This window comes from Nocardia acididurans (assembly GCF_016741815.1).
Classification (GTDB): domain Bacteria; phylum Actinomycetota; class Actinomycetes; order Mycobacteriales; family Mycobacteriaceae; genus Nocardia; species Nocardia acididurans.
The window spans coordinates 230,687-286,613 of the sequence record NZ_JAERRJ010000005.1; the positions used below are offsets into that span (position 1 = coordinate 230,687).

At 67.8% G+C, this 55,927-nt stretch carries 56 protein-coding genes and 1 pseudogene (2 of these 57 cut by a window edge); 23 read left to right on the forward strand and 34 right to left on the reverse strand.

All coding sequences use genetic code 11. The features are described 5' to 3' along the window. The 3 genes from JK358_RS14195 to mftF all read right to left on the reverse strand — a co-directional run. On the reverse strand, positions 1-2,724 hold the beginning of the coding sequence (locus JK358_RS14195) for a non-ribosomal peptide synthase/polyketide synthase (protein ID WP_201947714.1). It extends 15,273 nt beyond the left edge of the window; 2,724 of the gene's 17,997 nt are visible here — the first part of the coding sequence; the start codon lies at positions 2,722-2,724; its stop codon lies beyond the left edge, outside the window. Between the two features lie 505 nt (positions 2,725-3,229). Continuing rightward, positions 3,230-4,585 carry a GAF domain-containing protein gene (locus JK358_RS14200; protein WP_201947717.1) on the reverse strand — a complete coding sequence of 452 codons (1,356 nt, stop codon included), beginning with the start codon at positions 4,583-4,585 and terminating at the stop codon, positions 3,230-3,232. Between the two features lie 155 nt (positions 4,586-4,740). Beyond that, positions 4,741-6,135, reverse strand: a complete 1,395-nt coding sequence (mftF, locus tag JK358_RS14205) for a mycofactocin biosynthesis glycosyltransferase MftF (protein WP_201947719.1) — start codon at positions 6,133-6,135, stop codon at positions 4,741-4,743. 208 nt (positions 6,136-6,343) lie between these two features. On the opposite strand from mftF, the gene mftR2 reads away from it, so the two are divergent. Continuing rightward, positions 6,344-6,964, forward strand: a complete 621-nt coding sequence (mftR2, locus tag JK358_RS14210; protein WP_201947722.1) for a mycofactocin system transcriptional regulator MftR2 — start codon at positions 6,344-6,346, stop codon at positions 6,962-6,964. Positions 6,965-7,001: 37 nt separating this feature from the next. Further along, positions 7,002-8,057, forward strand: a complete 1,056-nt coding sequence (locus JK358_RS14215) for a ferredoxin--NADP reductase (protein ID WP_201947725.1) — start codon at positions 7,002-7,004, stop codon at positions 8,055-8,057. Positions 8,058-8,114: 57 nt separating this feature from the next. Here JK358_RS14215 and JK358_RS14220 read toward each other — a convergent pair whose 3' ends face one another. The 5 genes from JK358_RS14220 to JK358_RS14240 form a co-directional block, all read right to left on the reverse strand. After that, positions 8,115-8,678 carry a transglycosylase SLT domain-containing protein gene (locus JK358_RS14220; RefSeq protein ID WP_201947727.1) on the reverse strand — a complete coding sequence of 188 codons (564 nt, stop codon included), beginning with the start codon at positions 8,676-8,678 and terminating at the stop codon, positions 8,115-8,117. Between the two features lie 256 nt (positions 8,679-8,934). Beyond that, a complete protein-coding gene (locus JK358_RS14225) occupies positions 8,935-9,678 on the reverse strand; it encodes a DNA alkylation repair protein (RefSeq protein ID WP_201947728.1) in 744 nt (247 codons plus the stop codon). 157 nt (positions 9,679-9,835) lie between these two features. Then, the gene (locus tag JK358_RS14230; RefSeq protein WP_201947729.1) at positions 9,836-11,272 is read right to left on the reverse strand and encodes a hypothetical protein; all 1,437 of its coding nucleotides are present in this window, start codon (positions 11,270-11,272) and stop codon (positions 9,836-9,838) included. Positions 11,273-11,391: 119 nt separating this feature from the next. After that, the gene (locus tag JK358_RS14235) at positions 11,392-12,012 is read right to left on the reverse strand and encodes a TetR/AcrR family transcriptional regulator (protein ID WP_201947730.1); all 621 of its coding nucleotides are present in this window, start codon (positions 12,010-12,012) and stop codon (positions 11,392-11,394) included. A gap of 96 nt (positions 12,013-12,108) precedes the next feature. After that, a complete protein-coding gene (locus JK358_RS14240; protein ID WP_201947731.1) occupies positions 12,109-12,456 on the reverse strand; it encodes an SPW repeat protein in 348 nt (115 codons plus the stop codon). A 154-nt stretch (positions 12,457-12,610) separates the two neighbouring features. Here JK358_RS14240 and JK358_RS14245 point away from each other — a divergent pair, with 154 nt between their 5' ends. From JK358_RS14245 to JK358_RS14255, 3 genes are all read left to right on the forward strand, one after another. Continuing rightward, positions 12,611-13,792: an NAD(P)/FAD-dependent oxidoreductase gene (locus JK358_RS14245; protein ID WP_201947732.1), complete on the forward strand. Its 1,182-nt coding sequence runs from the start codon at positions 12,611-12,613 to the stop codon at positions 13,790-13,792. Positions 13,793-13,904: 112 nt separating this feature from the next. After that, positions 13,905-14,672, forward strand: coding sequence for a glutamate racemase (locus JK358_RS14250; RefSeq protein WP_201948369.1), 768 nt, complete (start codon positions 13,905-13,907; stop codon positions 14,670-14,672). Between the two features lie 28 nt (positions 14,673-14,700). Continuing rightward, entirely contained in the window at positions 14,701-14,931 is a 231-nt protein-coding gene (locus tag JK358_RS14255; RefSeq protein ID WP_201947734.1) for a hypothetical protein, read from the forward strand. Positions 14,932-15,015: 84 nt separating this feature from the next. On the opposite strand, the gene tuf is transcribed toward JK358_RS14255, so the two are convergent. The 7 genes from tuf to hppD all read right to left on the reverse strand — a co-directional run bounded on the left by tuf (position 15,016) and on the right by hppD (position 22,053). Further along, positions 15,016-16,206 (reverse strand): elongation factor Tu, encoded by a 1,191-nt coding sequence (gene tuf, locus JK358_RS14260; RefSeq protein ID WP_201947736.1) that lies wholly within the window; start codon positions 16,204-16,206, stop codon positions 15,016-15,018. Between the two features lie 117 nt (positions 16,207-16,323). Further along, entirely contained in the window at positions 16,324-18,429 is a 2,106-nt protein-coding gene (gene fusA, locus JK358_RS14265) for an elongation factor G (RefSeq protein WP_201947739.1), read from the reverse strand. A 173-nt stretch (positions 18,430-18,602) separates the two neighbouring features. Continuing rightward, a complete protein-coding gene (gene rpsG / locus JK358_RS14270) occupies positions 18,603-19,073 on the reverse strand; it encodes a 30S ribosomal protein S7 (protein ID WP_014353063.1) in 471 nt (156 codons plus the stop codon). Beyond that, a complete protein-coding gene (gene rpsL, locus JK358_RS14275) occupies positions 19,073-19,447 on the reverse strand; it encodes a 30S ribosomal protein S12 (protein ID WP_014353064.1) in 375 nt (124 codons plus the stop codon). The genes rpsG and rpsL overlap by 1 nt, the downstream gene beginning before the upstream one ends. Before the next feature lie 280 nt (positions 19,448-19,727). Then, positions 19,728-20,288: a DUF3558 domain-containing protein gene (locus JK358_RS14280; RefSeq protein ID WP_201947741.1), complete on the reverse strand. Its 561-nt coding sequence runs from the start codon at positions 20,286-20,288 to the stop codon at positions 19,728-19,730. Positions 20,289-20,296: 8 nt separating this feature from the next. Beyond that, entirely contained in the window at positions 20,297-20,824 is a 528-nt protein-coding gene (locus tag JK358_RS14285) for a DUF3558 domain-containing protein (RefSeq protein WP_201947744.1), read from the reverse strand. Positions 20,825-20,862: 38 nt separating this feature from the next. Then, the gene (gene hppD / locus JK358_RS14290) at positions 20,863-22,053 is read right to left on the reverse strand and encodes a 4-hydroxyphenylpyruvate dioxygenase (protein ID WP_201947746.1); all 1,191 of its coding nucleotides are present in this window, start codon (positions 22,051-22,053) and stop codon (positions 20,863-20,865) included. Between the two features lie 148 nt (positions 22,054-22,201). On the opposite strand from hppD, the gene JK358_RS14295 reads away from it, so the two are divergent. Continuing rightward, positions 22,202-22,720, forward strand: a complete 519-nt coding sequence (locus JK358_RS14295) for an Lrp/AsnC family transcriptional regulator (protein WP_201947748.1) — start codon at positions 22,202-22,204, stop codon at positions 22,718-22,720. Positions 22,721-22,806: 86 nt separating this feature from the next. On the opposite strand, the gene JK358_RS14300 is transcribed toward JK358_RS14295, so the two are convergent. The 9 genes and pseudogenes from JK358_RS14300 to JK358_RS14340 all read right to left on the reverse strand — a co-directional run bounded on the left by JK358_RS14300 (position 22,807) and on the right by JK358_RS14340 (position 32,947). Then, positions 22,807-23,451 carry a GntR family transcriptional regulator gene (locus tag JK358_RS14300; RefSeq protein ID WP_201947750.1) on the reverse strand — a complete coding sequence of 215 codons (645 nt, stop codon included), beginning with the start codon at positions 23,449-23,451 and terminating at the stop codon, positions 22,807-22,809. A gap of 26 nt (positions 23,452-23,477) precedes the next feature. Further along, positions 23,478-24,458 carry an isopenicillin N synthase family dioxygenase gene (locus tag JK358_RS14305; RefSeq protein WP_201947752.1) on the reverse strand — a complete coding sequence of 327 codons (981 nt, stop codon included), beginning with the start codon at positions 24,456-24,458 and terminating at the stop codon, positions 23,478-23,480. 25 nt (positions 24,459-24,483) lie between these two features. Beyond that, positions 24,484-25,647: a substrate-binding domain-containing protein gene (locus JK358_RS14310; RefSeq protein WP_201947754.1), complete on the reverse strand. Its 1,164-nt coding sequence runs from the start codon at positions 25,645-25,647 to the stop codon at positions 24,484-24,486. 56 nt (positions 25,648-25,703) lie between these two features. Further along, the gene (locus JK358_RS14315) at positions 25,704-26,543 is read right to left on the reverse strand and encodes an ABC transporter permease (protein ID WP_201947756.1); all 840 of its coding nucleotides are present in this window, start codon (positions 26,541-26,543) and stop codon (positions 25,704-25,706) included. Beyond that, positions 26,543-27,295 carry an ABC transporter ATP-binding protein gene (locus JK358_RS14320; protein WP_307817546.1) on the reverse strand — a complete coding sequence of 251 codons (753 nt, stop codon included), beginning with the start codon at positions 27,293-27,295 and terminating at the stop codon, positions 26,543-26,545. The genes JK358_RS14315 and JK358_RS14320 overlap by 1 nt, the downstream gene beginning before the upstream one ends. 215 nt (positions 27,296-27,510) lie before the next feature. Next, positions 27,511-28,870, reverse strand: a pseudogene (locus JK358_RS14325) (amidohydrolase family protein). A gap of 192 nt (positions 28,871-29,062) precedes the next feature. Next, on the reverse strand, positions 29,063-30,175 hold the full coding sequence (locus JK358_RS14330; protein ID WP_201947758.1) for a winged helix DNA-binding domain-containing protein: 1,113 nt from the start codon (positions 30,173-30,175) through the stop codon (positions 29,063-29,065). Positions 30,176-30,196: 21 nt separating this feature from the next. Beyond that, entirely contained in the window at positions 30,197-31,171 is a 975-nt protein-coding gene (locus tag JK358_RS14335; protein ID WP_201947760.1) for an NADPH:quinone oxidoreductase family protein, read from the reverse strand. A gap of 111 nt (positions 31,172-31,282) precedes the next feature. Continuing rightward, positions 31,283-32,947, reverse strand: a complete 1,665-nt coding sequence (locus JK358_RS14340) for a serine/threonine-protein kinase (protein WP_201947762.1) — start codon at positions 32,945-32,947, stop codon at positions 31,283-31,285. Positions 32,948-33,126: 179 nt separating this feature from the next. Here JK358_RS14340 and JK358_RS14345 point away from each other — a divergent pair, with 179 nt between their 5' ends. Next, complete coding sequence (locus tag JK358_RS14345) at positions 33,127-33,900, forward strand: acyl-[acyl-carrier-protein] thioesterase (RefSeq protein ID WP_201947764.1); 774 nt, start codon at positions 33,127-33,129, stop codon at positions 33,898-33,900. 113 nt (positions 33,901-34,013) lie between these two features. Further along, positions 34,014-34,769, forward strand: a complete 756-nt coding sequence (locus JK358_RS14350) for a hypothetical protein (protein WP_201947766.1) — start codon at positions 34,014-34,016, stop codon at positions 34,767-34,769. A 140-nt stretch (positions 34,770-34,909) separates the two neighbouring features. Here the strand turns inward: JK358_RS14350 and JK358_RS14355 are convergent, their stop codons facing one another. Next, positions 34,910-36,580: an FAD-dependent oxidoreductase gene (locus tag JK358_RS14355; protein ID WP_201947768.1), complete on the reverse strand. Its 1,671-nt coding sequence runs from the start codon at positions 36,578-36,580 to the stop codon at positions 34,910-34,912. 187 nt (positions 36,581-36,767) lie between these two features. Here JK358_RS14355 and JK358_RS14360 point away from each other — a divergent pair, with 187 nt between their 5' ends. Continuing rightward, positions 36,768-37,259 (forward strand): SixA phosphatase family protein, encoded by a 492-nt coding sequence (locus JK358_RS14360; protein WP_201947770.1) that lies wholly within the window; start codon positions 36,768-36,770, stop codon positions 37,257-37,259. Between the two features lie 62 nt (positions 37,260-37,321). Here JK358_RS14360 and JK358_RS14365 read toward each other — a convergent pair whose 3' ends face one another. Together JK358_RS14365 and JK358_RS14370 are read right to left on the reverse strand one after the other, a co-directional pair. Beyond that, complete coding sequence (locus tag JK358_RS14365) at positions 37,322-37,522, reverse strand: hypothetical protein (protein WP_201947772.1); 201 nt, start codon at positions 37,520-37,522, stop codon at positions 37,322-37,324. Positions 37,523-37,589: 67 nt separating this feature from the next. Continuing rightward, positions 37,590-38,426: an NAD(P)H-binding protein gene (locus JK358_RS14370; protein WP_201947773.1), complete on the reverse strand. Its 837-nt coding sequence runs from the start codon at positions 38,424-38,426 to the stop codon at positions 37,590-37,592. A gap of 165 nt (positions 38,427-38,591) precedes the next feature. Here JK358_RS14370 and JK358_RS14375 point away from each other — a divergent pair, with 165 nt between their 5' ends. The 6 genes from JK358_RS14375 (at position 38,592) to JK358_RS14400 (ending at position 44,006) form a co-directional block, all read left to right on the forward strand. Continuing rightward, positions 38,592-40,055 carry an MFS transporter gene (locus JK358_RS14375; protein WP_201947774.1) on the forward strand — a complete coding sequence of 488 codons (1,464 nt, stop codon included), beginning with the start codon at positions 38,592-38,594 and terminating at the stop codon, positions 40,053-40,055. A gap of 98 nt (positions 40,056-40,153) precedes the next feature. Continuing rightward, positions 40,154-40,669: a hypothetical protein gene (locus tag JK358_RS14380; RefSeq protein ID WP_201947775.1), complete on the forward strand. Its 516-nt coding sequence runs from the start codon at positions 40,154-40,156 to the stop codon at positions 40,667-40,669. A gap of 114 nt (positions 40,670-40,783) precedes the next feature. After that, a complete protein-coding gene (locus JK358_RS14385) occupies positions 40,784-41,563 on the forward strand; it encodes a DsbA family protein (RefSeq protein WP_307817516.1) in 780 nt (259 codons plus the stop codon). Continuing rightward, positions 41,560-42,456 carry a cytochrome c biogenesis CcdA family protein gene (locus JK358_RS14390; protein WP_307817517.1) on the forward strand — a complete coding sequence of 299 codons (897 nt, stop codon included), beginning with the start codon at positions 41,560-41,562 and terminating at the stop codon, positions 42,454-42,456. Before JK358_RS14385 ends, JK358_RS14390 begins: the two co-directional genes overlap by 4 nt. Positions 42,457-42,531: 75 nt before the next feature. Beyond that, positions 42,532-42,993 carry a MerR family transcriptional regulator gene (locus tag JK358_RS14395; protein ID WP_201947777.1) on the forward strand — a complete coding sequence of 154 codons (462 nt, stop codon included), beginning with the start codon at positions 42,532-42,534 and terminating at the stop codon, positions 42,991-42,993. Further along, positions 42,990-44,006: an aldo/keto reductase gene (locus JK358_RS14400; protein WP_201947778.1), complete on the forward strand. Its 1,017-nt coding sequence runs from the start codon at positions 42,990-42,992 to the stop codon at positions 44,004-44,006. Before JK358_RS14395 ends, JK358_RS14400 begins: the two co-directional genes overlap by 4 nt. Before the next feature lie 53 nt (positions 44,007-44,059). Here the strand turns inward: JK358_RS14400 and JK358_RS14405 are convergent, their stop codons facing one another. Next, a complete protein-coding gene (locus JK358_RS14405; protein WP_201947780.1) occupies positions 44,060-44,695 on the reverse strand; it encodes a GTP cyclohydrolase II in 636 nt (211 codons plus the stop codon). A 92-nt stretch (positions 44,696-44,787) separates the two neighbouring features. On the opposite strand from JK358_RS14405, the gene JK358_RS14410 reads away from it, so the two are divergent. The 3 genes from JK358_RS14410 to JK358_RS14420 are packed head-to-tail and all read left to right on the forward strand — an operon-like array spanning position 44,788 to position 46,576. Continuing rightward, positions 44,788-45,267 carry a carboxymuconolactone decarboxylase family protein gene (locus JK358_RS14410; RefSeq protein WP_201947782.1) on the forward strand — a complete coding sequence of 160 codons (480 nt, stop codon included), beginning with the start codon at positions 44,788-44,790 and terminating at the stop codon, positions 45,265-45,267. 3 nt (positions 45,268-45,270) lie between these two features. Continuing rightward, positions 45,271-45,582: a GNAT family N-acetyltransferase gene (locus JK358_RS14415; protein ID WP_201947784.1), complete on the forward strand. Its 312-nt coding sequence runs from the start codon at positions 45,271-45,273 to the stop codon at positions 45,580-45,582. A 22-nt stretch (positions 45,583-45,604) separates the two neighbouring features. After that, positions 45,605-46,576: a pirin family protein gene (locus JK358_RS14420; RefSeq protein ID WP_201947786.1), complete on the forward strand. Its 972-nt coding sequence runs from the start codon at positions 45,605-45,607 to the stop codon at positions 46,574-46,576. 1 nt (position 46,577) lies between these two features. Here JK358_RS14420 and JK358_RS14425 read toward each other — a convergent pair whose 3' ends face one another. Next, entirely contained in the window at positions 46,578-47,414 is an 837-nt protein-coding gene (locus tag JK358_RS14425; protein WP_201947788.1) for a helix-turn-helix transcriptional regulator, read from the reverse strand. A 298-nt stretch (positions 47,415-47,712) separates the two neighbouring features. On the opposite strand from JK358_RS14425, the gene JK358_RS14430 reads away from it, so the two are divergent. Beyond that, on the forward strand, positions 47,713-48,720 hold the full coding sequence (locus JK358_RS14430; protein WP_201947790.1) for an aldo/keto reductase: 1,008 nt from the start codon (positions 47,713-47,715) through the stop codon (positions 48,718-48,720). A gap of 177 nt (positions 48,721-48,897) precedes the next feature. Here JK358_RS14430 and JK358_RS14435 read toward each other — a convergent pair whose 3' ends face one another. From JK358_RS14435 to JK358_RS14450, 4 genes are all read right to left on the reverse strand, one after another. Then, positions 48,898-49,368 (reverse strand): PaaI family thioesterase, encoded by a 471-nt coding sequence (locus tag JK358_RS14435; RefSeq protein ID WP_201947792.1) that lies wholly within the window; start codon positions 49,366-49,368, stop codon positions 48,898-48,900. Positions 49,369-49,459: 91 nt separating this feature from the next. Continuing rightward, the gene (gene mqo, locus JK358_RS14440; RefSeq protein ID WP_201947794.1) at positions 49,460-50,965 is read right to left on the reverse strand and encodes a malate dehydrogenase (quinone); all 1,506 of its coding nucleotides are present in this window, start codon (positions 50,963-50,965) and stop codon (positions 49,460-49,462) included. 136 nt (positions 50,966-51,101) lie between these two features. Then, complete coding sequence (locus JK358_RS14445; protein WP_201947797.1) at positions 51,102-51,644, reverse strand: hypothetical protein; 543 nt, start codon at positions 51,642-51,644, stop codon at positions 51,102-51,104. A gap of 32 nt (positions 51,645-51,676) precedes the next feature. Continuing rightward, positions 51,677-52,195, reverse strand: a complete 519-nt coding sequence (locus tag JK358_RS14450; protein WP_201947799.1) for a hypothetical protein — start codon at positions 52,193-52,195, stop codon at positions 51,677-51,679. Between the two features lie 139 nt (positions 52,196-52,334). On the opposite strand from JK358_RS14450, the gene JK358_RS14455 reads away from it, so the two are divergent. Continuing rightward, positions 52,335-53,009 (forward strand): TetR/AcrR family transcriptional regulator C-terminal domain-containing protein, encoded by a 675-nt coding sequence (locus tag JK358_RS14455; protein ID WP_201947801.1) that lies wholly within the window; start codon positions 52,335-52,337, stop codon positions 53,007-53,009. On the opposite strand, the gene JK358_RS14460 is transcribed toward JK358_RS14455, so the two are convergent. Continuing rightward, positions 52,985-53,518: a CGNR zinc finger domain-containing protein gene (locus JK358_RS14460; RefSeq protein WP_201947803.1), complete on the reverse strand. Its 534-nt coding sequence runs from the start codon at positions 53,516-53,518 to the stop codon at positions 52,985-52,987. The genes JK358_RS14455 and JK358_RS14460 overlap by 25 nt on opposite strands. 38 nt (positions 53,519-53,556) lie before the next feature. On the opposite strand from JK358_RS14460, the gene JK358_RS14465 reads away from it, so the two are divergent. The 3 genes from JK358_RS14465 to JK358_RS14475 form a co-directional block, all read left to right on the forward strand. Further along, on the forward strand, positions 53,557-54,510 hold the full coding sequence (locus tag JK358_RS14465; RefSeq protein ID WP_201947805.1) for an EamA family transporter: 954 nt from the start codon (positions 53,557-53,559) through the stop codon (positions 54,508-54,510). Positions 54,511-54,735: 225 nt separating this feature from the next. Continuing rightward, a complete protein-coding gene (locus JK358_RS14470) occupies positions 54,736-55,431 on the forward strand; it encodes a DUF8020 domain-containing protein (protein WP_201947808.1) in 696 nt (231 codons plus the stop codon). Between the two features lie 151 nt (positions 55,432-55,582). Further along, positions 55,583-55,927, forward strand: the 5' portion of a protein-coding gene (locus JK358_RS14475; protein WP_201947811.1) for a DUF8020 domain-containing protein. Its footprint extends 318 nt past the window's final position; the window shows 345 of its 663 coding nt (coding positions 1-345); it begins with the start codon at positions 55,583-55,585; its stop codon lies beyond the right edge, outside the window.

Here is a 55,927-nt window from a genome sequence, read left to right on the forward strand (position 1 = left end):
GACCAACTGGTCGTTCCGCACGATCACCACCGCGCGGGCCACACCCTCGACCGCCGCGAGGACGGCTTCGATCTCGCCGAGCTCGATACGCAGGCCGCGCACCTTCACCTGGAAATCGGTGCGGCCCAGGTACTCCAGCTCCCCGTCCGCCGTCCAGCGGACCAGATCACCGGTGCGGTACATGAGCGCGCCGGACTCCGCGAACGGGTCGGCGACGAAACGCTCGGCCGTCAGCCCGGATCGGGCCACATAGCCCCGGGCGAGCTGTACCCCCGACAGATACAGCTCACCCGGGGTGCCCACGGGCACCGGCCGCAAGCGTGCGTCGAGCACGTACAGCCGGGTGTTGAACACCGGCGCGCCGATCGGCACGGTCTCGGTGTCCGCGGCCGTCACCTCGTGGTAGGTGACATCGACCGCAGCTTCGGTCGGGCCGTAGAGATTGTGCACCGCACAGCCGAGCAGCGCGCGCAGCCGGGCGGCCGTCGCGGCGGGCAGCGCCTCACCGGAGGCGAACACCCGGCGCAGCGTCGACAGAGTGGCCGCCTGCTTCGAATTCAGGTCCGCCAGAAAGGCATCGAGCATGGACGGTACGAAATGTGCTGTGGTGACGCCGTATTCGGCGATCACCCGGGCGAGATAGGCTGGATCGCGGTGGCCGTCCGGCTGCGCCAGCACCAGCGTCGCGCCGATCTGCAAGGGCCAGAAGAACTCCCACACCGAGACATCGAAGGTGGCGGGCGTCTTCTGCAGCACCACATCAGCCGGGACCAAGCCGTAGGCGCGCTGCATCCACACCAGCCGGTTCACGATGGCGGCGTGACTCACGGCCACACCCTTCGGGCGGCCGGTCGAACCGGAGGTGAAGATCACATACGCCGTGTTCGCCGCATGGAGCGCGCCTCCGCGCTCGGCCTCCGTGATCGGCGCGCCGGAGCGGCCGGACAGTTCCAGCCCGTCGATGCTCACCGTGGCGACCGCGACCTCGGGGCGATCGGCCGTTCTGGTCAGAACCAGTGCCGGAGCGGCGGTTTCGAGAATATGGGCGGTGCGCTCGGCCGGATGGTCCGGATCCAGCGGCACATAGGCCGCGCCCGCCGCCTGCACGGCGTACATGGCGACCACCAGGTCCGGGCAGCGCCGCAGGTGCAGCGCGACCAGCGACTCGGGACCGACACCCAGTGAAATCAGGTGGCGGGCAAGACGATTCACCCGCTCGGCGAACGCGCCGTAGGTCAGATCCGGGCTGCCCGCGAACCGCAGGGCCGTGGCCTCCGGCGTCCGCGCCGCCTGCGCCTCGAACATCGAGACCAGCGTCGCGGCGCGATCCACCGGATAACCGGTGTCGTTCCAATGCCGCAGCACCACATCGCGTTCCAGCTCGGTGCAGACATCCACCTCGGCCGGCAGCGCCGCCGGATCCAGGTCGACCAGCCGCTCCAGGAACCGCAGGAAGCGCGCGTGATGACGGGCGATCTCATCGGCGGTGTACAGATTCGGGTTCACCTCGAAATCCAGGTGCACCCGCTCGTTGTCCCCGTAGAAGACATTGAGGCTCATGTCCTCGATCGGACCGGTCGACATCAGATGCAGCCGCCCGGCGATCTCGCCGAAATCCAGCCGGGAGTGGAACAGCATGATGTTGACCATCGGGCCGAACAGCGCCCGCGAGGCCGGACTGCCCGCGCGCTCGGCGTCACGGCGGATGTCCTCGTGCCGGTAGCGCTGATGCCGCAGGGCGCCCGAGACCTCGATGCGGGTCGCGGTCAGCAGTTCCTGCCAGGTGGTGCGCGGGCCGACCGGCATACGCAGCGGCACGATATTCGAGAGCATGCCTGTCGAGCGCCGCATGACCGCGGTGGTGCGCGCCGTCACCGGCAGGCTCAGCACCGCCTCGTCCTTACCGGTCAACCGGGCCAGGTAGGCGGCGAAGGCGGCCAGGATGACCACCGGCAGACCGGAATCCTGCTGCACGCCAAGGGTTTCGATACGATCCTGCAGATCGGCGGGCAGCGCCCTACCGAACACCAGATTGCCCGCGGCGCGCGGTGCGGTACGGCCGTTGAGGGTGGTGACGGCGTCCAGGCCCCGGGTGCGCTCGGCCCAGTGCTCCCGGTCGGACCGGAAGCGGCTGCTCTCGCGATACTCCAGCTCGGAGGCGACCAGCTCGCGCAGCGGGCCGACCCGCACCACCTCGGGGTCCACACCCTGCCGCAAGGCGGTGTAGCGCTTGGCCATCCACTGCAGCACGCTCATGGCGGCATAGCCGTCACCCACGATGTGGTGCGCGCGCACGAACCAGAACCAGCGCTGATCCCCGGCCCGGAGCAGGGCGGGCGCGAACAGTTTGTCGGTGAGCACGTTCACCGGGCGGACCATGTCGGCGCGCATCCATTCATGCGCCGCCGCAACGGGATCCGGCTCGGAGCGGAAGTCGAGGACGGTGGTGTCGTGGTCCTGGACGCTCAGATCCAGGTACTGGCAGGGCTGTCCGTCGACCTCGGCGAAGCGCAGCTGCGAGGAGCGCCAGACCGAGACGCCGTCCTGGGACACCCGCAACAGCAGCTCGACATCGAGATCGCCTCGGATGTCGACGTATTGGGCCATGTTGACAGGCACGTCCGGCTCCAGCAGCTGGGCGTACCAGACGCCGATCTGCGCGGGACCGAGTGGGAACGGCGCGGAATCGCCCGGCTCGTACCCACCCAACTCCGTACCCTGCACCGAAGCCTCCTTGTCCTGGCCGATCGGCCGACCGCCGGACCACGTGTGGGCATCACGAAATAGACCTGGGGTATCGCGTGGTGCGATGCCACAGGCCGCGGAAAACCGCACAGCCCTTGGTGATTCGACGAATGCGCGGGCGCCCTCCGTGACGCCGTGCGCGCGTGATCAAACTAGTGCGCGAGCCGGCCGGGACTGGCACGTCACCGACCGGGATGCGGGTGCCTCCGGGTCATCCGCATCGGGTTGTCCTGCTACCGATCTCCTCCAACTTCACCGACGCTCGTCAGTCCGCCGCGAGCGCCGCGTTGTCGCCTGCATCACATGGATGCCGTCCATGCATTGCGAACACTAGGCGCTGTAAGAATAAAACGGAACTTTTTCCGAAAAAAAAGTTGGACGAGCGTCTAGTTGGTTCCGATCGATGCGCCGAGCGCGCAGAAAATGTGGGTGCAGCCACACGACGAAGCCGGGGTGTGACACACCCCACTTCCGGTTGCGAAGACTATGGCTCGAAACGTTGCAACTGCGTTGCATCGGCGCCCATGCGCCGATCGAGTACGCGGATCTTGGCTTCGATCTGCGAATACAAGGGAGAGTCCCGGTCAACGGTGGCGCGATAGGCAGCCCACGCCGCCGCATCGTCACGCCCCTCGGGACCCGAAGTCCACCGGCCCAATACCGTCGCGTCACCGGAACGCAGGACAGCGGTGCGCAATCGCACGCGCAATTCATCGCGAATGTCTATAACTCCCGGCGCGGTCGAACGCGGCAGCACCGGTCCCGAATAAAGCCGGACCGCCGCATCGACGTCCCCGGAATCCAGGGCGGCGCGCAGCGCCTCCACATCCGTGGCGATCGGAACCCGCAACCGGTACGGACGCGAACCGAAGACGTTCGGGCCCACCACCGAACGCAGCCGGGACATGGCCGCGCGAATCGTGGCATTGTCCAGATCCGCGTCATCCAGCAGCAGGGCCAGATGGTCGGCCGACAACCCCTCCTGATGTTCGGCCAGCAGCACCAGGATCTCGGCATGCCGCTGCGACAACGGGACTCGCTCCCCCGCGACCGTCAGCTGCGGCTGCCCCAGACCCAGCACCTCCAGGCCGAGCCGCTCCGGCACCGGGGCATCCGCACCCGTCCGGCGATCCTGACCCGACCGCACCGCGGTCAGCAGCAGATCCATCTCCGCGGCCGTCGCCGCCGCCTTCACCAGGGCCAGGATCTCCGGGCGCGCCACCCGCACCCCGCCCGCGATCATCAGCACGCCCACCAGGCGGCCGTCCGGATCATGAACGGGCGCAGCGGCTCCCGTGATCTGGTGCATGCGGTGCAGGAAATGCTCGGGGCCGTGGATCCAGGCCGCCCGGCCGGTGCGCACCACCAGGCCCACCGCATTGGTGCCCACCCGGCGCTCGCTCAGATCATTGCCCTCGCGCAGGCCCGCCTCGGCCGCGGCGCGCACCCGGTCGGCGCTGCCGTGCACCGACAGCACCCGGCCGAACTGATCGGCCACCACCACCATGAGTCCGGTGCTGGTGGCATCGCGCAGCAGCAGCTTGTCCACCAGCGGCATGGCCGACGCGATCGGATGTGCGTCGCGATACCGCTGCAGATCCGGGCCGCGCAGACCGCGACCGTCGTTGTCGTCCAACGGGTCGACACCGCCGCGCACACTGCGCAGCCACGATTCCAGCACCATGGGACGAAGCAGACCCGGGAGCTGACCGAGTTGTTCGCCGCCCACGCTCAAATAGCCATGGGCTTGTGCGGCATAGGCCTCCAGTGCGCCGAGCTGTGTTCCGCCCGAACCGGCACCGTACTGGGGAAGGCTCCCACCTGCGAGATTGCTGACCATTTGCCTTTCTTTCCGCCCCTGAGGGTACCGGCGGCAAAGTGGCTCGAAGGCGAAAGCCGTTTCTTTGTCCCGCAGGTCACACCGTGACGGTTGCCATGGCAAATGTGAGCTAGCTAGCAATTTGTCAAACAATACTTGTTCAGATAGCTCGTGGGTTAGTGCGGAGGCAGGGTCGGCCGCAACGCCGCCGCACTGCGCTGACGCATCGCACCGCGCCACAGACCCGCCCCGTACGCCACATCATCGAGCCGCTTGCACGCCACATAGCGCACCGGATCCAGCGAACCCGGCTCCCGATGAATGAACCAGTCCGCCAAACCATCCGCCACCGCCACCGTGACCGCGGTCTGCCGAATTCGACGCGAGCACAGCATCCCCAGCAGCGTCACCGGCCAATAGTCCCGGCACAGCGCCGCGGCCAGCCGCCATACGCCACCCGAAAAACCGCGCGCCATATAAATGGCCGCCACCCGCGTCGGATTGTCGAGTTCCGCGAAAACCCGGCGCAACCGGAACAACGTGGTCACCAAAGTCAGCAGACCACCGAGGAAACCCCAGCGCGTGAGCGTGCCGAACAGCAACGCCGTCGCCGCCGTCCACACCGGCAGCGACAGCGGCGCCGCCATCCCGGCGTGCCGCTGCCCCAGCGGGGCCACGCCGGTGCCGTGGGTGAGCTTGTGCACGAACCACTTTCGCAAGGTCACGGGGTTGCTGTGCGCGACCCGGGCGGCCGGCTCGTAACGCAGCCGCCAGCCCGCGCGGTCCAGCCGCCAGCACAGGTCGACGTCATCGCCCGCGCCCATCGACTCGTCGAATCCGCCATCGGCCAGCAACGCCGTGCGCCGCACCAGCAGCGCCGAACTCGGCACATACGGGACCGGGCCGTGCGCCTGCACCGCCGACTCCCGGCGGCCGCGATGCAGCGAACCGCGGGTGTGCTCGTAGCGGGCCAGCACCGTGGAATCCGGATCCATCGCCAGGATGCGCGGGGCCACCAGCGCCACCTTCGGATCGCTGAAATGCCCGAGCATGACCTCCAGCCAGCCGGTGCGGGGCAGCACGTCCGGATCCAGGAAGGCCACGAACTCCGTTGCGGCCGCTCGCAATCCGAAATTGCGCGCGGCGGACGGGCCGCGCCGGCGATCCCGGCGCAGCACCGTCACCCGGCAGCGCAGCGCGTGCGGAATCCGAACCGGGCGATCCGAACCGTCGTCCACCACGATCACCGTGTGGCCGCGCAGCGTCGACAGCAGCCGGCGCAGGCCCGCCTCGTCGTTGTGCACCGGCACGATCAACGTCACGTCCTCCACCGACGGCAGCAGGCGCGGACGCGGATTCGCCACCCCGGAGTCGAGCAGGCGTCTGGCAACACGGGCCGACGTAGGGCCGGTCACCTCGAGGTACCCGTCACCGATCATGGCCGCAGCTTCCGGCGCGAGTCGTAGCAACCGCGTCGGCGAACCGCCGACCAGGTACCGTCCACCGGAATAAGTGCGCACCCTGGGATCGATTCGCACCCCGAAACCATCGGGAAGGCGATCATGGCGCATTCCAGAAATGCTAAGGCAGCACACAATCAGCAACCATGAATGGCGCGCCGCCCAGTGCACCGACCGATGGGTAACCTTCCGCGGTCCGACCGAGCCCGACCGGCAACGGGATCGGACCTCTAGACTGCGGGAGGAAAATCGGCAGTTGAACAGGCAGGGGACGGAAATCCGTACCCACGGTGGTCGAGGTGGTATGGGAGTCGGGCGAATGCAGACAAGCGGGGGCGGCAATACCCTGTCGGAGGCCGAGATCGTCGAGGCCGCTCTTCGAGTGGTCCGCCAGGACGGCGTGGAGAAACTCTCCATGCGACGACTCTCCCGCGAACTCGGGGTTTCCCCGATGGCCCCCTATTACTACGTGGCCGACAAGCGCGAGCTACTCGATCTGGTGGCGACGGCCGCACTCACCGGAGTGCGCAAGCCCCCACCGGAATTCGGCCCGTGGCAAATGCGGCTGCGCGAAATCGTCGACCAGATCGACGAGAAACTGCGCAAGCATCCGGGCCTGGGCGATGTCCTCATCGAGCAGATGCTGGGCAAACAGCTCGACCTCATCGCGGCCGTGATGGAGATCCTGTTCGACGCGGGCTTCGACGATCGCAATGTGCTCTCGGCGTATGCGACGATCCACACCTACCTGTTCGGGCGCAGCAAAGTGAATCCGCGCGACCGCAACGCCCTGCACGACCGGGTGCTGCCCGAGGCCGTGGAACGCGCCACCAAGCATATGGCCGACCTGCGCGGGAAGTACTCCTACGACTTCTCCATGGACGTGCTGATCGCCGGGCTCGAAGCCCAGCTTGTCCGGCAGCGCGACAGCCACGTATAGTGAAACTAGAACACGTTCTAGTTTGCGAGAGGAATCTATGACCACCGTCGACGTACCGCACAGCTCGCGATCAGCCGTGCTGCGGGTCTCCGCGGTCATCAACGAGACGGCCGACTCCTGCTCGCTGGTATTCGACGTGCCCGAGGATCTCCGCGAGCGATTCACCTACCAGCCGGGACAATTCCTGACCCTGCGGATCCCCAGCGAACTCACCGGGTCCGTCGCACGCTGCTACTCGCTGGCCAGCTCGCCCTACACCGACGACAAGCCGAAGGTCACCGTCAAGCGCACGGTCGACGGGTACGGCTCGAACTGGTTGTGCGACAACCTCAAAGCCGGCGACAGCGTCGAAGTACTGCCGCCCTCAGGCGTTTTCACGCCCAAGAACCTGGATGCGGACATGTTGCTGTTCGCGGCGGGCAGCGGCATCACGCCGGTCATGTCGATCCTGAAATCCGCGCTGTCGCGGGGCAACGGGAAAATCGTCGTGGTCTACGCCAACCGCGACCACGACTCGGTCATCTTCGCCGGGGAGCTACGCGAGCTCGCCGACAAGCATCCGCAGCGACTCGTCGTCGTGCACTGGCTCGAGCACCTGCAGGGGCTGCCCACCGCGGATTCCCTTGCCTCCCTTGTCGCGCCCTACACCGAGCACGAAGCCTTCATGTGCGGGCCCAAGCCGTTCATGGACTGCGTGCACGATGCGCTCGCCCAACTCGGGGTGCCGCGCAACCGCACCCACGCCGAGGTGTTCAACTCGCTGTCCGGCGACCCGTTCGCCGACGTCGCGCCCGCCGAGATCTCCGACGAGGAAGCCGCCGACGCGGCCAGCGTCGAAGTCGAACTCGACGGTGAGACACACGAATTGACGTGGCCGCGCAGTCAGACGCTGGTCGACATCATGCTCTCCAAGGGCATCGACGTGCCTTACTCCTGCCTCGAAGGCGAATGCGGGTCCTGCGCCTGCACCGTGCTCGAGGGCACGGTCGAGATGGAGAACGCCGAGATCCTCGACCCCGAGGACATCGCCAACGGGTACATCCTCGGCTGCCAGGCGCGGCCGGTCACGGATCACCTGAAAATTCAGTTCTGACAAAGATATTCGGCCGCCACATCGTCGATGATGTGGCGGCCGAATTGTTTTCGTCGCTCAGTAGGCGCCGAAGACGTTGTCGATCGAGCCGTAGCGGTGCGCTGCGTAATTGCAGGCGGCCGCGATATTGGCGACCGGATCGTAGATGTCCCACGAGGTGCCCTCGACGTGGTACGCCTGGAAGGTCGGATCGATCACCTGCAGCAGGCCCTTCGACGGGATACCCGCCGCGGCATTCGAGTCGTACAGGTTGATGGCCTGCGGATTGCCGCCCGACTCCCGAATGATGTTGCGGAAGATGCCGTCGTAGCTGCCCGGGATGTTCTGCTGGTTCATCACGTACAGGGCGTTCTTGATCCAGCCGTCCAGGTTGTCCTGGAAGACCGGGGGCAGCAGTTCGTTGAACGGCGCGGGCAGGGTCCGCACGTAGTCGCGCACCTGGTTCTGCTGATCCTGCGGCAGCTGATTCAGCTGATCGGTGGCGACCTGCTTCACCTGCTGCGCGGGCTGCTGCAGTTCATTGGGCACGCCGGCGATGGGAGCCTCGGCGGACGCGGTCACGGGGACGATGATGATGGCGGCGGCGGCCAGGGCTGCCGGAATGAATGCGCGAAGTGTCATAAGTGTTTTGGGACAGCACGCATCACCGCGAGCGCCACGAGGACGCCCCGGGATGGGCCGCGGGTTGTAGTGAGACCGCTTACTCGAATGCCGACTGGCCGTCGAGTACTGCGCACCTAAACGGGCACACGGTCTGTTTCGACACATCACAGAATGGTCGCGATAGGTTAACGCACGCTGTCCGTAAACTGAACAAAAGGTGAACTAGCTAATTACCAGCTCGAGATTCGCTCGCATCGAGGCTCTGACCTGCGACTCAGCGCAAGGCGCGATAGTGGACACGCTCCTCGGGCGTGAGGTGTTCTGTGGCATAGCTCAGCGCCGTACGGCCCATCGCCGCGGCATGCGCCTCCAGGAACCCGGTCAGGAGTGCGGCGTCCACCCGCTTCCCGATCTCCCGCAACATCCACCCGACCGCCTTCTGAATCAGATCCCGCCGGTCGTCGAGCAGCCGTTCACACAACTCGAGGGTCGTACTCGCATCGCCCTGCTTGATGAAATGGAAGGTCGTCAACACCGCCACCCGGCGTTCCCACAACGAATCCCGTTGGGCCAGTTCAAAAATGAAATCCCGGGGCCGCTCGTAATACCACGGGCCGAAAATGAACTCCGCCGACGTATCGACCAGATCCCAGTTGTTCACCCGCCCCCGCTCCACGGCAGCCAGATACAGCCGGACGATCTCCTCCTGCAACGCCGCATCCCCGCCCCGCGCACGAGAAGCCTTGGCCATCCGCGCATTCAGGATCACCAACCCCGCCAGCCGATGCTCGTGCACCGCACTGTCGAGCAGCTTGTCGATCTCCGACAGCGCCAGCCCACCGAACTGCTTCGCCACCTTCCGGGTCGCGGGCACCCGCACCCCGATGAAGACGTCACCCTCCCCGTACTCCCCCGGCCCGGTCTTGAAGAACCGCTGCAGATGCACCGCATCCCCCGCATCGGACACCTTCGCCAACGCGTCCTGAACAGCCGCCGCAGTGAGCTCCGTACCGGTCACCGAACCATCATCGGCCACCCCACCGACACAATCGAGCACCACGCCGGAACCACCCGGGACAGGCGATCATGGGTGGATGAGCGGCCCTACCCCCACCACGGCCTTCCGCCCCGGCCAGAGTGTTCGGGCTCACCGTCTCCGACCGGTGAGACCCTGATCAAGCGGTTTCAGCCGCGGCCTGTAACAGCACCTCGCCGAACTTGCGCATATGGTCGGCGCCGCCGTACCAGGAGGACACCAGATCCACTGCGGCCGAACGGGTTCGGCGGGCGATGGCGACCAATTCGGCGACGGTGATCTCACCGGCTTCGGCCTGCGCCGCGGCCACCTCGAGATCGTGGCTGGAGACCAGCAGGGCCATGATCTGGTGTAGATCGATGGCCGGGGCGGTCGCGGCGGCGACCGGTTCAGCGGGCTCGGGGGCTCTGTAGCGCGAACGTCTCGGGTTCTGCTGGGCGGGAGCGGGTTCCGCGGTCTCGGCGGCGCGGCGCGGGGCGGCGGCCGGCTCCGGAGCGGACAGGCGCGGGGAGGCGGGCCGAGGCTCGCGGGCGGCACGGCGAGTGGGCGGCTCCTCGTCCACCGGCGCGCCGAAGGGAGCCGGATCCCGCTCGGGAGCCGCCGGGCGGGAAAGCGATTCGGCATCCTGCGCATCACGGGGGGAGGCCGGGGCCGCGGGCGAACGATACGAAAGATCCTGCGGCTCCGCGGCAGAGCTCTGCGGCAGCACCTGGGGCTCGCGCCGGGTGCGGGAGGGCAGCGGCTCCGGCGACGAGGACAGCGCGGACACATCCGTCAACGGCTGCCGGGACACGGACGTCGCATCGAACGTGGGCAACTGCGGGGAGGACGCCGCCTCCGCCACGGGAGCATGGGACAGCGACGGAATCTCCGGCGCGGACGCGTAGGACTGATCCGCCGCTTCCGATCCGGGAACGGCGGGGGGCCGGGCCGAGGTGTCCGACGCGGGAGGGTAGGGCAGGGAGGATGCGTCCGGTGCGGAGCGCTGGGCGAAGGGGTCGGCCGGGGTGCGCTGGGGCAGGGGGGCCGTGGGGCGCTGGGCGGAGGGGTCGTCGGGGGCGGTGTGGCGCTGGACGGGTTCCGCGGTCTCCTGGGCGCCGGCGGACAGGACGGCGTCGAGGCCCTGGGCGAGGCGGGGCAGCAGCGCTTCGACATCCTCGCTGACCCGGGGAAGGGCCGTGACCGGATCCGGGTCGGGGAGGCGGCGGCCCAGCACCGACTCGGGATCCGAGGCCAGGCGGCCCAGCACGGATTCGGCTTCCGGGCCGAGTCGGCCGGTCACCGGTTCGGGTGCCGCGGAGCCGTTCTGGGTCGGGTCGCCGTAGCCGGTCACCGCGCGGCGGGCCGCCGTGTCGGTGTCGGAGGTGAACGTGGGGGCGGGCGTCGTCCAGGTGGGCGGCAGTTCCGGGTGGTCGAAACCGTTGCGGGTGAAGGAATTGTGGGCGCCGGTGTCGATACCGGTCAGCGCCGGGTTCGAGGCGGGCGCCTGGCCGGAGGCATCCGGATTCGTCAGGCGGTAACCGCCCGGACGGGAATTACGGGAACCCCCGAGGCTGGTCGTGTAGTCGGCGTCCATGGCCGACATTCTTACCGGGCCGCCACCCGGGATGCGACTCGGGATGCGGCGAAAGCGATTCACGAACAACGGTATTGAGGGGCGATGCCGTCGTATTGGGGTGTTTACGACGGCCCCGATCAGCCCATCTGCGTCATTCCCGCGGCCACCACCTGCGCCACGTTGAAGATTTCATCACCTGTCGGCAGCGTCAATCCGTCCAGCGCGTGCAGGCGATCGGTACTCGCTATCGCGAACATCGCCGACACCCACGCCGCCGCACACGCCCGCAGCGTCCCCGGCTGCACCGGCCCCGGCGCGCTCGCGGCCAGCACCCGCGCCGTCACGTCCAGCAGCTGATCGCGCATGCGCCGCAATTGTTTCCGCACATCAGGATGCGTATCCGCCTCCCGCCACATGATGACCCGCAGCACCGAGGAGTGATTGTCCCGAAGATTCAGCGCCGCATCCAGATTCACCAGGCTCTTCGCCGGATCACCCGACACCACAACCGAATAGATGTCGTCGATGGGATTCGGCGGCACGCGTTCGGCCATCAGCGCCGACAGAATCGCGTCCTTGGTGGGGAAGTAGTAGAACACCAGACCCTTCGGCACATCCGCCGCCTTGGCGATGGCTGCCGTGGGGGTCGCATCGAAACCCTGTGCCGCGAACAACTTCTCAGCGGCATCCAGGATGAGCTTGCGGGCATCGCCGTCGGTCTTCTTGCTCCGGCGGCGGCCCGTGCGAGATAGGGGCATCTGCTCGACGTCCTCCTCACGACCGGAGAAGGTAAGCATATCCCGCGAATACGCCGATATCGGAGCCGGAGCCCGATACCGGCGTATCGCCCGATATCAGTGCGCCGTGTGCAGGTGGCTCGACACCTGCGGCAACGATGTGACCGCCAGCAAGGTGGTCACGGCACCCACCACCCACGCGAACCAGGACGCGCCGGAGTAGTCGGTGAAGCCCATCACCCAGGGGGAGATGAACAGCAGCACGCCCGCCACCGCGACCACATAGTCGACGACGCCGCCGAGGTATCCGGCGAGATGGGCGAGACCGCCGAGAGCGATGACGGCACCGAGGACGACGAGCGACCAGCGCGCGTCATCGTTGTGCCCCACCCACACGGGCGACAGGGCGGCGACCGCGCCGAGTACGACGGTCAGCACATCCTGCATCTTGCGGTCGGTGAACATTGTGGGCCTCCTCGAAGGCTGGGAATTTGTCCTGCTTTCGTTGTATGCCTGATTGACCGCCCGATCAATAAATCCTTGGCTACGATTCAGCCGCACATCGGATGTGGCGTAGCACACAGGCCCGCACGGCTGCGTGAACGGCTAGTGTTGCCCTATGCCGCAGGTGGTAGAACACGTTCTAATTGTTGGCGCGGGGCTGGCGGGATTGCGTACCGCCGAAGAGCTGCGAAACGCCGGTTACGAGGGGGAACTCGTACTCATCGGTGACGAGGAACGCGCGCCCTACGACCGGCCGCCACTGTCCAAACAGTATGTTCGCGGCGAAACCGACGACACCTGCCTGCGCGACCCCGAATTCTTCGCCGAACAACGCATCGACCTGCGCACCGGCACCCACGCCACCGGGGTCGACACCGCCGCCCGGCAGGTCACGCTATCGGACGGCAGCCGGATCGACTACGGACAGCTCGTCATCGCGACGGGACTGCGGCCCCGGCGCATTCCGGGCTTCGACGGCATCCGCGGCGTGCACGTGCTGCGCTCGCACGCCGACGCGGCCGGACTGCGCGAACATCTGGCGACCGCCCGCACCGCCGTCATCGTGGGCGCGGGATTCATCGGATGCGAACTCGCGGCCAGCTTCCGCTCCCGCGGACTCGAGGTCACGCTCGTCGAACCCCAGGCCACTCCCCTGGCCGCCGCCCTCGGCGAACAGGTCGGCGCGCTGGTCGCCCGCACCCACCGCGAGGAAGGCGTCGTGCTGCGCTGCGGCATCGGCGTGAAAAACCTCGTCACCGAGGACGATTCGGTGCGCGGCGTGCAGCTGAGCGACGGCAGCGTGCTCGACGCCGACCTGGTGGTGGTCGGCATCGGCTCGGTGCCCGCCACCGACTGGCTGGCCGGCTCCGGCATCCCGCTCGCCATGCCCGGCGACGGCGGCGGCGTACTCACCGACGAGACCGGGCGCACAAGCGTCGACGGCGTGTGGGCGGTCGGCGACGTCGCGGCCTGGCCGCACCGCGTCGGCCGCAACAAGCGCGTCGAGCACTGGACCAATGCGGGCGAACAGGCCACCGTCCTGGCCGCCGCGCTGCTCGGAACCGAACAGCCGCCCGCACAGGTGCCCTACGTGTGGAGCGACCAGTACGACCTGAAGATCCAGGTGCTCGGCATCCCGGCGCTCGCCGACGAGGTGCGGATCATCGAGGACAAAGGCCGCAAGTTCCTCGCCCACTACCTGCGCGCGGGCACCCTCGTCGCCGTGGTCGGCGGAAGCATGGCGGGCAAGGTCATGAAGATGCGCGCCCAGCTCGCGGGAGCCCAGCCCGTCGCCTGACAACTCGCGCCGGCCCCCGGTTCCGGTCGGATTCCGACCGGAGCCGCCGAATACAGGTGATCAGGCCGGACCCATTACCGGTCCCGGTGTCTCATTCACTACCGTGGCAAGGGTGATCGTGGCGCTCATCGACTCAGGGCTGGGGCTGCTGCCGACCGCGGCGTGGTTGCGGAAGCTGCGGCCCGATCTCGACCTGCTGTTGCAGAACGACCCCGACGGCGCGCCGTGGGGGCCGAAGCCCGAGCAGTGGGTCGTGGACCGGGTGCTCGAAACGGCCCGCGCCTCGCTGCGTGAGGGCGCGGAAGTCATTGTGCTGCCGTGTAATACGGCCAGCGTCACCGCCCTCGAACATGTCCGCGCCATGGTCGGGCCGGGAGTGCCGGTGATCGGCACCGTGCCCGCCATCAAGCCCGCCGCCGCGGCTTGCCGCAAGGTTGCGGTCTGGGCCACCGCCGCCACGACGGCCAGCGACTACCAGGCCGACCTCATCGCCCGCTTCGGCGGCGACGCCGAAGTCACCGGCGTCGCCTGCCACGGGCTCGCCGACGCCATCGACCGCGGCGACCTCCCCGCCGTCACCGAGGCAATCGCCGACGCGGCCGCCCGCACCCCCGCGGGCACCGAGGGAATCGTCCTCGGCTGCACCCACTACCCGCTGGTCCTCGACGCCATCCTCGCCGCGCTGCCCGAGGGCGTCCGCATCTTCGACAGCGCCGAAGCCGTCGCCGCCCAGACCCTGCGCCGCATCGACGCTCTCGGCCGCCCGACCGCGGGCACCGGCACCGTCCGCGTCATCGCCTCCGGCCGCCCCGGCCAACTCCCCACCGCCGCAGCCGCTTTCGACTCCGGCCGACTGCTCGGAGCAGGTTCGCTCGTTTGACGCCCAGCCGGCCGGGCAGGTCTCTCACATGAGTGAGAAAGAAGAAGAGATACATCGCGAGTCCGCGAAACAGGACGACCGGACCATCACCGCGGAACCCGAAGTCCAGCAGAAACATCGGGACGAAGCGCATCGGATGGCGGAGACCTACGCCGACGACCGCCCGCACACCGTGCTACCCGGCACCGACGGCATGATCGCAGGCACTGCCGTGGCCGACTGGATCGACGAGGACGGCAACCCGATTCGCGACGAGTGACCCGGAAACGCAAACGGCGCCGCCCCTTTCGGAGCGACGCCGTTCGACTAGCGATTCAGCGAATCACCTTGTGATTTCAGGAAATCACTTGATGATCTTGGTGACGCGACCGGCACCGACGGTGCGGCCACCCTCACGGATCGCGAAACGCAGGCCCTCGTCCATGGCGACCGGCTGGATGAGCTTGACGCTCATCTCGGTGTTGTCGCCGGGCATGACCATCTCGGTGCCCTCGGGGAGGGTCACGACGCCGGTCACGTCCGTGGTACGGAAGTAGAACTGCGGGCGGTAGTTGTTGAAGAACGGGGTGTGGCGGCCGCCCTCGTCCTTCGACAGGATGTACGCCTGGCCCTCGAACTCGGTGTGCGGGGTGGTGGTGCCCGGCTTGATGACGACCTGGCCGCGCTCCACGTCCTCGCGCTTGATGCCACGGACCAGCAGGCCGACGTTGTCGCCCGCCTGGCCGTTGTCGAGCAGCTTGCGGAACATCTCGATGCCCGTGATGGTGGTCTTGGTGACCTTCTCGCGGATGCCGACGATCTCGACTTCCTCGTTCACGTTGACCACACCGCGCTCGATACGACCGGTGACGACGGTGCCACGACCGGTGATCGTGAAGACGTCCTCGATCGGCATCAGGAACGGCTTGTCGGTCTCACGGACCGGGTCCGGGATCGACTCGTCGACGGCGTTCATCAGGTCGAGAACGGACTGCGCCCACTTCTCGTCACCCTCGAGGGCCTTCAGGCCGGAGACGCGCACGACGGGGGCATCCTCGTCGAACTCCTGCGAAGCCAGCAGCTCGCGGACCTCCATCTCGACGAGCTCGAGGATTTCCTCGTCGTCGACCATGTCGGACTTGTTCAGCGCGACAAGGATGTAGGGCACGCCGACCTGGCGGGCGAGCAGCACGTGCTCACGGGTCTGCGGCATCGGGCCGTCGGTGGCGGCCACGACCAGGATCGCGCCGTCCATCTGGGCGGCACCGGTGATCATGTTCTTGATGTAGTCCGCGTGACCGGGGGCGTCGACGTGCGCGTAGTGGCGCTTCTCGGTCTGGTACTCGACGTGGGAGATGTTGATCGTGATACCACGAGCCTTCTCCTCCGGCGCCTTGTCGATCTGATCGAACGCGAACGCGGCGTTCAGATCCGGGTACTTGTCAGCCAGCACCTTGGTGATCGCGGCAGTCAGCGTGGTCTTGCCGTGGTCGACGTGACCGATGGTGCCGATGTTGACGTGGGGCTTCGTCCGCTCGAACTTCGCCTTCGCCACTGTGGTCCTCCTGGACTAGTTAGTGCGTGCTTTTTTGCAGCAGTGCGGTTTGTATTACAGGGGGTCGTTCAGCCGACCGGTACGGGACGGATTCTCGCAAACCCGTCCCGCGGCGAATTACTCGCCGGTCGCCTTGGCGATGATCTCCTTCGACACATTGGCCGGAACCTCTGCGTACGAAGCGAACACCATGGAGAAGTTCGCCCGGCCCTGGGTCTTCGACCGCAGGTCACCGATGTAACCGAACATCTCCGAGAGCGGAACCAGCGCCTTGACGACACGGGCACCACTGCGTTCCTCCATGGCCTGGATCTGGCCACGGCGGGAGTTCAGGTCGCCGATCACTTCGCCCATGTAATCCTCGGGCGTGGTGACCTCGACAGCCATGAGGGGCTCGAGGATGACGGGACCGGCCTTGCGGGCCGCTTCCTTCAGCGCCATCGCGCCGGCGATCTTGAACGCCATTTCCGAGGAGTCGACCTCGTGGTAGGCGCCGTCGAGCAGCTGAGCCTTCACGTTCACCAGGGGGAAGCCCGCGAGCACACCGTACTGCATGGCGTCCTGGATGCCGGCGTCCACCGAAGGGATGTACTCACGCGGAACGCGGCCACCGGTGACCTTGTTCTCGAACTCGTAGGTCGCGCCGTCCTCGGCGTCGACCAGCGGAGCGAGCGAGATGATGACGCGGGCGAACTGACCCGAACCACCGGTCTGCTTCTTGTGCGTGTACTCGTACTTGTCCACGGTCTTGGTGAGGGTCTCACGGTAGGCCACCTGCGGCTTACCGATATTGGCCTCGACCTTGAACTCGCGCTTCATGCGGTCGACGTAGATGTCGAGCTGGAGCTCGCCCATGCCGCCGATGACGGTCTGGCCGGTCTCCTGATCCAGCTTCACGTTGAAGGTGGGGTCCTCCTCCGCGAACTTCTGGATCGCGGTGCCCAGCTTCTCCTGGTCGGCCTTCGTCTTCGGCTCGATGGCCACCTCGATGACCGGATCCGGGAAGGTCATGGACTCCAGCACGATCTGGTTCTGCGGATCGCACAGGGTGTCACCCGTGGTGGTGTCCTTCAGACCGATGACCGCGTAGATGTGGCCGGCCACGGCCTCGGGAACCGGGTTCTCCTTGTTGGAGTGCATCTGGAACAGCTTGCCCAGACGCTCCTTCTTGCCCTTGGTCGCGTTGATGACCTGGGCGCCGGAGTCGACCTTGCCCGAGTACACGCGGACGTAGGTCAGCTTGCCGAAGAAGGGGTGGGTGGCGATCTTGAACGCCAGCGCCGCGAAAGGCTCGTCCGAGGACGGCTTCCGGGTCAGCACCTCTTCTTCCTTGCCGGGCACGTGGCCCTGCACGGACTCGACATCCAGCGGCGACGGCAGGTAGTCGATGACCGCGTCGAGCATGGGCTGCACGCCCTTGTTCTTGAACGCGGAACCGCACAGCACCGGGTACAGCTCGGAGTTGACGGTCATCTTGCGGATGGCGCCCTTGATCTCCTCGATCGAGAGCTCCTCGCCGCCGAAGAACTTCTCCAGCAGCGCCTCATCCGACTCGGCGACGGTCTCGAGCAGCTCCTGGCGGTACTGCTCGGCGCGCTCCTTGAGATCCTCGGGGATCTCGACTACCTCGTAGGACTCGCCCAGCTTGGTCTCGCCACGCCACACCTTGGCGTTGTTCTCGACCAGATCGACGATGCCCTCGAAGGTGTCCTCGGCGCCGATCGGGAGCTGGATCACCAGCGGGCGGGCGCCCAGGCGGTCCTTGATGGTCTGCACGGTGAAGTAGAAGTCCGCGCCCAGCTTGTCCATCTTGTTGACGAAGCAGATACGCGGGACGTCGTACTTGTCGGCCTGACGCCACACCTGCTCGGACTGCGGCTCGACACCCTCTTTACCGTCGAACACCGCGACAGCGCCGTCGAGGACGCGGAGCGAACGCTCCACCTCTACGGTGAAGTCGACGTGCCCGGGGGTGTCGATGATGTTGATCTGGTTGTCTTTCCAGTAGCAGGTCGTCGCGGCCGACGTGATCGTGATGCCGCGTTCCTGCTCCTGGGCCATCCAGTCCATGGTGGCCGCACCGTCGTGCACCTCACCGATCTTGTACGTGATGCCGGTGTAGAAGAGGATGCGTTCGGTGGTCGTCGTCTTACCGGCATCGATGTGGGCCATGATGCCGATGTTGCGGACCCTGTTCAGGTCGGTGAGCACTTCCTGTGCCACGGAAATCTTCCCGTCTCGTAGCTAGTTGGGGAACGACCCTGGCTTCTCCAGCGGTCATCACTGTGTCAACGCCCGGCGCGGTACGCGAGTGCCGCGCCGGACTGTGACTCGACTCCCGGCACATCCGGCTAGAGCCAGATTCGAGCTCACGCTCGGCGGTGCCGGGGGACGACTCACCAGCGGTAGTGCGCGAACGCCCGGTTGGACTCGGCCATCTTGTGGGTGTCCTCGCGACGCTTCACCGAAGCGCCCAGACCGTTGCTGGCATCGAGGAGCTCGTTGGCCAGACGCTCGACCATGGTCTTCTCACGACGAGCGCGCGAGAAGTTGACCAGCCAGCGCAGCGCGAGGGTGTTGGCGCGGCCCGGACGGACCTCGACCGGCACCTGGTAGGTGGCACCACCGACACGACGGGGCTTGACCTCGAGCGACGGCTTGACGTTGTCCAGCGCGCGCTTCAGGGTCACGACCGGATCGGTGCCGGTCTTCTCGCGAGCCTGCTCGAGGGCGCCGTAGACGATGCGCTCGGCGGTGGACTTCTTGCCGTCCAGCAGGATCTTGTTGACGAGCTGCGTCACCAGGGGCGAGCCGTAGACCGGATCGTTGATCAGGGGACGCTTGGGAGCGGGGCCCTTACGCGGCATTAGCTCTTCTCCTTCTTGGCGCCGTAGCGGCTGCGGGCCTGCTTGCGGTTCTTGACACCCTGGGTGTCGAGCGAGCCGCGGATGATCTTGTAGCGCACACCCGGGAGGTCCTTCACACGACCGCCGCGGACGAGCACCATCGAGTGCTCCTGCAGGTTGTGACCCTCACCGGGGATGTACGCCGTGACCTCGACCGCGCTGGTCAGGCGAACACGCGCGACCTTACGCAGCGCGGAGTTCGGCTTCTTCGGGGTCGTGGTGTACACGCGGGTGCACACGCCACGACGCTGCGGGCTCCCCTTGAGGGCCGCAGTCTTGGTCTTGGCGACCTTGTCGCGGCGACCCTTGCGGACCAGCTGGTTGATGGTTGGCATAGACCGGCTTTCCTTATTAGTAACCAGGTGTCTGGAACTTCATGTCTGTGTCATTCGAGCTTTTCGCCCTGTTCTCGTGGCATTTCCTCACCACGGGGTCGGGCGTGTCGTGCTCAGCGCGTAATCCTAAACCCGGACACGCTGAAACGGTCAGCCGCTCTCGCTGGCCTACGTACTGCGCACAAACCTGCCCGCATGCTTCCGGGCACAGCGGTCCACGATACCCGCCGTGTTTTCGAGGGGCAAAAAGGGGTCCCCGAACCGGGGCTGGTAGAGGGGTTTATCGCGCCACATTGAGGGTCAGCTCGACCAGTTTCGACGCCGCTTCACAGGGGTCGGCGTGCGCGGATCCGGCGCGGTAGTTGACCCACCAGCCGACAATGCCCGCGTCGGCGGCCGGAGCCGCCACACCGCAGGAGTCCGGATCGTTGGGGCGGCGGGTCTCCAGCGAGCGACGCCCTTCGACCTGTATGTCGTTGGTCACATAGCCGAGCCGGTCGTTGTTCGCCTTTTCGTTTGCGAGCGAACCGTTCTCGTACCAACTCAGCGTCACCATGCCGCTGCCCGCCGAACCGCCGGACAGATCCCACATGCAGACCGCGCCGCTGAAGGACCCGGTCGGGATGGTGCCGTCGCCGACCGCCTTGGAGATCTCGTCGACGCTCACCACCTCGCATTCGCGCAGCAGTTTGTCGAACTTCGTATTGATCTTGGATTGCCCGCCGGTGGTGCCGCCTGCGGGCAGCGCGTTGCCGGGCACGGTGCGACCGCAACCGGTCAGCGACACGGCCACCAGCAGCAGGGCCGCGGCTGTGCACACGGCACGTGATTCAGGCTTCATGGCTTTCCCTACCCGAGCCGGCTCATGGTCAGTTCGGCGAACTGACGCGTCACAGTGCAGGCCGTCTGCCCGGCCGGGACCGGGCCCGCGAACGACCACTCGAAGAAGTCGTCATCCAATTGGATTGCGAAGTCGCACAATTCACCGCCGAGGGTGACGGCGTACGCCTGGAAACCGGTCTTGCCCGCGACGGTGATCTCCTCCGGGCTGCGCCCCTGCAGCGCCTCCCACGCCTCCTCGCGCGCCAGCGGGCTGCCGCGGTAGGACGCGAACGTCACCTCGGCGCTCGACCCCGACGACTTCCAGTGGCAGCCCACCGAGTTCCGGTACACCTGCAACGTTCCGGTGACCCCGCCGATCTGCCGGATCTCGTCATCGGTCACATGACCGCACTCCCCGACGAAGGGTCCGAGGGTCGCCACCTTCGGTGGTGTCCGCACGCCGGTAGGTGAATCGTCCCCGTCACCGTTTCCCCCGCATGCCGACAACAGCAACGCGAGGGATATCCCGCTGACGATCGCCGACGTGAGCCGCATGGCGCCGACTCTACCCAGACCCGGCGAACGCGCACGGCTCAGAGGTTTCCGCGCGCGGCCTGTTCGCGTTCGATGGCTTGGAAGAGGGCCTTGAAGTTGCCCTTGCCGAAGCCGAGCGAGCCGTGGCGCTCGATCAGTTCGAAGAACACGGTGGGACGGTCGGTGAGCGGTTTGGTGAAGATCTGGAGGAGGTAGCCGTCCTCGTCGCGGTCCACGAGGATGCCGCGCTTCTGGAGTTCCTCGACGGGCGTGCGAACCCGGCCGATGCGGGCGCGGAGTTCGGGATCCTCGTAGTAGGTGGCCGGGGTGTCGAGGAATTCGACGCCCTCGGAGCGGAGCGTGTCCACGGCCGTGAGGATGTCGGAGGTGGCCAGGGCGATGTGCTGGACGCCGGGCCCCTGATAGAACTCGAGGTACTCGTCGATCTGGGAGCGCTTGCGCGACACCGCGGGTTCATTCAGGGGGAACTTCACGCGGTGGTTGCCGTTGGCGACGACCTTGCTCATCAGGGCGGAGTAGTCGGTGGCGATATCGTCGCCGACGAATTCGGCCATGTTCTGGAAACCCATGACGCGGCGGTAGAACTCGACCCAGTGATCCATGCGGCCCAGTTCCACATTGCCGACCACATGGTCGATGGCCTGGATGATGCGCTTGGCGCGCGGGCTGTAGGTGGAACGGCGGGGGACGTAGCCCGGGAGATAGGGGCCGTCGTAGCGGGAGCGGTCCACCAGCGTGTGGCGGGTGTCGCCGTAGGTGGCGATGGCCGCCGAGCGGACGGTGCCGAATTCGTCTGTGCTGTCGTGGGGTTCGACGAGCACGGTGGCGCCCTGGGCGCGGGCGTGGGCGATGCAGCGGTCCACGTCGGGGACCTCCAGGGCGATGTCGACGATCCCGTCCCCGTGCCGATCGTGGTGCGCGACAAGCGGACTGGCGGGATCCACCGCACCCTTGACGACGAATCGGATGCCGCCGCTGCGCAATACGAACGCCTTGTGGTCGCGGTTGCCGGTCTCGGGGCCCGAGTAGGCCTCCAACCGCAGGCCGAAGGCGGATTCCAGGAAGTGTGCGGTCTGGGTGGCGTTGCCGACCACCCAGACCAGCGCGTCCCAGCCCAGCACGGGGAACGGGTCGGCGGTGGCATCGTGATCCACCAGGCCGACGAGTCGGCGCAGATCCTCGGGTTCGGGCTGGTCGGCGGGCCGTCGGTCAGCAACCTCGATGCTCATGAACCTAGGAAATCGCTGCGGCGGCGAATGAGCAATATCGTGCGATTCGGGTAGACACCCTGGCGGATTACGCCACCAGCGACCGGATTGTGCTGGACAATTTGAATAGAAGGATCGTTGGCAACGCGAACCGAGCGGAGGTCCCGGCATGGCACGTACTCCGGCCAAGCTGGACGAACTGGATCTGGCCATCCTGACTGCCATGCACGAATTCCAGAAGGCGGGGATTCTCGAACTGTCGCGGCGCACGCGGGTGGCGCGGGCGACCGTGCAGTCACGCATCGCGCGCATGGAGGAGGCGGGGGTGATCGCCTCCTATGATCCGCAGATCGATGTCACGGCAGCGGGTTTCGATGTGCAGGCGTTCGTGACGCTGGAGATCTCGCAGGGGGCGCTGGAAGCAGTGGCCGCGGATCTGGAGGAGATTCCGGGGGTGCTGGAGGCGTACGCCACCACCGGATCCGGTGATGTGCTGTGCCGGATCGGGGCGGATTCGCATGCCGGATTGCAGACCGTGCTGTTGAGCATCGACCGCAGTTCCTCGGTGGTCCGGTCGCACAGCGTGATCGTGCTGTCGACGGTCGTCGCGCAGCGCACGCTGCCCCTGCTGCGCACGCTCACCCCCTCGGGCTCGAGCAAGGCTCCGGCCTACCGCAACGCGCATTGAGGGGTGGGAGGGACAACTCTCGAAACTCTCCGGGGCTTCGCCCCCGAACCCCCGCGATCCTTGGGCCACCGTGTGGCGGTGCGACGCTAGTGGCGGTCGATGCGGGTGATGAGTCCGTGGACGTGGGCTTCGGCGGCGCAGCGGGCCAGGTCGGGATGGCCGGATTCGAGGGCTTCGAGGATGCGGCGGTGTTCGCGCAGGGCGGTGCTGCGGTTGCGGGGGTGCCGCCAGAGGTCGCCGCGGTAGAGGTGCGCTTGGGCTTCGAGGCGGGCGAGTTCGGTTGCGAGGGTGGGGTTTCCGCTGTGGTCGCGGATGAAGGTGTGGAATTCGAGATCGAGGGCGACGTCGCGGGCGGGGTCGGCGTTGTCGCGCAGGTTGTCCTGTTGGGCGGACAGCATCTTGGTGAGTTTGCCGAGATCGGATTCGGTGAGGCGGGTGGCCGCGCCCGCGGCGGCCAGGCCGTCTAGGACCGCGCGCACGGCGAGGACATCGCGGATCTGGGCGTCGTCGACCACGGCCACCCGCGCGCCCGCGTGCGGCACCGTGACCGCCAGGCCCTCGTAGATGAGCTGCTGGACCGCCTCGCGGACGGGACTGCGGCTCACGCCGAGTCGCGCCGCGAGGGCCAGCACGCTCAGCGGCGCGCCGGGCTCCAGTTCCCCGGACAGGACGAGCTGCCGCAGCTGCCGGTGCACGGACGGACCGAGCAGTTCGCTGTCCGGTTCGGTCATGGATGGTCCTTTCGTTCGTTGAGAAATTACCCCTGCGGCCGGTAGTTGGCCTGGACCCGCTGGGTGAGGAAGTCGGCGGCGGTGACGGGCGGGTAGGTGCCGCGCGGGCCCTGGACGATTGCGTCCCGGTCGGCCTGGGCGAAGTAGGCGATGCTGTAGCGGTCGCCCTGGTACTCCCCCGGGCCGGGGCCGCGCACGCGGTGGAAGTTCGAGGGCAGCAGGTCGTCGCTCCAGCGGGTGAGCATGTCGCCGATATTGCAGGTGATCAGCGCCGAGGACGGGGTGATGGAGGTCCACTCCTGCGCGTCCATCTCCTTGCCCGGGCACACCTGCAGGCCGCCCTGGCCGTCGCGCTGGAAAAGCAGTGTGAGGCAGTCGAAGTCGGTGTGCGCGCCCGCCCGCCAGCGGCCCGGGGCAGCGCGCAGCTCCGGCGGCACCGCGAAGTAGTGCAGCAGGCGCAGGGTGCTCTGATACTGCGGCGACTCCGGATCGTGTGCGGCGGTGAAGTGTTCGCGCGGCAGGCCGAGGCGGTCGGCGAAGCAGGACAGCACCCGCATCGCCACCTCCCAGCAGCGGTGTTCGAAATCCAGTACGGCGGAGACGAATCCGGGCAGCTCGGCCTCGCCCGGCCACAGCCCGGCCATATGCGGCCGGGTGATCTGATAGGACTCCTTCTGGTCCGGCACACCGATCGAGGGCCGCACCTGGGTGCGACTCTCCCAGCCCGAGTTGTTCGCTTTGACCAGGGGGTACCGGGCTTTCACCGTGTCGTCGAGGGCGAAGAAGCGCTGTGCGTTCGCGAAGGCGGCGTCCATCAGCTCCTGCGGGATGTCGTGCCCGGAGAGCTGGAAGAATCCGATCTCGGTGGCGGCGGTCCACAGTTGCTCGGTGATCTCGGTGCGGCGGGCCTCGAAATCGGTGAGGTCGATGACGCGGATCTCCCGGGCGGTTTCCGCGCCGAGTCCGCCCATCTGCTTCTCGCGGGACAGTTCTGCGGTGTCGTACATGGATCTCCCTATCCGGTGGTGGTTATCAGCTCGCGGCGACGGTGCTGTCGAGGAATTCCTTGGTGACCAGGTCGCGGGCGGTGAGCCCGGCCGGTACGTCCGCGCCGCCGCGGCGCAGGATGGGCGCGAACTCGTCGATGACGCGCTGCACGCGGGCCTCGTCGAAACTGCCTGCCACACCGTCGGTGTCATTGCCGATCAGGCCCTGGTCGATGAGGACACGGGATCCGAAGGCGGCGAGTTCGGCGCTGTAGGGGCTGAAATTGGGGCTCTTGGCGACGACATCGACCACGGTCGCGTTCACCGGGTCCGGGTTCGCGCGGAATTGCGCTGTGGCCCTTTGGATCATGGGCACCAGGCGCTGCAGGCAGGGACGGAGTTCGTTCAGCTTGTCCGCGCGCACGTTGACGGTGCGGGCGTAACCCTCGTAGCCGACGTCCTTCAGGAGCTGGTAGGCGACAGGCTTGTTCCACGCGCGCACTTCGTGCTGGTAGACGTAGGGTTCGGAGTTGGCGAAGCCCTGCTGCGCGAAGGTGGGATCGGCGACGAACCGTGAGGGTGAGCTGTCGTAGGAGGAGTCGATCTGCGCGGCGTTCAACAGCCCTCGGCCGACGAGCCAGTCGGGATACAGCTGGCCCTGGGAAACCACCACGGGCGCACCGGATTTGCCGATATCGGCGATACCGCGCCACTCGGGATGCGTGCTGGGATCCCACATGAGCATCTGCGGGCTGTAGCGCAGCAGGGTGGTGACCGCGACGATCGGCTGCTTCGCGGCGGCCGCGATGGCGTGCTCGGAATGCGTGAGCCCCAGCGTGATCGACGAGTCGACATACATCTGCGAGGGCACTGTCTGGAAGCCGATGGCCGGGCCGCCGGCGCGGATCTCCAGCCGCACGCCGGTGTCCTTGCCGTCCACGACCAGTGGCCCGGTGACCTTGTTGTTGTCGGCGTCGACGCGGTAGCCGGGGCCGAGTAGGCCGAAGATGGGCCCGGAATCGGTTTCGGGTTCCCACTGCAGCTGGACCGCGACGGTGGCCGGGCAGACGCCCTCCAGTCGCTGTTCGGCGGGCGCGGCGGGTAATTGCACTGCCGCGGTGTCGTTTTCGGTGCCGGAGCAGGCGGTTCCGGTGGCCACCACGAGGGCGGCGAGTGCGGTGAGGCCGATGCGGCGCAGGGGTCGAGACATGATTTCTCCACAGAGGTGACGGAGCGGGTGTGGATAAGGCTGTGAGAGTTGGGGATTCAGCGGCCGGAGCTGTGCCAGCGGCCGACCGTGAGCCGCTGCGCGGCGGTGAAGATCGCGAAGACGGCGACGCCGAACAGGGCGGCCAGCAGCAGCGCGGCCAGCAGATCCTCCGATTGCAGGCGGGCGCGGTAGGTGTCGAGCAGGGTGCCGATGCCGGGCTGTCCCTTGGCGAAGAACATGTCGCCGATGACCGCGCCGGTCACCGAGAGCCCGGCGGCGGTGCGCAGGCTCGCTATGATGGACGGCAGGGCGGCGGGCAGTTCCAGGGAAACCAAGCGGCGCAGTCGATTCGCGCGGCCGAGGATGAACAGCTCGCGCAGGTTGGGGTCGACGGATTGGATGCCGAACAGGGTCATCGCGATGATCGGATGCACCGCGATGAGTACGCACACGATGACCCGGGCCGTGGTGCCGTAGCCGAACCACAGACCGATCAGCGGCACCACCGCGAGCACCGGCACCGCCTGCATGACAACGGCATACGGATACACGACCCGTTCGAACACCTTGGCCCGGGCCATGAGGACGCCGATGGCGATACCCAGTATCGCGGCCAGTGCGAGCCCGAGCACAGCCACGCGTGCGGTCACCGCCAGCGCGTGCAGCATCGTCTCCATTGTCGCGGGGTCGGACAGCGATTCGGTGAAGACCGCGTGCGGCGGCGGGAGCAGGAAGCGGCGTTCGGGGGCGAGCAGCACCGTCGAGACCAGATACCAGGCGGCTACGGCGAGCCCGAACGAGACGAAGGGAACGGCGATCCTGCCCAGGATTCGCGGCGGCCGCAGGGGCCGGGCGGAGCGGGCGGATGCGGGAGCGGAGGCAGCGAGACCGACCATCAGCAGGCTTCTTTCAGAGATCGGGACGCCCGGGCCACCAGGTCGGTGAAGGCGGGCTCGAAACGCATTTCGCGGGTGCGCGGATACGGCAGGTCGACGTCGATGACCTCGTGCACCCGGCCGGGCCGTGCGGACATGACCACCACGCGCCCGGCCAGGAACACAGCCTCCGACACCGAATGCGTGATGAACAGCGCGGTGAAGCCGTTGTCGCGGTACAGGCGCAGCAATTCCTCCTGCATGTGCAACCGCGTGATCTCGTCGAGCGCCCCGAACGGCTCGTCCAGCAGCATGAGCTCGGGCTCCAAAGCCAGTGCGCGAGCGAGGGATACGCGCATTCGCATACCACCGGACAGCTGCGCGGGCAGCTTGCCCGCGAAGTCGGCCAACCCCACCGCCGCGAGCGCCCGGGTGGCGCGCTCCCGGCGGGTCGCGCGGCTCATGCCGCGCAACTCGGCGCAGAGTTCGACATTGCGCAGCACTGTGCGCCACGGCAGCAGCGTGGCCTCCTGAAAGATGAACCCCACCGAATCCGTTTGCACGGCAACGGCTCCTGAACTCGGCCGCTCCAGTCCCGCCGCCAGCCGCAACAATGTGGACTTGCCGCACCCCGAAGGCCCGACAACCGCGACGAATTCGCCGCGCCGGAGGTCCAGGTCGATGTCGGCGAGGGCGATAACCGTTCCGGAATCGCCGCCGCCGTATCGCTTTCCCGCTCCGGTGAACGCGACCTCGGAGGCCGCACCGGGAATCAGGCCCGCTGCCGGAGTGGCGAGTTCGCTGGAATCCGGTGTCGTCGTGTGCGAATCCGCTGCACTGTCCGCTGTCGTCCGGCGATCGCGCACCGTGCTGTCGAGCACCACCACATTCACCTGCTCTCACTTGGTTGTGTGCACTGCGTGCTTGAAACCAGTTTGATCGAGTTCAATTACATGCAATTGATCGCCTGTTTCGAGTTCATTAACAGTCATTGCATGTCCCGCAGAAGCTTCGCCAGGTCCACCTCATCGATACGGGTGGAACGGCCGTCGACGATCACCGGGTCACCGTCCACCCAGACCGTGTCCACAACACGCGGTGAGGCGGTGGTGAGCAGGGTCGCGCCGGGATCACGCACCGGCAGGCAGGCGAAATCGCGGTCGAAGCGCAGCAGGGTGAGGTCGGCGCGGTCGCCCACCGCGAGGCCGGTGGGACCGGCGGGTTCGCCGAGGGCACGAGCAGCGCCCCGGGGTGGCGATGCGCATCATGTCGTCGAAGGGCAGGATGTCGGCGCGCTGGTGGGTGACGCGCTGCAGGTAAGCGCCCATGCGCAGGGCCAGCAGCATGTCCTGGGTGTCGTTGCTGGCCGCGCCGTCCACGCCGAGACCTACATCGATTCCCGCGGAGAGCATTTCGGGTACCGGCGCGACTCCACTGCCGAGGCGCATATTGCTGAGCGGGTTGTAGGAGACCGCGGCGCCTCGTGCGGCCAGCCGGGCGCGGCCTTCCGCGTCGAGGCGGCAGCAGTGCACGGCGAGGGTACGTTCGCCCAGCAACCCGCCCTCGTCGAGGTAGTCGACGGCCGAGCGGGCTGCATGCAATCGGCACATGTCCTCGTCGGTGCCGGTTTCCAGCAGGTGGATGGAGATGGTCTTGCCGTGTTCGGCGGCGAAGTCACGCACGGCCGTCATGCCCGCCGGCGTGAGGCAGCGGGGATTCGGCACCGCCAACGCGGTGGTGATGCGCGAATCCACCAGGCGCGCATCGAGTTCGGCGATATGCGCGAGGATCTCCGGAAGTGGCTGCAGCAGACGGGGATCCATACCCCATTTGCGCGAGGCATCGGCCCGGTCGGCGATCCCGCGCCCGAACACCACCCGGATCCCGAGCTCGTCCAGCGCGCGCAGCGCCGCATCGTGCACGGCCTCGGACGGATTCGGCCACAGGTGCTCGACCACCGTGGTCACCCCGCTGCGCAGCAGCTCCAGCCCACCGGCCAGCGCCGCGAGATAGGTCTGCTCCGGTGTCGCGGCCACCGTGAATTCGCCTACGCAGCGCAGCCATTCGAGCAGCGGCAGCCCCTCCCCCGCCCCGCGCAGCACGGACTGCTGTAGATGCGTGTGGGTGTTCACGAACCCTGGAATCAGGTGCCCGCCGCCGCCGTCGGTACCGGCGGCGGCGGAGTCGCCCGGCAGATCGGCGGCGACTCCGGCGTTCGGGCCGATCGCGGCGACGCGGCCGTCGACGATCACCACATCCTGGCCGGGTAACCAGCGCGGGCCGTGGGCGGTGGCGGCGTAGACGGTGACGTCACCGATGACAGCGGACATGGGTGTATTGCGCACCATGCGGCATTCCTCCATGGGGAAATGCGGCTGGTTCGCCCGCTGCGTCTCAGCGGTGCCCGTGCGTCCGTTTCAGCCATGAACGCCGTGCCGGAAGCCTAACGCGGCCGGATTGCATGCAGGTTAACCTGTCCGCGCCGAATGCGGCGCGGCGTGTGCGGCCGAGCCGGGCAGCGCGGATCGCTCGCGCCGGGATCAAGGGCGCAGGTCGGCTCCGAGGTCGAGGATTTCCACGCTGTGGTCGAGGCCGGGTTCCAGGAAGGCCAGCAGGGCATGGGATTCCGCTTCGACGGCGGCGCGGTCGGCGGCTGTCCACTTCGTCGAGGGGCTGATGCGCAGGCGGGCGGTGTCGCGAGTGGTGAAGACCTTGTAGAGGCCGGAGAGGAAGCCGTCGAGCAGGATCGGCGCGACGGCGGTGGCGAAGGCGCGCAGCGGGGGTGGCGCGTCGTCGCCGAGGATGCGGCTGCGATCCTGGTGGGAGAGAACGGCATTGTCGTACCAGCCGAGCAGGCGGACGGGGGCCGGGAGATCCGGATCCGCCAGTTCGGCGTCGGCGGCGTCGTAGAGGGTGCGGCCGCGCTCGTCGGTGTAGGTGCGGACGCGGTCGCCGAGTTTCGCCACCGCGGGTTTCATGCCGGTCATCTTGGACCAGGTCTGCATGTCCATGGTGGTGGCGGGGCCGAAGGCGCGCAGGTAGCGCAGGAGGAGTTCTTCGAGCGGGTAGCCCGGGTCGAGGGGTGCGCCGAGCCACGGTTCGACGCGGGACCAGACGGGGCGGCTGCTGTCGCGCCAGCGACCGCGCGGCGGGGTCTGCAGGACGGGGAGCTGGTACAGCCAGGTCTGCAGCACCGCGCCGGGATCGCGGTCGGGGTAGAGCTTCGCGGCCTGCTCACGCAGGTCGGCGGCCGACATGGGGGCGTCACCGAGTACGGATTCGCCGTGCGCGCGCACCTCGTCGGGGTCGAGGCCCACCATCGCGCCGTAGTTGAATCCCTTACGGAAGGGCACCTTTTCGAGTTCCGGCTGGATGTGCGGTGCGATGCGCAGCGCGTCCGGCGGCGTGACGAGGTGAATGGTGCCGCGCATCAACGTGATTCGCACCAGGGAGCGGTCTTCCAGCCCGGCGGACACCACCGCCGGGTCGAAATCCCTTACCCGGCTCCACAATGCGATGAAGGGCGGCAGCATATCCTGCGCCTGCAGCCCGATCAGGTGGTCGCACAGTTGCGCGACCGTGAGATCCGATCGCTCCAGCAGGTGCTGGCGGGCGAGCAGGGTGCGGTTCAGGACCCGGTTGGACAGCTTCACTGTGCACGCACGCTTCGGGATTCAGCGGAGGGTGACGACGACCTTGCCGGTGGCGGTGCGCTTGTCGAGCGCGGAGACGGCCTCGGCGGTGTGCGAGAGGTTGTAGAGGATCGGCTCCGGCGGGGTGATCTTGCCATTGGCGAGCAGGGGTTCCACCTCGGCCCACTGCTCCTGCAGGTAGCCCGGATGGGTCATGGCCCATTCGCCCCAGGCCGCGCCGACGACCTCGACATTCTTGAGCAGCAGCCGGTTCACCTTGACGGTGGGGATGTCGCCCGCGGTGAAGCCGACCACCAGCAGGCGGCCGCCGGAGGCGAGGGAGCGGACGCTGTCGGTGAAGCGGTCGCCGCCGACCGGGTCGAGCACGATATCGACGCCGCGCCCGCCGGTGATCTCCTTGACGGCGTCGAGCCAGCCGTCGGTGAGCACCACGTCGGTGGCCCCGTTGGCGCGGGCGACCTCGGCCTTCTCCTCGGTGCTGACGACCGCGATCACGCGGCCCGCGCCGAACGCCTGGGCCAGGCGCAGCGTGGAGGTGCCGATGCCGCCGGCCGCGCCGTGCACGAGGACGGTCTCGCCCTCGGCGAGGCGGCCGCGCTTGCGCAGGCAGAAGTGCACGGTGAGGTCGTTGAACAGCACGCCCGCACCGGATTCCAGTGAGACGTTGTCGGGCAGTTTGAAGACCATTTCAGCGGGGGTGACGGCCACTTCGGCGGCGGCATTGCCGAGCAGGGTCAGCGCGACCACGCGGTCACCGGCCTGCACGTGCGCGCCCTCGGGGGCCGAGCGCACGATGCCCGCGATCTCGCAGCCGACGACATAGGGCAGCTGCGGTTTCATCTGGTACTGGCCGCGGGTCATGAGCACGTCGGGGAAGGCGATCCCGGCGGCGTGCACGTCGATGACGACGCCGCCCGGATAGGCGGTGGGTTCCGGAATGTCACGGACCTCGATGGCTTCCGGGCCTTCCAGCTTGCTCACCACGGCTGCGCGCATAGTCGATCAACTCCGATCATTCCCACTGCTGTCATCTGCGAACTTAACCCATGGCCAGGTGAATTGTCCCGAGCGGATTGTTTTGCTGGTCGGACGCACAGTTGTCTGCGCTCAGCGGTGGGCGTATTCGATCATGGGCTCGTCGGCGAGGATATTGCCGCCCTTCACGATGGTGAGCGCGTTCGCGGTGATCTGGTACTGCGTGCCGTCGGTCGGATTGGTGGCGGTGAAGCCGCCCCCGCCGGTGGGCACCGGGTCGTCGAGTTCGATGCCCGCGCCGTCGCTGATCCGCACGCCCTTGTAGTAGTAGCGTCCGACACCGGTGCGGCACACCACGATTCGGGAATGCGAGGTGCGGCCGATGGCGTAGGCCGGGTTGTCGGAATTGCAGCGCGCACCGCTGGTCCCGATGAAACCCTGTGCGTCCGTGCCGGATACGGATCCGATCAGCGGGGCCACCGTGGTGGCCGGGGGATTCGTGTTGACGGTATTGCTGGTCGCGGCGGTGGTGCTCGACGCGGTGCGCCCGCCGGTCGTCGGCTGCGCGGTCACCGGCGAAGTGGTGCCCACGGCCGCGGTGCCCGATCCACCGGTTTCGTTGTCTGCCAGCAGGGTCCAGCCGAGGATGCCCGCCAGCAGCACCACCAGTCCGGCCAGCGCGCCCAGCAGCAGCGGCAGCGAACTGCGCTGCGGCGGCGGCAAAGGCAAAGGGGCGGAGGGATGTTCGGGGGCGGACCGGAATCCGTGTGGTCGACCGATCGGTTCGGAGGGCTGGTCGATCGGTCCGGAGGGGTGGTCGGTCCACTGCCGGTGCGGCCCGGACGGGTCGAAAGGCACGCCGCCGGGCGGTGTCCCGCCACTCGCGGTCGGATATCCGGGCGGCGTCGATCGGTATCGCATGGTCGGCGGGGCGGGCACCACGGTGCGGGTGGGGTCCGCGTGTTCGGCCTGCATGAGCGAGGCCCGCGCGGCCCGCGCCAACTGTCCCGCCGAGGTGTAGCGCCGGGTCGGATCCTTGGCCATCCCGATGGCGATGACCTGGTCGAAGGTGGCGGGGACGCCCGCGCGCACGCTGGGTCGCGGTGGCGGGGTGAGCATGTGGGCGCGGATGGTGGCCATATTGCTGTCGGTGCGGAAGGGCACCTCGCCGGTGAGGCATTCGTAGAGCACGCAGGCCAGCGCGTAGATGTCGGCGGTGGGTGAGACGACGACCTGCTGTTCGAAGCGTTCGGGGGCCATGTAGGCGAAGGAGCCGATGGCACTACCCGTACTGGTCAGTTGCACATCGGATTCCGCGTGCGCGATCCCGAAATCCACCAGGTACGCGAACAATTCACCGGTGAGCAGAATGTTGGCGGGCTTGACGTCCCGATGCACCAGGCCGCTCTCGTGCGCGGCGTCCAGCGCGGAGGCGATCTGCTCCACCACCGACACCGCGTGCGCGCACGGCAGGGGTCCTTCGGCGTGCAGATACGCCTTCAGATCGCGGCCGCGTACCAGCCGCATGTCGATGTAGAGGACCCCGTCCACCTCACCCCAGTCGTGCACCGGAATGACATGCGGTTCCTGCAATCTGGCGGCCGTGCGGGATTCGCGCCGGAATCGCTCCACATAGGTGTGCGATCTGGCCAGTTCCAGGTCGAGCAGCTTGACGGCCACGACCCGATCGCGCACCGTGTCGTGCGCTTCGTACACCTCGCCCATGCCGCCGACACCGAGCAGTCTGCGCAACTCGTACTGCCCGAATCGCGTGCCGGCCCTGTCGCCCGCGGCCAAACGGCTCGCCTCCCCTGCGCCGTGAAGTTACAACAGAACAGGCTACGGGCCTGCGCGCGCACTGTCATGCCCCCGAAAAGTCGAGGCGACTCGACGCGAGGGTATGACGCACGGCCCGTAAAGTCATGTCGGAACCAACGCACGAAAACGCGGCACGCCGTGCAGCGCGAGGAGCACCAGTGTCACTCGATCAGCCACTCCCCCCGCTTTCCCAGGAGGGCACGGGGTTCGCCACGGCGTGGCCCATCCGGGCTGGTGACATCGACCCGTATCTGCGGCTGCGTTTCGACGCGACGGCCCGGTACCTCCAGGATGTCGCCTGGGAGGAAATGCACTCCGGCGAGTTCCAGCGCACCGATCCGGCGTGGATCGTACGGCGCACGGTGGTGGACGTGGTGCGGCCCGTGCACTGGCCGGGCCGGGTGGAACTGCGGCGCTGGTGTTCGGCCATGTCGACGCGGTGGACGAATATGCGGGTGCGGATCACCAGCGACAGCGGCGGTCTCATCGAGACCGAGGGTTTCTGGATCAATATCAACGAGTTCACCAATATGCCGACGCGGATCAGCGACGACATGCTGGCCTCGCTGTCGCGCACCACGAACGAGCATCGGTTGCGGTGGCGGCCGTGGCTGATCGACCCCACCCCGCCGGAGTCGGATACGGATATGCCGTTTCCGGTGCGCGCCACCGATATCGACCAGTACAACCACGTCAACAACGCCATGTACTGGCAGGCGGTGGAGCAGTACCTGGTGGACTATCCGAAACTGGTGGCCGGGCCGCACCGGGCGGTGATCGAGTACATCGCGCCGGTGCTGGCGCGCCAGCACGTGACGGTGCGCAGCCGGTACGAACCGGGTGATCGGACCGGACATCCGGTGCTGCGGCTGTGGTTCGTGGTCGGCGGGGTGACGACCACGACGGTGCGGATCGGGCCGCTGCCGGGCTGAACGCCTTTCCGGTGCGACATCCCCGGCGAATTTCGCGATAGCCAACCAGTTGCCTGACACACTCGGCGGCGGGCCGATCACCACGGGGTGATCGAGAACAGGAGATCGCCGCCATGAGGCTCACCCAGCTCGCCCTGATCGCAGCCGCACCCGTGCTCGTCGCCGGGCTCGCCGCCTGCGGCAGTTCCTCGGATTCCGCGAAGAGTACGACCACGTCGTCCGCCGCGACCACCACCCAGACCACCACCCCCGGCGCGAGCACCACCCAGTCCACCGCGCCGCGCCCGCTGCCGCCCAACCCGACCCGGCCGCCGGTGCCGACCACACAGACACTCCGCGATGTGGATTGCGGACCGATAACCGGAGCTAATGGCAAGTCCGCCAACGTGATCGCGTACGCGAACCAGGCGGGCATTCCGGGATGCACCGAGGCGATCACGGTCGCCAGCGATTACGTCAACGCCACCCGTACCGGTGACGCGGTCGAGGTCGACGGCTGGACCTGTGAACCGCAGCCGGACACCGCCGTTCCGCACATCTGCTTCAGGGACGGCTTCCTCATCGGCCTGCGCGGCGATGCCGCCCCGAACCCGCCCGCACCACCGGTCACCACGACGTCCACCGCCCCGATCGCGGACGTCGACTGCGGCACCGTGACCGACGCCGGGGGCGGCACCCGCACCGTGATCGCGGTCGGCACTCCGAACGGCGTGGTCGGCTGCACCGAAGCCATCAATGTCGCAACGGAATACGCGCAGACCATCACCACCGGTGACGCGCTGGTGGTGCAGGGCTGGAGTTGCGCCGCTCAGGGCGACGGCGCAGCCTGCACCAAGGACGGGCTGATCATCTCCCTGCGGGGCAACTGATCTTGCGCGACGCAGCAACAGATTTGGCGAGTAGAGGGTAACTCGCCGGGGACGGGCTGACCCGGCCCGCACAGTACGGCGAGCCGGGTCGGAAACCGATGACACACCTGACCTGCCCGCAAAAGGCGCGGAGAGGCGGACTAGCCCTTGGCGGCCTTGAGCAGATCCTCCAGGCTGGTGAACTTCACGCGGGGGCGACCGGCGGCCTTGCCCGCGGTCTTCTCGGCCTGGTCGATGGCCTTCCAGCCGTCGCGGCCGACCTGGTCGGGCTGGCGTTGCGCGAGCAGGGCCTCCAGGTCGGCGCGGCCCTGGCCGGGCGCGGCGAGTTTGCCGGCGACGAAGTCCTCGATGAGCTTGTCGACGGTTTCCTGGGAGTCGACCCGATTGGAGCCGATGACGCCGCGCGGGCCGCGCTTGATCCAGCCGGAGACGTACACGCCCTGGACGGGCTCGCCGTCCGAGTTCAGTACGCGCCCTTGCGCATTCGGGATGACGCCGCCTGCCTCGTCGAACGGGATGTCGGCGACGGGTTCACCGCGGTAGCCGATGGAGCGCAGCACCAGGGACGCCTCGAGCACGCCGGTGCGGTCGGAGGCGCGGGCGATGGTGCGGCCGTTCTCCTCGACGAGTTCGTTGTGCACGTAGGTGACGGCCTGGACCTTGCCCTCGCCGGTGACGGCGGTGGGAGAAACCAGGTAGCGGAACACGATCCGCTTGTTGTCCGGGTTGCGGGATCCGGCCGCGTACTCCTGCGCGAGGGTGTACTTGAGCCGCAGCGACGGCTCCACGTCCGAGGAGTCGAGCTCGGCCCGCGAGGCCGGGTCGAGTTCCAGGTCCACCGGATCCACGATGACATCGACGCCCTTCAGGTGCGCCAGCGCCAGGAATTCCGAGGACGTGTAGGCGGCCTGCAGCGGACCACGCCGGCCGAGCACCACGACCTCCTTGATGTTGCTGCGGCGCAGCGCATCCAGGGCGTGGTCGGCGATATCGGTCTTGGCCAGTTCGTCCGGGTGCACGGTGAGCACGCGGGCCACGTCCAGTGCCACGTTGCCGTTGCCGACGATGACGGCGCGTTCGCCGGAGAGGTCGAATTCGCGGTTCGCGTAGTCGGGGTGCCCGTTGTACCAGGCCACGAATTCGGTGGCGGAGTAGCTGCCGGGCAGGTCCTCGCCGGGCACGCCGAGCTTGCGGTCGGTGGCCGCGCCGACGGCGTAGACGACGGCGTGGTGGTGGGCGAGCAGTTCCTCGTGCGAGATGTGCTTGCCGACTTCGACATTGAGCCGGTACTGCAGGGCGTCGCGGCGGAAGGCCGATTCGAAAAGGTTCGCGACCGATTTGGTGCCCGGATGGTCGGGCGCGACGCCCGCGCGCACCAGACCGTACGGGGTGGGCAGCCGGTCGAACAGTTCCACCTCGACGTCCGCGCGGCGCAGCAGTTCCTCGGCGGCGTAGCAGGCGGCCGGGCCCGCGCCGATGACGGCGACCCGCAGCGTGCCCAGTTCCTTGGGCGCGCGGCTGGGCGCGACGAGCGGCTCGAAGTTGGATTCGAGCGGATGCCGCTGGAAGTAGGCGGCATTGATGTCGCGGAACCGCCCCAGCGAGGCGAGCAGGTCGTCCTCGGAGAAGATCGCGTCGACGGGGCAGGCGTCCACGCACGCGCCGCAGTCGATGCAGGTGTCCGGGTCGATGTAGAGCTGCTCGGTGGTGGCGAATTCCCGTTGCTCCGGGGTGGGCCGAATGCAGTCGACCGGACACTCGGGTACGCAGCTGGCGTCGTTGCAACAACGCTGCGTGATCACATAGGCCATATCTCGCAGATCCTCGAAACAGTCGCGGTGCTACTCAGCTCGGGTTCGAGCGGGGTCGGTAGAACACGTTCTAATATATGCGTCGTTCCGGTGTGACTCGCCACCCCGGTGTGACGTCACCTTCAGTGTGCCTCGAGTGTGAGTGTTGTCTCCTCTCGGCACTGGTGTGACGCATACGGTAACCCGCATGGCGCGAACCCTCATCTTGATGCGGCACGGCAAATCGGGCTATCCAGACGGAGTGGCCGACCATGAACGCCCCCTGGCCCCGCGCGGGCAACGCGAAGCCGCACTGGCCGGGGACTGGCTGCGCGACACCCAGCCCACCATCGACGCCGTGCTGTGCTCCACCTCGACCCGCACCCGCGAGACGCTCGCGGCCACCGGCGTCACCGCGCCGGTCACCTTCGAATCCTCGATCTACGAGGCGTCCCCGCACACGCTCATCGAATTGATCCAGCTCACCGACGATTCCGTGCAGACGCTGCTGTTGGTCGGGCACTCCCCCGGAATGCCGTGGACCGCATGGGAACTGGCGAGCAATCGCAGTTCCACGGCCGCCGAGGAGCTCAGCCGCAAATTCCCCACCTCGGCGCTGGCGGTCATCGAATTCGACCGCCCGTGGGCGAACGCCGACCCGGGCACCGGCGATCTCGTCCGGTTCCACATTCCCCGATAGGAAAACTCAACTCTCGAAACTCTCAGAGGCAGACCCCTGAAACCCCCGGGAGTCGAGCGCGACTAGCCGAACAGCTTGCCCTTCCACGCGATGAAGCCACCGAAGGCGACCAGCAGCAGGAAGGCGAGGAACCAGTTCGTCACCACGCCCACCACGATCACCACCGCCAGCACCGGCAGAGCCGCGATAGCGGCGATGACCGGCTGTTCCTTGATCGTCTCCAGCGCCGTGCGAGCCCGCTGCCGATCGATTTCTTTGGACATGCTCCCAGAGTAGGCGTCACGCCCGGTTCCGGCAGGCGTGACGCGAACGGCATTGCCGCCCTGGGGGTCAGGCGAAATCGGCGAGGTGATCGCGCACCCACTCGGCATAGCCGCGCGGCGCGTGCCCGGTCAGATCCTCGACCAGGCTGTTGACCTCGGCCGGCTTGCCGACCGTGACGGCCATCAGATCGAACAGGGCGTTGATGAACGCGGCATCCATGAACTGCGCCATCTGCTCCCGCACCGGGGCGTCGTCGAGTTCCTCGAAGGTGAGCGGGCGGCCGAGCACCTGCCCGAGGATCTCGACCTGCTGCACCTGGGTGAGCGATTGCGGGCCGGTGAGTTCGTAGATCCGGCCCGCGTGCCCGCCCGGCAGCACGGCCGCGGCCACGTCGGCGACATCGTTCTCGTGCACGACGGACGCGGCGGCTTCGCCGTAGGCCGCCCGGATCACGTCGCCGCCCGCGAGTTGCATGGCGAAGGTCAGCGAGTTGACGGCCGGGAAGAGTAGGCGCAGGAAAGTCCATTCGATGCCGGACGCCTCGATGGCCCGCTCCACCTCGCGGTGGTATTCGGCGATGACATCGGGCTGCGGCTCGTCGCCGTCGACGACCGCGCCGGAGGACAGGAAGACGATGCGGCGCACCCCGGCCGTGCGGGCGGCGGCCAGCAGCGGGGCCACGGTCATGCCGTACCGGATCACCAGATAGATCGCCTCCACACCCGAAAGCGCCTCGGCCAGAGACTCTTCCGAGGTCAGGTCACCCTTGACCACCTCCACACCGGACGGCATCCCGGCGGTTTCCGGCCGCCGGGTCAGGGCTCGCACCGGGCGGCCCGCCGCGTGCAGGGCGGTGACGGCTTCGCGGCCGAAATGAGCGGTGGCGCCGACAACCAGGTACATGGGTTCTTCCCTTCGAGATTCGCGGCCCGACCGGCCGCACGGCTCACACAGTAACAGAACGGAATGATCTGTTCCCGTCTTGAACGGAACGAATAATTCTGTTTCAATGAAAACGGAACGAACCATTCCGTTCTTGGAGCCCGAACCCTCTCCCAGGAGACCGCAGTGACCATCGCCATCGAACGCCCGCCAGTCGAGAACACCACCGCCACAACCGAATCCGAGCAGACCGTGGCACACCGGTGGCTCGGGCTGCTCGCCATTCTGGCCGCCACGCTGCTCAACCTGCTGGACGCCACCATCGTCACCGTGGCCGCACCGGCCATCCGCGCCGATCTCGGCGGCTCGGTCGCCACCGTGCAGTGGCTCAGCGCGGGCTACACCCTGGCCATGGCCATCGGACTGCTCACCGGCGGCAGGCTCGGCGATATGTACGGGCGCAAACGGGTCCTGCAGATCGGGCTCACCGGATTCCTGGTCGCCTCGATGCTGTGCGGGCTCGCGGGCTCGATCGAACTGCTGCTGATCGGACGGATCGCGCAGGGACTGTTCGCCGCGGTCATGGTGCCGCAGTGCTTCGGGCTCATCCGGGATCTGTTCGGACGCGAATTCGGTAAGGCCTACGCGGCTTTCGGCCCGCTCATCGGCATCGCCACCATCGCCGGGCCGATCGTGGCCGGTCTGCTCGTGGACGCCGATGTGCTCGGCACCGGCTGGCGCTCGATCTTCCTGATGAACCTGCCGCTCGGTCTGGTTGCGCTGGCGCTCGGCGCGTGGATCCTGCCCGCGGCGAGCCCGCTGCCCGGGCTGAAGCTGGATCTGCGCGGCGCGATCGTCGCCGGAACCGGTATGGCACTGCTGCTGTACCCACTCGTCGAAGGGCGCGAACTGGGCTGGCCGTGGTGGAGCATCGCCATGCTGATCGCCTCGATTCCGGTGCTGGGCGCGTTCGCCGCCGATCAGTCGCGCCGCAATCGTGCGGGCCGGGTCGCACTGGTGGACCTGGGCGTCTTCGCCAAGCGCTCCTACACCTCGGGCATCGTGTTCGTGACCGTGTTCTTCGGCGGAATCGGCGGATTCTCGCTCGCCGTAGGACTTTTCCTGCAGATGGGTCTGGGTTACGGCGCGCTGCGGGCCAGCCTGACCATGGCTCCCTGGGCGGTGGGCGCGTTCCTCGGCTCGGGACTGAGCGCGGGTCTGGCCCCGAGACTCGGCCGCTCGGTGCTGCACCTGGGTCTGGCCGGTATGACGGTCGGCCTGATCGCATTGTTCTTCCAGTTCGGCGGCGACTCGGCGCCCACCGCCTCGGCGCTCGCACCCGCCCTGCTCGCCTACGGTCTCGGCATGGGCATGATCTTCGTGCCGCTGTTCGGGATCATCGTCGGCGACCTAGAGGATCACGAAATCGGTTCGGCCTCAGGCCTGCTGGAGTCCTTCCAGCAGGGTGCGGCGGCACTCGGCGTGGCCGCCCTGGGCACCGTGTTCTTCAGCGGATTCGCGATGGGCGACGGCCCGGAGGTGGCGCTCGGCGCGATCCGCTCGGTCACCGGCGTCGCGCTGCTGCTCACCGTGGCCTCGTTCGCGGTGGCGTTCGGGCTGCCGCGGCAGGCCGGAACACAGCAGCACTGAGTCGCGGAATCCCCCACACCCGGCGGCCGGGCCCTGCGCCCGCCCTCCGGGTGTGCTTTCGTATTAGCCCACCGATTGCCTGCGGTATGTTCGGACGTGTGATCGTCGGCCGCGCTGAACCGCACAGGCTCGGTCAGCGCCGCCGGGGACTCCTCGCCGGGCTGATCGCGATCGTCGCCGTTCTGATCGGCGCACTGCTGAACTGCGCGTCCACCGCTCCCCTCGAAGCAGGCGGTACGGCAGCCGCATTCGACGCGCAGCGGGTATTCGCGGTCGTCGGCGCATCGAACCCGGCGAACCCGGTCTACACGCGATCCGCGGCGGATCCGAACCCGATCGACGCACGATCGGCCGCGGACCCGGTGGATGCGCGATCCGCGGTGAGCTCGGTGCGCGCCGACGCGCCGGCCGGGTGCAAGCGCGGTCCGGAGCCCGGGAAACCGGGTCCGGCAACAGTTTCCGCGTCCACGCAGCGCGACGGCATCGGTCCCGCACTGGGCGCGGTCCGCCCGGCCGATCAGCTCGCGATCCCGCTGTCGCCACCGCGTGGCTCGGGAACGCCGCTCACCCAGCCACTCCCGGCTCCACACCTGACGACGGTTTTGCTGATTTAGCCGCGTGCGACGCCATTCCCTCGAATTCCCGTGTGGGACATGGCTGCCGCGCTGCCTCTCCACATCCGTCATCCCAGCCCGCGCCGTTCGGCGACGGGCAGTTCAGGAGTACCCGTGTCTTCTCCCACCCGCGCGCGCCGTCGCACCGGCGCGCCCAGTTCGTCCGCCACTCGCCGGAACTCGCGAAAGCCGCTGTTCCGCAAGGTCGGCGCGGCCCTCATGCTGCTGGCTGCCGCAGGGTTGCTGTTCATCGCCGTCTCCCGGATGAGCGGGTCCGAACCGTCCGACACCGCCGCCGTCACCGATCCCGCCAAGGACGCCGCCTGGGCGAAGCTGGCTCGGCTGGATCCGAACAGTCCGTATGCGCTCGGCTCGGTCGACGCCCCCGTGGTCATGATCGAGTACTCCGATTTCCAGTGCTCGTTCTGCCGCAAGTTCGCACAGGACACCGAGCAGGCTCTGATCGGCAAGTACGTCGACGCGGGTGTGCTGCGCATCGAATGGCGGAATTTCCCGATCTTCGGGGAGGAGTCCAAGCAGGCCGCGGCGGCCGGGTGGGCCGCCGGGCAGCAGGGCCGGTTCTGGGAGTTCCACAATGCGCTGTACGCGGCGGCACTGCCGAAGAACTCGGGCGCGCTCACCCCGGATCGGCTGGCCGAATTCGCCGAACAGGCGGGGGTTCCCGATATCGCCAGATTCCGGGCGGATCAGGCGTCCGATGCGGCGAGCAAGGCCGTGAACACCGATCTGAGCGAGGGCTACAACCTGGGGGTCACCTCGACGCCAGCCTTCCTGATCAACGGCCGGGCCGTGCTCGGCGCGCAGCCGACCGAGTTCTTCCTGTCGGTCGTCGAATCCGCCAAGAACGAGGCCGCGCGGAAGGCGGGCTCGTGATCGGCAGCATCGGATTCCTGGCCGCCTTCCTCGGCGGGTTGCTCGCGCTGGTGAGTCCGTGCAGCGCGCTGCTGCTGCCGAGTTTCTTCGCGTACTCGTTCGGCTCGCGCGGCAGGCTGCTGGCCCGCACCTGGCAGTTCTACCTCGGGCTGGCGACCACGCTGGTGCCGCTCGGCATCGCGGGATCGTTCGCCAGCAAGCTGTTCTACGGGCATCGGGAACTGCTGATCGCGATCGGCGGGTGGACCATCATCACGCTCGGGGTGCTGCAGATCGTGGGTCGCGGTTTCTCGTTCGGCTTCGCGCAGCGGGCGGCCGCGCGGATCGGGCGGCCCGAACGCGCGGGTGCGGTGTACCTGCTCGGGCTGGTCTACGGTCTGGCCGGATTCTGCGCCGGGCCGATCCTGGGTTCGATCCTCACCGTCGCGGCGGTGAGCGGCAATCCGGTGCACGGCGGCCTGCTGCTCGCGGTGTACGCGCTGGGCATGGCCGTGCCGCTGTTCGTGCTCGCGCTGCTCTGGGATCGGTTCGATCTGGGCCGCAGGGGTTGGCTGCGCGGTCGAACCCTGACCGCCGGGCGGGTGCGGCTGCACACCACCTCCCTGCTGTCCGGGTTGTTCTTCATCGCGCTCGGCGTGCTGTTCCTGATGTTCGACGGCACCTCCGCACTGCCGGGAGTGCTCAGCACCGATACCGAATTCGCCTTGGAGACATGGGTTCTCGATGTCAGTGACCGCGTCTCCCGCAGCCCGCTGGCGCTCGCCGGGGCGGCGGTGCTGCTGGTCGGGGTGGCCTGGCGGCTGCTGCGCGGCGGTTCCGACGCGGCGGCCGACGACGCCATGGCGGCCGGGGAGACCGTGCCCGAACTCACCGAGGACACGACCCGCGGCTGACGGCAGAATTGGTCTTGCTTGGAGTGCACTCCAGGTGGCTAACGTCGTCGTTGTTCCTCGAGAAGGGCGAGATCAGTGGGTGTACCGGCGCAGCAGCAGGCGGAGTACGGGGCCGACTACCAGCGGCCGCGGTATTCGATCGGAGAGGTCTCCGAACGCAGCGGGCTCACCCGCGACACGCTGCGCTGGTACGAGCGCATCGGGTTGATGGACTACGTGGGCCGCGATCATGCCGGGCAACGGCGGTTCAGCGACCGCGACCTGGATTGGCTGGAGCTGATCGGGAAGCTGCGCCGCACCGGCATGTCGGTGGCCGACATGGTCCGGTACGCGGAGCTGGTGCGCGCCGGGGATTCGACCTTCCCGGAGCGGCTGGAGATGTTCCGGCGCACCCGCGCGGATGTGCTCGCTCAGATCGAGGAGCTGCAGCAGACGGTCGCCGTCCTCGACTGCAAGATCGCCAACTACGAGGGCGATCCACGAGCCGACTGGCGGGCCGTGTCGAAAAGACGCGTGAGCGAAGGGATTCAGCCATGAGCACCACACAGGTTCTGCCCACCGCGGCCCTCGGCAATGCCGGCGTCGAGGTCGGGATCCAGGGGTACGGGGCCATGGGGATCAGCGAGTTCTACGGGGACTCGGATCTGGTCGAATCACGCAGGACGCTGGATCGGGCGCTCGAACTCGGGGTGACGCTGTTCGACACCGCAGACGTGTACGGGTCCGGGCACAACGAGGAGTTCCTCGGCGAGTTCGTGCGCGCGAACCGCGAGAACGTCGTTCTGGCAACGAAATTCGGCATCGTGCGCAAGGCCGACGACCCGGCCTACCGGGGCGCGGACAATTCGCCCGGCTACATCCGGCAGGCGGTGGACGCCAGCCTGGCGCGATTGGGCATCGAGGCGATCGACCTGTACTACATGCACCGCAAGCAGCCGGGCGTGCCGGTGGAGGACACCGTGGGCGTGCTCGCGGATCTGGTGCGACAGGGCAAGATTCGGCAGATCGGGCTGTCCGAGGTGACCGGGCCGGAACTGCGGGCCGCGCACGCGGTGTACCCGATCGCGGCCGTGCAGTCGGAGTGGTCGCTGTTCTCGCGTGACGTGGAGAACAGCGTGGTGCCCGCCGCCGCGGAGCTCGGCATCACCTTCGTGCCGTACTCGCCGCTGGGCCGCGGCTTCCTGACCGGCTCGGCCGCCGCGGTCGAGGGCCTGCCGGACACCGATGTGCGCAAGAACATGCCGCGCTGGTCCGGGGACAACGCCGCCCGCAACACGGAACTGCTCGCACCGCTGCGTACCATCGCAACGGCGCGCGGGCTCACTCCGGCGCAGGTCGCACTGGCCTGGGTGCACTCCCGCGCCACCGCGCACCACCTCCCGGTCGTGCCGATCCCGGGCACCCGCAGCAGCACCCGCGTGGCGGAGAACATCGCCGCCGCGACAGTCACCCTGACCGCCGAGGAACTGGCCGCCCTGGAACCGATCGCCGCCCAGGTGACCGGAAACCGCTATGCGGATATGAGCTTCACGCAGGCCGGGCGCGAGTAGCGCACACCCGAAGGCCCGCACGAGTTCTCGTGCGGGCCTTCGTCTTCGCGGTATCAGCCTGCGAGGTCGATCGTGTGGCCGGTGACTTCCGCCTTGGCCCGCAGGTAGCGCAGATTGTCGGGCGTGCTGTGCACTCCTGTCGGGACGGTCGCGCGTACACCAACGCCCAAGCCTGCGAGTTGACGAGCCTTGTCGGGATTGTTGGTGAGCAGATCCAGTTCCGTAATGCCCAGTGCCGCAAGCATCTGCGCGGCCGCCGTGTAGTCGCGGGCGTCCTCGGGCAGGCCCAGGGCGGTGTTGGCCTGGTAGGTGTCGAGGCCGGAATCCTGCAGCGCGTAGGCGTCGAGTTTGTTGTAGAGGCCGATGTCGCGGCCCTCCTGGCGCAGGTAGAGCAGGACGCCGCCGGTGTCGGTGATGCGCTCGGCGGCTTCGCGCAGCTGGGGTCCGCAGTCGCAGCGGGCGGAACCGAAGACATCGCCGGTGAGACATTCCGAGTGCAGCCGGACGAGCGGGGTCGCGCCGGGTTCACCGAGGCCGGGTTCACCCAAGAGGAGGGCGAGGTGTTCGCGTCCGTCGGCGAGTCCGTCGAAGGTGACCGCCTGCGCGATGGTCGAGTAGCCGTCGCCGAAGGTGAGCGGAATCCGCACACGGGTGCGGATGCTCGCCTGGGCGGTGGTTGTGCTGCGCATGCCATGTGGCAACACAACGGGCGTGCCGGTTATGCCCGAAATATTCGGACCGGAGGGCACGGTTCAGCTTCTGTGCTTACGATGCCTCCACTATGGGGTCTTTCGATCATGACCGGATCTGGCTCGACAAGCAGCATCCCGAAGTCTTCCACGCCCTCAACAGCGTGGCGCTGACGATCCGCACTGCCGCTGCCACAGTCGATCTCGGACGCGCGGTCATGGAACTTGTGAATGTCCGCGTCTCGCAACTCAACAGCTGCGCGTTCTGCCTCGATCTGCACGTGCGGCAGGCCCGCGAGGCTGGAGTCACCGCACAGCAACTCGCCGTGCTGGACGCCTGGCGACGGGCCCCGGAGCTCTACACGAAACAGGAACAGGCCGCACTGATACTCGCCGAGACGGTAACCACGCTTCCCGACGAAGCGATCATCGAGCGTGAGTATGCTGCTGCGCGGCAACATTTGTCGGATGACCAGATGTCCGTACTGATCTGGGCCGCGACCACGATCGGCGCGTTCAACCGCGTGTCGACCATGAGCAAACATCCGGTGCGGGTGCGGAAGGAGCACTGAACAATGAGCGAACAGGCCGTGGTGGCAACCGTCGTGCGAAACGACGCGCAACACCGTTACGAGGTCTGGTACGGGAACTCGCTCGCCGGCTTCAGCGAGTACCGCGAGCGCGACAACGACACCGTCTTCATCCACACCGAGGTGGACGGCGCCTTCAGTGGCAAAGGTCTGGGCAACCGGCTCGCCCAGGACGCGATCGACGACGTGATCGCGCGCGGGCGGGTCATCGTGCCGCGCTGCCCGTTCATCAAGGGCTGGCTGGACAAGCATCCGGACTACGACGAGCACGTGGTCGGCAAGGGCATCAAGCGGTGAGGGAGACCAACAAGGAGGCGGCATGAGTGACCTGGAGTCCAAGCCCGAGGAAGCGCTCTGCGAATCCTCCGGGCGGCCCGGCCCGCGCGCGGATTTCTTTCCCGCACGCGAGGTTCCGCTGGGCGGCGTACGCGGCGTGACGGTGCACCGATCGCTGCCGCAGCGCGATCTGCCCACCGTCGGCGCATGGTGCTTCCTGGACAACTTCGGGTCCGGCTCCCCCGCGAAACCCGAAGGGCACGATATCGATCCGCATCCGCACATCGGATTGCAAACGGTCACCTGGCCTTTGGACGGGCGCATCCGGCATCGCGACAGCGTCGGCTCGGACGTGGAGATCTGGCCGGGGCAGCTCAACATCATGACCTCCGGACGCGGGATCGCGCATTCCGAGTACCGGGTTCCGGGGCACACCTCCGGGCGCGGCTTGCAGCTGTGGATCGCGCTGCCTGAGGAATCACGTTTCGTCGCACCGCATTTCGAACAGCACCGGGATCTGCCGGAATTCGATCTGCCGGGGCTGCACGGCACCGTGTTGATCGGATCGCTGGGCGGGCGCACCTCACCCGCCACGGCCTACACGCCGATCGTCGGTGCGGATCTGCGTCTCGAATCCGGGGCGGAGGTTACGCTGCCGCTGAACCCGGAGTTCGAGCACGCGTTGCTGGTGGTCGAGGGCGAAATCACTGCCGACGGCACGAAAACCGGCCCGGAGCAGCTGTTCTATCTGGGCAGCGACCGGACGGAACTGGTGCTCGCGAGCGCTGCGGGCGCGCATATGCTGCTCGTCGGAGGCGAACCGTTCGGCGAGGATCTGGTGATGTGGTGGAACTTCGTGGCGCGCAGTCACGAAGAGATCGAATCGGCCAGGAACGATTGGGAGAACCACGATCTCGCGCGGTTCCCCGATGTCGCCGGGCACACGCCGGAGCAGCGGATTCCGGCTCCCCCGCTGCCGGGCCTTCATCTGAAGCCCCGCAAGCGGAGGTTCTGAATCAACTCGACAACGCCTGGGTACCGATGACCCGCAGCAGATCCAGCTTGTCCTGCGTGTCGGTACCCGGCTTCGGGTAGTAGACCAGCAGATGCCGGGTCGCACTCGGAGTCAGCAGCGGATCGCAGATCAGTTCCAGCACACCGACTTCCGGATGGGCGACCCGTTTGACCTGCTCCGCGCCGGTACCCACCTCGTGCTCGTGCCACAGCCGCTCGAATTCCGCACTGGCCGAACGCAACCGGGCCACCAACTCGGTGATGTCGGCATCGCCCGCGCGGCGGGCGGCGGTGGCGCGCAGATCGGCGACATGCTTGTGGCTCATGGCATTCCGATCCGGCTCCGGGAAGCGGTCGCGATGTCCCGGCGCGGTGAACCACAGCCACGGGATGCAGCGATCCAGACCGCGGCGGTGCGAGAAGTCCTCGAAGAGCAACGCGTGTATCCGGTTCTGCACCAGGATCTCGCCCAGATCGGAGATCACGCAGGCGGGTGTGTCGTCCAGCTTGGTCAGCACATGCAGCAGACCCGGGCTCACATGGGCGTCGCCCCCACGCGCGGGCGGCTGATGCCCGGTCAGGTGGTAGAGGTGATCGCGTTCGCTGTCGGTCAGCCGCAGCGCTCGCGCCAGCGCCGCCAGCACCTGGGTGGACGGCCGCGGACCGCGAGCCTGCTCGAGCCGGGTGTAATAGTCGGTCGACATGCCTGCCAGCAAGGCCACCTCGTCACGGCGCAATCCCGGAGTTCGTCGCCGCGCGCCCGCCGCGAGGCCGACGGCCGCGGGCTGCAACTGTTCCCGGCGACGACGCAGGAAATCCGCGAGTTCGGTTCGGTCCATGACCCCACTCTCCCGCGCCGGGCCACGGTTATCCAGGGCTCAGCGGTCCCCCGCAAACGACCGGGACGGGCCCGCTGCCCGTGCCGCCCCCGTACCGTGGCCGCACTCCGCTGGGCGGCGTTCGGGCGCCGGCGTCACACCCGCGCGACCGTGTAGGAGTACCGATCAGACCCGCCAGGGCCTCAGGCATCGCATCGCCCGGCCGCTCAGGGTTCCGTCCAGTCGTAGCCGGGGATCGGCGATCCTCCGATAGACCGTCCTCTCCCGGTCTTCCGGTCCGGCGCGCAGGCTCGGAGTCATGACGAAGACACTCGACACCGTCCAGCTCGGCACGACCGGGCCCGCCGTCTCCCGCATCGGCCTCGGGGCCATGGGAATGTCGGGGATGTACGGCGTCTCCGATGACACCACCTCGATCGCCACCGTGCACGCGGCCATCGACTCCGGGGCGAATCTGATCGACACCGGGGATTTCTACGGGATGGGACACAACGAGACGCTCATCCGGGCCGCGCTGGCCGATCGCAAGCGCGAGGATGTGCTGCTCAGCGTGAAGTTCGGGGCGCTACGCGGGCCGGACCACAGTTTCGGCGGCGTGGACGCCCGGCCCGCGGCCATCCGCAACTTCCTCGCGTACTCGCTGCAACGACTGGGCACCGAATACGTCGACATCTACCGGCCCGCACGGCTGGATCCGAGCGTGCCGATCGAGGAGACCGTGGGAGCGCTCGCGGAATTGGTGCAGGCGGGATATGTGCGGCACATCGGGCTCTCCGAGGTGGGTGCGGATACGCTGCGCCGCGCGGCGGCCGTACACCCGATCGCGGATCTGCAGATCGAATACTCGCTGATCTCGCGCGGCATCGAAGCCGAAATACTGCCCACCGCACGGGAACTCGGCATCGGCATCACCGCGTACGGGGTGCTCTCGCGTGGTCTGCTCAGCGATTCGCTGCGCACCGGGCGGGCGTTGGCGGCCAATGATTTCCGGGCGCACAGTCCGCGTTTCCAGGGTGAGAACCTCACCGCCAACCTGCGATTGGTCGATGCGCTGGCCGAGATCGCGGCCCGTCGTGAGGTGAGCGTAGCGCAGCTGGCCATCGCCTGGGCGCTGTCGCGTGGCGAGGACATCGTGCCGGTCATCGGCGCGCGGCGGCCGGAGCGCTGGGTGGAAGCCGTTGGCGCGGTGGATATCCGACTCTTGGATGCCGAGCTGGCGGCCATCGAGGCGGCCGCACCCGCCGCGCGGGTGGCCGGATCCCGCTACGCCGCCGAGCAGATGGCCATGCTCGACAGCGAGCGCTGATCAAGGCTGCCTCGTCCTGCGGGGTCACGCTGGCCATCCCGGTGCGCTTCTCGGCCGGGATCCACGGCGACTGTGTGGATTCCGGCCAAGGGCATGCCGGAATGACGGGGGGTGTTTCGGAGACGGCGAGGGGGTGGGGGCGGTCCGCACCCGCGCCCACCCCCTCGACGGTGTGGCCTACTTGCGGCGCGGTCGCATGACCGCGGTGAAAGCCGCTGAGGCCACAGCTTTTCCGGTGCCGTCGGTGATGAGGACCGGCACCTCGAGTTCGATTTCGACGTGGGCCGCGATATCGGCGCGGACCTTGTCGACGGTTTCGGCGGAGAGTTCCGAGGTGGCCAGGAACGGGCCCGCCTCGCCCTTGGCGCGGGCCAGGTATTCGATGCGGCCGTCGCGGGCGACGATGAAGGTCTCGCCCATGAGGTCGACGATGCCGGAGACGGACGCGCCCATGGCGGCGGTTTCGGCGAGGCCGAACAGGACCGCGGCGTGCAGGTCGCCGTTGTGGTTGAGGTGTTCGGGGCGCGGGGCCATGGTCACCAGGTTGCGGCCGGCGGCGAACTCCACCGCTTCGATCCCGGTGAACTGGATGAAGCCGAGCTTCTTGAAGCCCTCCATCACCAGATCGCCCATGGTGGCGCTGTCCATCGCATCTCCCACTCGAATTGAAACTTGTTCTAATTTCATACCGAGTGCGGACGCCGTTGTCCATGGGGGCGGGGTGACAGGAAGCTGCGGGCTAACCGGGTTCGGCGGGGTTCAGGCCCAGGATCTCCGCGGTGCGGGCCAGGGTGTACCGGGCCAGGCGGGCGTCGGAGCCCAACGTCACCCCGTAGGTCGGGATGAGCTCGCGCAGCCGGGGCGCCCAGTGCTGTCGGTAGCGCGGGAAGCAGCGGTCCAGCACCTCCAGCAGGATGGCCGGGGCGGTGGACGCGCCCGGGGACGCGCCCAGCACGGCGGCGATCGAACCGTCCTGTGACGCAACCACTTCCGTGCCGAACTGGAGCACGCCACCGCGCACCGGATCCGGTTTCACGATCTGGGCGCGCTGCCCGGCCGTGATCATGGTCCAGTCCCCGGACTGCGCCGACGGCGCGAATTCCCGTAGGGCGGCGAACTTCCGGCGGCGCGTGGCCGCCAGCTGCGAGACCAGCAACCAGGCCAGCGAGGTGTTGTCCTTCAGCATCGAGGCCATCGGGCCCACGTTCTGCGGCCGCAGCGAGCTGGGCGCGTCCAGCACCGAACCGTGTTTCAGGAAGCGAGGATTGGTGCCCGCGTAGGGTCCGAAGAGAATCGTGCGCCGGCCGTCGACGATGCGGGTATCCAAGTGCGGCATGGACATCGGCGGCGCACCGGCCGGAGCCTTGCCGTACACCTTGGCCTCGTGCAGGTCGACCAGCTCCGGATTGTCGCAGCGCAGGAAGCGGCCGCTGATCGGCAGCAGCCCGTACCCCTGCACCTCCGGAAGTCCGGCCTTCTGCAGGATTTTCAGCGCCCAGCCACCCGCGCCCGCGAAGACGAACCGGGCATCGACGCGATGCGTGATCCGGTCCCGATCGGTGTGGTGGTGGATGCGCAGCTGCCAGGAGCCGTCGTTGTTCTGCCGCAGTCCGCGCACCTCGTTGCGCAGATGCACCGTCACACCGGCGGTTTCGAGATGGGTGAACATCTGCCGGGTGAGCGCGCCGAAATCGACATCGCTCCCGGTGGCGTCGTGGGTCGCGGCCAGCCACTCCGACGGCAGGCGGCCCTGTGCGAGCAGCGGGGCCCACTGTTCGATGGTCTTCACCGCGGAACTGAATCGGGTGGACGCGAACAATGGGTGCCCGGAAAGCTTTTCGTGCCGGCGGCGCAGGAACTGGGCGTCTTCGATGCCCTGCACGAGGGTCATATGCGGGACCGGATTGATGAAACTCGCGGGCTTGCCGAGAATTCCGGCCTCCACCAACGACGCCCACAATTGCCGGGTCTGCTGGAATTGCTCGTTGACGGTGACGGCCTTGGTGATATCGAGTGTGCCGTCGGGCTTTTCGGTCGTGTAATTGGGTTCACAGAGACCCGAATGTCCGGTGCCCGCATTGTTCCAGGCGGCCGATGCCTCCGCGCCGAGCTCCGGCAGCCGTTCGTACACGGCGATGGACCAGCTCGGCTCCAGATGTTTGAGCAGTATGCCGAGGGTGGCGCTCATGATTCCGCCACCGATCAGGACCACATCGTAGGGACGCAGGACAGCTGGCATTCGCATCGTCATAACTCTCGGGTGAACCGTCGTTCCACTGGTGGCGCATCGGCACGCTAGCACCGAAAGCACGCACTCGCCGCCTCGCCGGAATACGAAATCGCCCGTTCCGGATTCGGAACGGGCGATTGTCGTTGTTGCGTCAGTGGAACCAGGGTGTCGCGGCGGGGACGGACAGCAGGATCAGGACCGCGATCGAACCCGCCGTCGCGAGCACGAAGCGCACCGGCACCAGAATCCGCAGGACCGAGGGGAACCCGCGCCGCGCGGCCTCGATCACCTTGCGGGCGTTGATATCGCGGGCTTGCGGGTCCGGGGAACGGCGCAGGACCGCCTCGGTGTAGCGGACGGCGAGCACCTGGCTGAGCGTGATGAATCCGACGACCACCAGGATCAGCGGCTCCACGATCCAGGACGCCGGGCGGGCGGTGCCGGTGACGTTCAGTACGGCCAGGGTCGTGAGGATCGCGCCGATGGTCAGCGCGAGGGCGAACTCCCAAGGCTCCTCCTTGAAACGAATTCCGTGCCGGGTCAGCACTTCCGGGGCGAAACCCTGCCGGGCGACCTCGGCATCAGCGGACTGCTGCGCCCGGCGGCCGGTGAACCAGACGGTGGTCGAGATGACGAACATGGCGGCGGCCAGCAGGGCCTGCAGGAGGACGGCGAGGGTGACCACGGTGGGCATGACGGGGCTCCGAAGGCTTTCGTTGTTTTCGATCAGGCGAAGGCGAGGACGGCGAGACCGATGAGCGCGCCGCCGAAGACGAGGGTGTTGCGGGTCTTCTGCAGGGTCCAGGTCCAGTTCGGGAAGCCGGATTCGGCGACCTGGATGAGGGTGCGGACGTCGATGCGGGCCAGTTCCGGGTCGTTCTTCTTGGCGAAGGCCGCGGTCACCGACTGCACGGCGGTCAGGTTGCTGTAGACGATGACGCTGTTGCCCAGGAACAGCAGCGCCATGACGACCCAGTTGACCGGGCGCATCCAGTCGAATCCGGCGAGGTTCAGGCCCGCCATGACGATCAGGATGGCGGCGATGCCGCCCGGGGCCCACCACTCGTGGCCGCTGGCGTCGAAGCGCATGCCGTTCTCGCGCAGGGCCGTGGTGCGCACGCCCTGGCGGGCCAGTTCGCCTTCGGCCTTGGCCATGGCGGCGGTGCCGTAGCGGTTGCGGACGAACGGCATGGACAGGAAAGCGGCGGCGGCGACCAGTTCGACGGTGGCGATGACGGCGTTCATTTCGGTTCTCCTCTGGCGGCGGGGCTGTTCGCGCCCCGCTTGAACTAAGTGCAAGAAGAACGTACATCGCCACTTGAACTAAGTGCAAGAGTTTTCTTGAACTTTGTGAAAGTCGCAGGTGAGGGCCTATGGTGAGGCCATGCCCCGCGAGACGCTCACCCGCGAACAGATCATCGGCACCGCCATCGCCCTCCTCGACGAGGAGGGATTGGACGGGTTGAACATGCGCAGCCTCGGCAAACGACTCGACGCCGCGGCGACCGCCATGTACTGGCACGTGAAGAACAAGGACAACCTGGTACGGCTGGCCACCGACGAGGTGTGGAGCGAGGTGGAACTACCCGAGCCGGGCGAGGATTGGCGCGTGGCGGCCGAGGCCATGGCCACCAGCATGTACTCCATGATCACGCGGCATCCGTGGATGATTCAGGTGCAGTCGGGATATCTGGTCTACGGCCCCAACAAGTCTCGGCACGACGATCGTGCGCTGGAGATCTACGAGCGAGCCGGATTCGACGACGTGGAAGCCGATCAGGCCATGGCCACCGTCTTCATGTTCGTACTCGGCAACGCGGCGGGGGCGGCGGCCAACGTCTCACTCAACCGGCGGCTCGGGCGCAAGGGCGCGGACCCGGAAGCCCAACTGGCACAGGCAATGTCGGAGGCCACCGAGATAGCCATGCACTACCCCCGACTGCGCACCCGCATCGAGCGCGCCGCCGCCACCGAATACAACGCCGCGCCCGACAACAGCTTTCAGTTCGGCCTGGACACCCTGCTGAACGGGCTTCAGGACCGGTTGCGGGCGCGGTAGGCCGCCACGGCATTGCGATTGCCGCAGGCGGTGGAGCAGTAGCGGCGAGATCTGTTGCGGGACAGGTCGAGCACGATGCCCGCACAGGTGTCGTCGGCGCAGATGGCGAGCCGGCTGAGCTCGTCGGCGCGGATCAGGTCGATCATGGCCATGGCGATCTCCACCTCGATGCGGACCGCGAGCGGGGCCTCCGGGGGGACGGCGTGGATGTGATAGCCGAGGTGGTCGTGGGTGACCAGCTGGGGGACGGCGCGATGGCGGCGCAGGATCTCGTTGACGAGGAGCACCGCGGCGTCGCGGTCACTGGTGAGCAGGCGGCGCAGGGGCGCGCGGGTGGCGCGTACCTCGGCGAGCTCGGCGGCGGTGCGGTCGTGCGCGCCGGTATAGCCGTGCCGTTCGAAAAACTCTGCCAGCTGGTCGATCTCGGTCAGGGTGTCCGGCTGCTCCGCCGAATTCACCAGCTCCACCGCGGCGGCCATGGCCGCTTCGGTGTCATGAGCAAAAGTCATGTTGACATATTACACACACAGCCTTAGCGTCATTAGTCATGGCGACGATGACTCATGACACCGCGGTGCGGGGGCGGCTGCGCAACGGATTGATCGTCGCGGTGGTGTCCGCGTCGTCCTTCGGACTCTCGGGCGCGCTCGCACGCGGGCTGATGAACGCCGGATGGAGTCCCGCCGCGGTGGTCTCGGTGCGGGTGCTCGTGGGCGCGGCGGTACTGCTGCCGTTCGCGCTCGTGCAGCTGCGCGGCGAATGGAATGTGCTGCGCCGCAACGCCTCCCTGATCCTGGCGTACGGGATCGTGCCCGTCGCGGGCACGCAGCTCGCCTACTTCAACGCGGTCGCCCATCTTCAGGTCGGCGTCGCGCTGCTGGTCGAGTACACCGCGCCCATCGCGGTCGTGGGCTGGATGTGGCTGCGGCACCGGCAGCGGCCCGGCGCGGCCACCATCGCCGGCGGGCTGGTCGGACTGATCGGGCTCGTACTCGTACTGGATCTGAGCTCGGGCGTCAGCACCAACGGCGTCGGCATGCTGTGGGCGCTGGCCGCGATGGTCGGCGCGGCAGCCTATTTCGTGCTCTCCGCCAAGGGCGAGGGCGCGATCCCCGGCACCGTGCTCGCGGCGGGCGGGCTGCTGGTCGGCGGACTCACCCTGCTCGTGGCGGGCGCGATCGGCATCGTGCCCATGCGGGCCACCGCGAATCCCGTTGCGTTCGAAGGGTTCACCACGCACTGGTGGGCGGTGGTCCTGCTGTTGGGCACCGTGACCGCCGCACTGGCGTACGCCTCCGGCATCATCGCCGCCCGCCTGCTCGGCTCCCGCATGGCCTCCTTCGCCGCGCTCACCGAGGTGCTCGCCGCCGTCCTCTTCGCCTGGGCGCTACTGGGCGAGGCTCCCCACCTCATCCAGTTGCTCGGCGGCGCACTGATTCTCATCGGCGTCGTGGCGGTCCGGCTCGGCGAACCCGAAACCGCCGCGCACGGCGAGTCGTAGCGATTCGCGGGCACAGTAGCGACTCAAGGGCACAGTAGCGACTCACGGGCACACCGGATCACAGGGACTCGGGTCATCCGAAGGCCCGGTCCCATCCCGGACACCTGACAAGCCCCCTAATCCTCGGCCTATATGTGCCGACAGGGTTCCGCTATGGCAGTGCCCCGGGTAACTTTTCGTCCGGAAACTCCGGGCCGCGCGGCCCCGCGAAGCGAGGACATCTCCATGGGCATGACCAGAACCATTGCGCCGGTGCTCTTCTGCCTGGCCGCGACTACCACCATCTCGGCGACCACCGCCACCGCCGAACCGGCTGCGGCCGAACAGCAACCCGGCCTCCGGATCAGCGGCACCGATCACGGCGTCGACTTCGACACGGCCGTCACCGACGACCTCCGCGCCACCGTGAGCACCCTCCAGTCCGGTCGCTTCCTCGCCACCTGGGACGGCGAGACCGTCCTCGTCACCAATGACTCCGGCCTCGAAATCGCCACCGTCCCACTGAAATACGATATCGCGGGCAAGTCCGTCGCGGTCGCCCCGGAAATCACCGACGACGGCCGCCGCCTCACCCTGACCCCCATCGGCGAATCCCCGGTGCCGCTGCGCGATATCAACGCCCAGCAGCGGTTCTTCGACGTCGTCATGGCCAACGGTCCGGCCGTGCTCGGCGGGGCCGCGCTCGGCGCCGCCGTCGGCTTCCTGCTCGGGTTCCCCGCGGGCCTGTTCATCTTCGACATCTTCACCATCCCGATCACCACCGTGGTGGGTATCTTCGTGGGCGCGGCCATCGGCCTGCAGCAGAGCGGCGGCCAGGAGGCGGTCGAGGCGACCCTCGCCTACGCCGAGAGCGTCGTCCCCGGCGCGTCCGATGCCATGCGCCCCGCCTTCGACGCCCTGCCCCCGGCCCCGGGTCGCTGACCGCACGGCAACCACCGAGCTATACCCGGCACCCTCGCGCTGTAACCCGCATCCCATCTCGGCCGCGGGAATTCCCCTTCCGCAGCCCGCCTGGGTACGTTCGTCCCGACAATCCGGGCCGACGTGCCCAGCACCGCGAGGGGGCAGTTCCATGGGTACGACCAAATCCGTTGCGCCGGTACTGCTCTGCCTGGCGGCCGCGACCACCCTCGCCGCCACCCCCGCCGCGGCGGCTCCCGCGACCACCGACTCCGCTCCGCAGTCGTCGCTGCGCCTGCGCGGCACCGATCACGGCGTCGCCTTCCAGACGGCAGTTACCGACGACCACCGCGCCACCGTGAGCACCCTCCAGGCGGGCCGCTTCCTCGCCACCTTCGACGGCCAGGCCGTCCTGGTCACCGACGAGGCCGGCCTCGAAATCGCCACCGTCCCACTGCGATACGACGTAGCGGGCAAGACCCTGGCCGTCACCCCCGAGATCGCAGACAACGGCCGC

What these genes read in the sequence shown, in the direction of transcription:
- JK358_RS14200 (WP_201947717.1), bottom strand. Translation starts at nt 4,585, where the DNA reads ATGGTCAGCAATCTCGCAGGTGGGAGCCTTCCCCAGTACGGTGCCGGT.
- mftF (WP_201947719.1), bottom strand. Translation starts at nt 6,135, where the DNA reads ATGCGCCATGATCGCCTTCCCGATGGTTTCGGGGTGCGAATCGATCCC.
- mftR2 (WP_201947722.1), top strand. Translation starts at nt 6,344, where the DNA reads ATGCAGACAAGCGGGGGCGGCAATACCCTGTCGGAGGCCGAGATCGTC.
- JK358_RS14215 (WP_201947725.1), top strand. Translation starts at nt 7,002, where the DNA reads ATGACCACCGTCGACGTACCGCACAGCTCGCGATCAGCCGTGCTGCGG.
- JK358_RS14220 (WP_201947727.1), bottom strand. Translation starts at nt 8,678, where the DNA reads ATGACACTTCGCGCATTCATTCCGGCAGCCCTGGCCGCCGCCGCCATC.
- JK358_RS14230 (WP_201947729.1), bottom strand. Translation starts at nt 11,272, where the DNA reads ATGGACGCCGACTACACGACCAGCCTCGGGGGTTCCCGTAATTCCCGT.
- JK358_RS14235 (WP_201947730.1), bottom strand. Translation starts at nt 12,012, where the DNA reads ATGCCCCTATCTCGCACGGGCCGCCGCCGGAGCAAGAAGACCGACGGC.
- JK358_RS14240 (WP_201947731.1), bottom strand. Translation starts at nt 12,456, where the DNA reads ATGTTCACCGACCGCAAGATGCAGGATGTGCTGACCGTCGTACTCGGC.
- JK358_RS14245 (WP_201947732.1), top strand. Translation starts at nt 12,611, where the DNA reads ATGCCGCAGGTGGTAGAACACGTTCTAATTGTTGGCGCGGGGCTGGCG.
- JK358_RS14255 (WP_201947734.1), top strand. Translation starts at nt 14,701, where the DNA reads ATGAGTGAGAAAGAAGAAGAGATACATCGCGAGTCCGCGAAACAGGAC.
- rpsG (WP_014353063.1), bottom strand. Translation starts at nt 19,073, where the DNA reads ATGCCGCGTAAGGGCCCCGCTCCCAAGCGTCCCCTGATCAACGATCCG.
- rpsL (WP_014353064.1), bottom strand. Translation starts at nt 19,447, where the DNA reads ATGCCAACCATCAACCAGCTGGTCCGCAAGGGTCGCCGCGACAAGGTC.
- JK358_RS14280 (WP_201947741.1), bottom strand. Translation starts at nt 20,288, where the DNA reads ATGAAGCCTGAATCACGTGCCGTGTGCACAGCCGCGGCCCTGCTGCTG.
- JK358_RS14285 (WP_201947744.1), bottom strand. Translation starts at nt 20,824, where the DNA reads ATGCGGCTCACGTCGGCGATCGTCAGCGGGATATCCCTCGCGTTGCTG.
- hppD (WP_201947746.1), bottom strand. Translation starts at nt 22,053, where the DNA reads ATGAGCATCGAGGTTGCTGACCGACGGCCCGCCGACCAGCCCGAACCC.
- JK358_RS14295 (WP_201947748.1), top strand. Translation starts at nt 22,202, where the DNA reads ATGGCACGTACTCCGGCCAAGCTGGACGAACTGGATCTGGCCATCCTG.
- JK358_RS14300 (WP_201947750.1), bottom strand. Translation starts at nt 23,451, where the DNA reads ATGACCGAACCGGACAGCGAACTGCTCGGTCCGTCCGTGCACCGGCAG.
- JK358_RS14305 (WP_201947752.1), bottom strand. Translation starts at nt 24,458, where the DNA reads ATGTACGACACCGCAGAACTGTCCCGCGAGAAGCAGATGGGCGGACTC.
- JK358_RS14310 (WP_201947754.1), bottom strand. Translation starts at nt 25,647, where the DNA reads ATGTCTCGACCCCTGCGCCGCATCGGCCTCACCGCACTCGCCGCCCTC.
- JK358_RS14315 (WP_201947756.1), bottom strand. Translation starts at nt 26,543, where the DNA reads ATGGTCGGTCTCGCTGCCTCCGCTCCCGCATCCGCCCGCTCCGCCCGG.
- JK358_RS14335 (WP_201947760.1), bottom strand. Translation starts at nt 31,171, where the DNA reads ATGCGCGCAGCCGTGGTGAGCAAGCTGGAAGGCCCGGAAGCCATCGAG.
- JK358_RS14350 (WP_201947766.1), top strand. Translation starts at nt 34,014, where the DNA reads ATGAGGCTCACCCAGCTCGCCCTGATCGCAGCCGCACCCGTGCTCGTC.
- JK358_RS14355 (WP_201947768.1), bottom strand. Translation starts at nt 36,580, where the DNA reads ATGGCCTATGTGATCACGCAGCGTTGTTGCAACGACGCCAGCTGCGTA.
- JK358_RS14360 (WP_201947770.1), top strand. Translation starts at nt 36,768, where the DNA reads ATGGCGCGAACCCTCATCTTGATGCGGCACGGCAAATCGGGCTATCCA.
- JK358_RS14365 (WP_201947772.1), bottom strand. Translation starts at nt 37,522, where the DNA reads ATGTCCAAAGAAATCGATCGGCAGCGGGCTCGCACGGCGCTGGAGACG.
- JK358_RS14370 (WP_201947773.1), bottom strand. Translation starts at nt 38,426, where the DNA reads ATGTACCTGGTTGTCGGCGCCACCGCTCATTTCGGCCGCGAAGCCGTC.
- JK358_RS14400 (WP_201947778.1), top strand. Translation starts at nt 42,990, where the DNA reads ATGAGCACCACACAGGTTCTGCCCACCGCGGCCCTCGGCAATGCCGGC.
- JK358_RS14405 (WP_201947780.1), bottom strand. Translation starts at nt 44,695, where the DNA reads ATGCGCAGCACAACCACCGCCCAGGCGAGCATCCGCACCCGTGTGCGG.
- JK358_RS14410 (WP_201947782.1), top strand. Translation starts at nt 44,788, where the DNA reads ATGGGGTCTTTCGATCATGACCGGATCTGGCTCGACAAGCAGCATCCC.
- JK358_RS14415 (WP_201947784.1), top strand. Translation starts at nt 45,271, where the DNA reads ATGAGCGAACAGGCCGTGGTGGCAACCGTCGTGCGAAACGACGCGCAA.
- JK358_RS14420 (WP_201947786.1), top strand. Translation starts at nt 45,605, where the DNA reads ATGAGTGACCTGGAGTCCAAGCCCGAGGAAGCGCTCTGCGAATCCTCC.
- JK358_RS14425 (WP_201947788.1), bottom strand. Translation starts at nt 47,414, where the DNA reads ATGGACCGAACCGAACTCGCGGATTTCCTGCGTCGTCGCCGGGAACAG.
- JK358_RS14430 (WP_201947790.1), top strand. Translation starts at nt 47,713, where the DNA reads ATGACGAAGACACTCGACACCGTCCAGCTCGGCACGACCGGGCCCGCC.
- JK358_RS14435 (WP_201947792.1), bottom strand. Translation starts at nt 49,368, where the DNA reads ATGGACAGCGCCACCATGGGCGATCTGGTGATGGAGGGCTTCAAGAAG.
- mqo (WP_201947794.1), bottom strand. Translation starts at nt 50,965, where the DNA reads ATGCGAATGCCAGCTGTCCTGCGTCCCTACGATGTGGTCCTGATCGGT.
- JK358_RS14445 (WP_201947797.1), bottom strand. Translation starts at nt 51,644, where the DNA reads ATGCCCACCGTGGTCACCCTCGCCGTCCTCCTGCAGGCCCTGCTGGCC.
- JK358_RS14450 (WP_201947799.1), bottom strand. Translation starts at nt 52,195, where the DNA reads ATGAACGCCGTCATCGCCACCGTCGAACTGGTCGCCGCCGCCGCTTTC.
- JK358_RS14455 (WP_201947801.1), top strand. Translation starts at nt 52,335, where the DNA reads ATGCCCCGCGAGACGCTCACCCGCGAACAGATCATCGGCACCGCCATC.
- JK358_RS14460 (WP_201947803.1), bottom strand. Translation starts at nt 53,518, where the DNA reads ATGACTTTTGCTCATGACACCGAAGCGGCCATGGCCGCCGCGGTGGAG.
- JK358_RS14465 (WP_201947805.1), top strand. Translation starts at nt 53,557, where the DNA reads ATGGCGACGATGACTCATGACACCGCGGTGCGGGGGCGGCTGCGCAAC.
- JK358_RS14470 (WP_201947808.1), top strand. Translation starts at nt 54,736, where the DNA reads ATGGGCATGACCAGAACCATTGCGCCGGTGCTCTTCTGCCTGGCCGCG.